The organism is Microbacterium flavum, from assembly GCF_018717645.1.
Taxonomy (GTDB): Bacteria; Actinomycetota; Actinomycetes; order Actinomycetales; family Microbacteriaceae; genus Microbacterium; species Microbacterium flavum.
The window spans coordinates 56,540-111,107 of the sequence record NZ_JAFLHG010000012.1; the positions used below are offsets into that span (position 1 = coordinate 56,540).

Sequence of the window (54,568 nt, forward strand, 5' to 3'; positions counted from 1 at the left end):
CGAAGTTCTGGCGGGCACGAGCGCGGCGCGGGCGACCTCGCCCGAGAGCACGAGCGCGGTCACGGTCTCGATGTCGGGGCTGACGAACCGGTCCGGCCCGGGGCCGGCGACCCCTGCGGAGCGGACGAGGTCCCGGACGGCGCCGGTGGCGCGGCCGGGCTGGAGCGGCGCGCGCAGGTCCAGGGCGCGGCACCCCGTGACGACCTCGATCGCCAGGACGCGCGCGAGGCCGTCGATGCCGCGACGGAGCTTGCGCGCCGCCGCCCAGCCCATGGAGACGTGATCCTCCTGCATGGCCGAGGAGGGGATCGAGTCGACGGAGGCGGGCACCGCGAGACGCTTGAGCTCCGAGACGATGCCCGCCGCGGCGTACTGCGCGATCATGAGTCCCGAGTCGACCCCGACCTCGTCGGCGAGGAACGGCGGCAGCCCCTGGCTGCGCGTGCGGTCGAGGGCACGATCGGTCCGGCGCTCGGAGATGGATGCCACGTCGGCGACGGCGATCGCGAGGAAGTCGAGGACGTACGCGACGGGCGCCCCGTGGAAGTTGCCGTTCGACTCGACACGGCCGTCGGGGGTGACGACGGGATTGTCGACCGCCGACGCGAGCTCCCGCCCGGCGATCATCTCCGCGTGGGCGACGGTGTCGCGCGCGGCCCCATGCACCTGCGGCGAACAGCGCAGCGAGTAGGCGTCCTGCACTCGCGTGCAGAGGGCGGGGTCGCGGTGGCTCGCGACGATCGGCGAGCCGGCGAGGATGTCGCGGAGGTTCGCCGCGGACGCCGCCTGCCCGCTCTGCGGCCGGAGCGCCATGAGGTCGGCGGCGAAGACGGCGTCGGTGCCGAGCTGGCTCTCGACCGAGAGCGCGGCCGCGACGTCGGCGGTGTCGAGGAGCGTCTGCAGGTCGTGCAGGGCGAGGAGCAGCATCCCGAGCATGCCGTCGGTGCCGTTGATGAGTGCGAGCCCCTCCTTCTCCTGCAGGACGAGCGGGGTGATGCCGGCCTCCGCGAGCGCATCGGCGGCGGGACGGAGGGTGCCCGCGGCATCCCGCACGTCGCCTTCACCGATCGCCGCGAGGGCGACGTGCGACAGGGGCGCGAGGTCACCCGAGCAGCCGAGCGATCCGTACTCTCGGACGACCGGGGTGATCCCGGCGTCGAGCAGGGCCGCGTAGGTCTCCACGACGACCGGACGCACGCCCGTGCGGCCCGTCGCGAGGGTCTGCAGGCGCAGCAGCATGAGGGCGCGGACGACCTCGCGCTCGACCTCCGTGCCGGTTCCGGCGGCGTGCGAGCGGATGAGGGATGCCTGGAGCTGACGGCGCCGCTCGGGCGCGATGAAGGTCGTGGCGAGCGCCCCGAACCCGGTCGAGATGCCGTAGTGCGGTTCCGGGTCGTCCGCGAGCCGTTCGATCAGGTCGCGGGTCTCGGCGACGCGGGCGAGCGCCTCGGGCGCGATCTCTCCCCGCGCATCATGGCGCGCGATCGCGACGACCTCGGCGGGCGCAAGCGGCGCGCGGCCGATGGTCACGGAGGCGGCCTCGGAGGCGGCCGCGGGATCGGTGGCGGAGGACGAAGGAGGCACGACGGTGGTCATGCTCCGATTCCATCGCCCCGCGGACCTGGGGAACAGGCATCCGTGGCATCCTGTGTCTGTGATCCCAGACACCTCCGGCACCGGCGAGACCTCTGCCGTCAGCGATGGCATCGCGGGGCCCTCCGCGCAGGTGCCGGCGGCCGACCAGACGCTCCGCATCCTCGCCTTCCTCTCGCGCCAGCGCGGTCCGGTCGCCGCGCGCACCATCGCCGAGCACCTCGGCATCCCGCGCTCGAGCGTCTACCACCTGCTCGCCGCGATGGCGCAGCACGGCTTCGTCGTGCACCTGCCCTCCGAACGCCGGTGGGGCCTCGGGACCGCCGCCTTCGAGCTCGCCGGAGGGTACGCGCGGCAGCAGCCGCTGGCCCGACTCGGGCGTCAGCTCGTCGCCGCGCTGGCGGATCGGGTCGGCGAGAGCGCCCACCTCGCCGTCATGACCGGGCGCGACGTCGTCTACATCGTCGAGGAGCGCGCGCCGCGCCGTCCCGCTCTGGTGACCGACGTGGGCGTGCGGCTCCCCGCGCACCTCACCGCGACGGGGCGCGCGATGCTCGCCTCGCTCCCCCGCGAGCAGGTGCGCGCGCTGTACCCGGATGCCACGGCCTTCGCCGACCGCACGGGCCGGGGCCCCGCACGCCCGGGCGAGCTCCGCGACGTGCTGCGCCTGGCCCGCTCCCGCGGGTACGCCACGGAGGACGGCGAGGTCACGCTGGGCCTGCGCTCCGTCGGCGTCGCCGTCCGCGACCACGCCGGCTGGCCCGTCGCCGCCCTCGCCGTCACCTGGGAGGGCGACGCTGCGCGCGACGCGGAGATCGCCGCCGCGCTCGCCCCCGCGGCGACGGAACTCGCCCGCCGGATCGGCTGACGCACGATCAGTCGACCGCAGCGACCTGCCCGTCGGTGAGTCGGACGAGATCATCGAAGGTGAGCGGGAACACCGTGTGCGGCGTGCCGCCCGCCGCCCAGATCTCAGCGAACTCCGCGAGCGCCTCGTCGACGACGGTGGGGAGGGGGGCGGGATGCCCCGTGGGTGCGACGCCGCCGATCACCTGACCGGTCGCCTCCCGCACCTGCTCGGCGCTCGCGCGGACGATCGAGGTCCGCCCCAGTCGCTCGGCGAGCGCGGCCGTGTCCACCCGGTGGGCGCCGCTCGTCATCACGAGGAGGGGACCCCCGTCGGACCAGAAGACGAGGCTGTTGGCGATCGCGCCGACCTCCACACCGAGCGCGGCGGCGGCGAGCGCGGCCGTCGCGGCGGCATCCGGGAGGGTGACGATCTCCCCCGGGATGCCGGCGTCGCGCAGCGCATCGTGGACGAGTCGGCTCCGGGGAGAAAGGCTGTCGCGGCTCATGCGGCCAGCATAGGGGCGTGGCGCAAGCGAGGACCGCCTCACTGGATTCGACGGCGGAACCCGGGGATGCTGGGGGCATGAGACGCGTCTTCGGCTTGCTCGGTCGCTACCCCGTCATCACGGCGACGGTCCTCATCGGCGCCGCCGTCCTGATCCTCGAATCCTCGGGCCAGGCGCAGACCGCACGCTGGATCGCGACGGTGTACGTCTCGGTCGTCGTCGTGTGGACGCTCGTCGGGATGATCCGCGACGTCCTGCGCGGACACGTCGGGCTCGATGTCCTCGCCGTCGTCGCCATGGTCGCGACGCTTGCGGTCGGCGAGTACATCGCGGCGCTGATCATCGTGCTGATGCTCTCGGGCGGCGAGGCGCTCGAGGACTACGCGGGACGGCGCGCGAAGCGCGAGCTGACCGCGCTCCTGGATCGCGCACCGCAGACCGCGCACGTCGTCCGCCGCGTCGGCGACGACGAGCAGGTGCGCGACGTCCCGGCCGACGAAGTGCAGGTGGGCGATGAGCTTCTCGTGCGGCCTGCGGAGGTGGTCCCGGTGGACGGGACCCTCCTGACCGAGGAGGGCTCGTTCGACGAGTCGTCGATCACCGGCGAGAGCCTCCCGGTCACGCGGCATGCGGGCCAGGAGGTGCTCTCGGGAGCGGTGAACGGCTCGCGGGCCGTCCATGTGCGCGCCGTCAAGCGCAGCGCCGACAGCCAGTTCCAGCAGATCGTCGGCCTCGTGCGCGACGCTCAGGAATCGCGCGCGCCCGTCGTCCGCCTCGCCGACCGCTTCGCCGTCCCCTTCACCGCGATCTCCCTCGTGATCGCCGGGGCCGCGTGGGGCCTGTCCGGCGACTCCACGAGGTTCGCCGAGGTGCTCGTGCTCGCGACCCCCTGCCCGCTCCTCATCGCCGCCCCGGTCGCGTTTCTGGGCGGACTCTCCCGCGCGGCGAAGGCCGGCATCATCGTCAAGGGCGGGTCGGTCATCGAACAGCTCGCCCGCGTGAAGTCCGCGGCGTTCGACAAGACGGGAACCCTCACCCAGGGCCATCCGGTCCTCGTCGGGGTGGCGCCCGCGCCCGGCTTCGATGCGGACGAGGTCCTCGCCCTCGCCGCCTCGGCCGAGCAGTACTCGTCGCACGTGCTGGCCGACGGCATCCGCCGGGCGGCTCATGATCGCGGCATCGCGCTGCGGCCCGCCGCCGAGGCGCACGAGGCCGCCACCAACGGCGTCACCGCCCAGATCGAGGGGCGTGCGGTCGTCGTCGGGAAGCCCTCCTACGTCGCCTCGCTCGCGCCCGACACGACCCGCGCGCCGCTGCGCCCGGGGCAGGCCGCGGCCTACGTCGCCGTCGACGGGCACTTCGCGGGCGTCCTCGTCCTCGCCGACGACGCGCGACCCGAATCGCGCGCCGTCGTGACGTGGCTGCGCGCGCACGGCGTCGAGCGCGTCGCGATGCTGACCGGCGACGCGGCGCCCACCGCCGACGCCATCGCCGCCGAGGTGGGGATCACCGACGTCCACGCCGAGCTCCTCCCTGCGGAGAAGGTGCACCTGGCCTCGCTCATGCGGCCGCGCCCCGTGCTGATGGTCGGCGACGGCGTCAACGACGCCCCGGTGCTCGCGGCGGCGGACATCGGCATCGCGATGGGGGCGAAGGGCTCGACGGCTGCCGGGGATGCCGCCGACGCCGTCATCCTCAAGGACTCGCTCGCGAAGGTCGCCGAGGCGGTCCACATCGGCCGGCACACCCTCCGCGTCGCCTTCACCGCGATCTGGATCGGCATCGGGCTCAGCATCGGCCTCATGCTCGTCGCGACGACCGGTGTCATCCCCGCCGTCGTCGGAGCGCTCGTCCAGGAGCTCGTCGACCTCACGACGATCCTCTACGCGCTGCGCGCCCTCGGCGGGGAGCGGTTCGCGCTCGACGGCGCGGGTAGCGCCGGATCGCCGGGCCCCGCGCGCGTTCCCGACGGAGAGGTCCCCGCTCAGCGCGCACACGCGGCAGAATAGGGGGTGGATGCCGCAACGCCGCGGCATCCGCAGAGCACAGCCCACAAGGCCAGCCGAAAGAGGATGCGATGACGCACACCCTGCCCCTGCCCGATCTCACCCACGAACGCGTGGAGGTGACCACGGGCCCCCGCAGCGGCCTGGTCATCACCGTCGCCCTGCACTCGTCCGCGCTCGGCTCCGCCCTCGGCGGCGCACGGCTGTGGACCTACCCGCACTGGAGCGACGCCGTCGGCGATGCGCTCCGGCTGTCCGCGGCGATGACGCTCAAGAACGCCGCTGCGGGCCTCGACGCCGGGGGCGGCAAGTCGGTGATCGCCCTGCCGCCGGGCACGGTGCTCGACGACGAGCGCCGCCGCGCCGCCTTCCTCGACCTCGGCGACGCGGTCGAGCGGATGGGCGGCCTCTACCGCACGGCGGAGGATGTCGGCTCGACGACCGACGACATGCTCACCGTCAGCGAGCGCACCGCCCACGTCGTCGGCCTGCCCGACTCCGCGGGCGGATCGGGCGAGCCCGCCGGCCCCACGAGCCTCGGCGTCTACGAGTCGCTCCGGGCCACCCTCGAACGGATCACCGGCACGGCGGACCCGGCCGGGCGCCGCATCACGATCTCCGGACTCGGCCAGGTGGGGAGCCGTCTCGCGGTGCGTCTGGCCGCGGAAGGCGCCGAGCTCACGGTCACCGACGTGAACCCCGCGAAGCGGGATCTCGCGACCGAGCTCGGAGCGATGTGGGTCGAGCCGGGCGGCGAGCACCTCGTGCCCGCCGATGTGTTCGTCCCCGCCGGGATCGGGGGCGTCCTCCACGACGAGGTCATCGATGCCCTCGCCGCCCGGGCGGTCTGCGGACCGGCGAACAACCCGCTCGCCGATCGCGAGGGCGCGGAGCGTCTCGCGGCGCGCGGCATCCTGTACGCGCCCGACTTCGTCGTCAACGCAGGGGGGGTCATCTACCTCGACCTCGAGGCGAAGCACCGGGGCAGCCGCGCCGAGATCATGGACCGCGTCGCGGGCATCGGCGATGTCGTGCGATCGATCTTCGACGATGCCGCCGCGCACGGCATCACCCCGCTCGACGCCGCGGAGCAGCGCGCCGCCCGGCGTCTGCGCGCCGCCGCCGCGACCCCCGTCGGGGTCTGAGGGGTCGACCCGCGACGGACCCGGTTCCGCAAAAGGTGGAACCGGGTCCGTCGCGGTGTCAGGATAGGGGCACCCGGCATCGTCGCCGGGCGGCCTGCGCACGACCCCGGCGATCACGGCGACCGAAACGCCCGTGGACCTCGAGACGCGCGGCGACCACCGCTGTCGAAGGAGACCGCCCGTGTTCACCAGCCCGTTCCCCGATGTCGAGGTCCCCGAGACCTCGATCTACGACGATCTGTTCGGCGACCTGAGCGCCGAGGATGCCGCGCGCATCGCGCTCATCGATCCGGCGACCGGCGCCGAGACCACCTATGGCGCGCTCAAGGCCCAGATCGACGCCGTCGCGGGCGCTCTCGCGTCGCGCGGAGTGGGAGTGGGCACCGTCGTCGGGCTGCTGTGCCCCAATGTCCCCGCATTCGCGACGGTCTTCCACGGCATCCTGCGCGCGGGGGCCACGGTGACGACGATCAATTCGCTCTCCACCGCCGGCGAGATCCAGAAGCAGCTCACCGACGCGGCGACGACGTGGCTTTTCACGGTGAGCCCGCTCCTCCCGCAGGCGAAGACGGCGGCCGACGCCGTAGGCATCGACGCCGACCACCTCATCGTCCTGGATGGCGCCGACGGCCATCCCGATCTGCGCGCGCTTCTCAGCGAGGGACGGACGCCTCCGCCCGTCGACATCGACCCGGCGACGCAGGTCGCCGTCCTCCCCTACTCCTCCGGCACGACGGGGGTCCCCAAAGGGGTGATGCTGAGTCACCGGAACCTCGTCGCGAACGTCGCCCAGTGCCGCGTGAACATCGACCTGCGCTCCAGCGACCGTGTGCTGGCCGTTCTGCCGTTCTTCCACATCTACGGCATGACGGTGCTGCTCAATCTCGCTCTCAAGCAGCGTGCGACGCTCGTCACGATGCCGAAGTTCGACCTCGTGCAGTTCCTCGAGAACATCCAGCGCTTCGGCTGCACGTACCTCTACATCGCCCCTCCGATCGCGGTCGCCCTCGCCAAGCACCCGATCGTCGACCAGTACGACATCTCGACCGTCCACACGGTGTTCTCGGGAGCCGCGCCGCTCGACGGAGAGACGGCGGAGGCGGCCGGGCGGCGCATCGGCGCTCGGATGATGCAGGGGTACGGGATGAGCGAGCTGAGCCCCGTCTCGCACGCGATGCCCTACAGCCGCGACGACATCCCGGTCAGCTCGGTGGGCACCCTTCTGCCGAACATCGTCTGCAAGCTCATCGACACCGAGACCGGTGAGGAGATCACCGAGACCGGCCCGGAAGGGACGACCCGGCCCGGCGAGCTGTGGATCAAAGGGCCGAACGTCATGCTCGGCTACCTCGGCAAGCCGGAGGCGACCGCCGAGACGCTGGATGCCGACGGGTTCCTGCACACGGGCGATGTCGCCGTCCACCACGAGGGCGGGTACTTCTCGATCGTCGATCGCGTGAAGGAGCTCATCAAGTACCACGGCTATCAGATCGCCCCGGCCGAGCTCGAAGCGCTCCTGCTCAGTCATCCGAAGGTGCTGGATGCCGCGGTGATCGGCGTCCTCGACGAGGAGCGGGACGAGATCCCCAAGGCATTCGTCGTCGCGGCACCCGATTCCGGGCTCACCGAGGAGGACGTGAAGGCGTTCGTCGCGGAGCACGTCGCGCCGTACAAGAAGGTGCGCCGGGTCGAGTTCGTGGAGGCGATCCCGAAGTCCACCTCGGGCAAGATCCTGCGGAAGGACCTGCGCGCCCGCGAGTCGGCCGCCTGACGCGCGGGCAGTCCGTCGCTCGGCCGTCGCCGCCGGTCACTGCGCTGGCGGCTCCGCCCGGAGTTCCGCCAGGGCCGCAAGGCGCATACGGACCTCCCCGCCCACGCTCGAGGCGACCAGGAGCGTGCGCGTGCACCCGCGGCAGCGGACGATCGCGCTCGCAGCAGTCCGCTCCACGACGGTCTCCGCGAGCAGGCCGGTGCGTCCGCAGTGCGCGCAGACGAGGGTGAGGAGGGTCGGGTCGACGGCGAAGACGCCGCTCAGCACCCCGGCGAGGGCGTTCCCGTCGACGATCGAGGTCCGCGTCGCGGCGGCGGGTCGGGGTGCGGCATCCGCGGTCATGATCCTGCTCCTCCGAACCTCTCCGTGCGCACTCGCTCGGGTGCGTGGCCGAGCGTGACGAGCGCGTCCGCGACCGTCTCGACGAACGCGGTGGGGCCGCACACGTACACGGCCGGCGCCGCCTCCGGCGGCCAGCACAGGCTCGACAGTTCGTCGATCGTCACCCGCGCCGCGGGCCGGGGCCATGAGGCGGGGGCCGAGCGCGTGTAGATCACGTCGACGGAGAGTGCGGCGCCCGTGAGCCCGGCGATCTCGTCCGCATACATCGCGTCGGCGGCCGAACGCACCGACGAGAGGAGGCGGAACGGGGCGGTGCTCGCGGAGCGCGCATGGGCACGTGCCATCGCGAGGAGAGGCACGATGCCCGATCCGCCGGCGATGAGCTGGACGGGCGCCGGGTCGTCCTCCCGCCACACGAAGTACTCGCCCAGCGGTCCTTTCACCTCGAGGAAGTCGCCCGGGCGCACATCACGTACGAGGTAGGGCGAGACCTCACCGTCGGGGACCTCGTCGACCGCGAGCTCGATGCTCGTGCCGGGCCCGAAGCTCGCGACCGAATACGAGCGCTCCGCCTGGTAGCCGTCCTCCGCGGTGAGGCGGACGTCAAGGTGCTGGCCGGGGAGGTTGCCCGGCCACGCGGGCACGTCGAGGTGCAGGGATCGGGCGTGCGCGCTCAGCGGCACGGCGGAGACGACATGGGCCGGCAGCCAGGCCGATGCGGTCACCAGTACCGTTCCTCCTTCCACGGATCTCCGTGGAGGTTGCAGCCGTTCTGCTCCCAGAACCCCGGATCATCGTGGGGCTGGAGGACGAGGCCCCGCACCCACTTCGCGCTCTTCCAGAAGTACAGGTGCGGGACGAGAAGCCGCGCCGGGCCGCCGTGCTCCGGCGCGAGCGGCCGTCCCTCAAACTCGAACGCCACCCACGCCTGGCCGCCGCGGAGGTCGGCCAGGGGCACGTTGGTCGTGTATCCGCCGTACGAGTGGGCCATGGCGGAGGGCGCGCGGGTGGCGATGCCGTCGAGCAGCGTATCCACGGAGACGCCGCGCCAGTGGGTGCCGAGCTTCGACCAGCGCGTCACGCAGTGGATGTCGGTGTGGATGTCCTCGATGGGGAGGGCCAGGAACTCGTCCCACGTCCAGCCACGCGCCGCGCCGTTCTCGTCGACGACGGAGAAGGCCCAGTCCTCCGCTCTGACCCGCGGAGTGGGCCCGGCTGACAGCACCGGGAAGTCCGTGGTCAGGTACTGCCCGGGGGGGGAGCTTCGGGTCGGACTCGCGACGCCGTGCGCCGAATCCTCTGCTGAACTCTGCCATGTCGCCTCCGAGGCAGAATCTACTCCGCCGCTCCCCACCGGGGAAACGCGGATCACTCCACGGTGCTGAGGGACTTCGCGATGTGGGTGTGGACGGCCGTCAACCACGTCACGAGGAACTCAGCGGTCGCCTCGTTCGTGACGTCTCCGTCGTCCGTGATGAGCCCCTCGGTCATCTGCAGGTAGCCCTCGGGCTGCGCGAGTTCCGGCGAGGCGAGGAACGACAGCACCGAGCGGAGGTGCTGCTGCGCGACGGCCGTGCCGATCGCGCCCACCGAGGCGCCGATGACCGCTGACGGCTTACCGGCGAAGCTGTTGTCGCCCCACGGACGGCTGGCGGTGTCGAGCGCGTTCTTGAGCACGCCGGGGACCGAGCGGTTGTATTCGGGCGTGACAATGATGATGCCGTCCGAGGCCTCGATGGCGGCCTTGAACTCGGCGGCGGCCTCGGGGATCGCGCCGTCGTTGTCGGCCGTGTAGAACGGCAGCCCGGCGATCGGGATCTCGGTGAGGACGAGGTCCGCCTGCGGTGCGAGCTTCGCGAGGGCTCCCGCGAGGCGACGGTTGATGGAGGTCGACGAGATGCTGCCGATGATGACACCGACGTTGTACGTGGTCATGATTGTGGCCCTCTTCTCTCATATTCAGACGAATGCAGTCTATCGCGGGGCGCCATGCCCAGGACGGTGCGCCCGCGGCGTCGCCGTCTCGCGCCGCGCGGCTGTCGGAAACATGCGCCTGGTAGGACGGATGCCATGACCGGTTCGTTGACCCTTGTCGGCGCGTCACGCCTCGTGGAGCGCTTCGACCATGCTGCAGGCGATCGCGACGGCACGCTCGTCGTCAGAGAAGGTCGTGTCGTCGAAGAGGCGGCCCTCCACACGCCCCCCGACGAGGTGCTCGACGCGGAGGGGGGCATCGTCACGCCCGGACTGATCAACGCGCACCACCACCTGCTGCAATCCGGCTTCCGCACCCTCCCGGGCACCCGCGGCGTGCCGATGCGCGAGTGGCTGCCCGCCATGGCCGCCGCGTACGCGACGGCCGGGATCGACGCGTCGCTCGTCGGCGCGACCGCCGCGGTGGGGCTTGCCGAATCGCTCCTGTGTGGAGTGACGACCGTCGCCGACCACCAGCTCAACTGGCCCGACCCTTCGGTCAGCGATGACCCGGTCGGTGACACGGTGTCCCTCGCGCGCGCGATCGCCGGCGCCGCCGCGACGCTCGGCGCGCGCCTCGTGTTCGTGCGCGGCGCGGCACGCGACGCGCCGGATCTCGCGGCGGCGAGCGCCGAAGCGATCGTCCAGGACCTCCTTCCGACGAATCCGCCCGGCGGCACGACCGCCGACGGCATGCTGCAGCTCGCGGTCGGCCCCGCCGGAGTCCATTCCGACGGTGCGGAGACGTTCCACGCCCTCGGAGAGGTTGCCCGCCGGCACGGCCTTCGGCGCCGCACCCAGGCGAACGAGCAGGTCGACACCGAGATCGCGCTCGCACGCTACGGACGCCGCCCTCTCGACCTGCTGGATGATTGGGGGTGGCTCGAGCCGGACGTGACGATCGCGCACCTGTGCGATGTCACCCGCGACGAGATCACGCGGCTCGGGACCGCCGGCGTATCCGCAACGCACGCACCGGGGTGCGATGTGCCGATGGGATGGGGCGTGGCACCCGTCCGGATCCTCCGCGAGTCCGGAATCGCGGTGGGCCTCGGAACATCGGGCGGTGGATCGAACGATGCCGGCCATCTTCTCGCCGACGCGCGCCTCGCGATGCAGGTGTCCGGCCTGGTGGGTGACGCACTCCCCGCCCGGGACGTGCTGGCGATGGCGACATCGGAGGGCGCCGCTGGTCTTGGCCGACCCGACCTCGGCACCCTCTCCCCCGGCGCGGCGGGCGACTTCTGCGTCTGGGACGTCTCCGGGGTCGCCGACGCCGGAGTCGCCGACCCCGTCGCGGGCCTGCTGTGGGCGCGGCCGGGAAGGCGCCCGCGCCACGTCGTCGTTGCCGGGCGGGTCGTGGTCCGGGACTACCGGCTCACCACCTCCGACGAACGTGCGCTCGTCGATACCCTCCGGGCTCGCGTCGGCCGCTGACCCCGAGCCGGCCGCCCAGGGATGCGGGGCGTCTGGACTCAGAGATCGAGCACGATTCGGGTGCACGCCGCCCGCGACACGCACACCATCATGACCGCGCTCTGCTCGCGCTCCACCGGCGTGAGGACGGAGTCACGGTGCTCGATCTCGCCCTCGAGCACGGGCACTTCGCACGTGCCGCACGTTCCCCGCCGGCAGCTCGAGAGCACCATCGCGGTGGGACTCTGCTGCTCGATGGCTTCGAGCACCGACTGGCTCGGCTGCACCGTCACGACGTCGCCGGTCATCGCCAGTTCGACCTCGAACGGATCCGGCCACACGGGCTCCCCGTACTCGATCGCCTCGAACCGCTCGACGTGCAGCGCATCGGATCGTCCGGCCGCACTGGCCGCCTCCTCGAGCGCGGCGATCAGACGTGCGGGACCGCACGCATAGATCGGTCCGCCGTCGAGGGCCGCTTCCACGAGCGCGGCGACGTCCAGGCGTGCGCCCTCGTCCGCCGGGTGCACCCGCACGCGCCCCTCGTCGAGCGCGCGCAGATCGTCGACGAAGGCCATCGTCGTCAGCGATCTGCCCGCGTAGTCGAGCGTCCAGTCGGCGCCCGCCCGTGCCGCGGCGCGCACCATGCCGAGGATCGGAGTGATGCCGATGCCGCCTGCCACGAACCGGTGCGTCACTCCGGGGAGCACCTCGTGGACGAAGTGGTTTCGCGGACCGCGCACGCGGAGCCGCTGTCCCACCTGCACGTCATCGTGCACCCGTGCCGATCCTCCGCGACCCCCCTCTTCGCGCAGCACCGCGACCCGCCACATCGTGCGGTCGTCGGGGTCGCCGCAGAGCGAGTACTGACGCTCGACGCGCTGGGCTGCGGGCAGCCGACTGTCGGAGAGGATCAGGTCGACGTGCGAGCCCGGCTCCCATGTCGGCAGGTCGCGCCCGTTGTGCGCGACCAGATCCAGCGCCAGGACGCCGTCCGCCAGCTCGGTGCGGGCGGCGACCACCAGGTCGCGTTCGACATCGCTGAAGTAGCTCATGGATTCCACTTTCTCCGCTCCCGCGGGGACGGCGCGTACGGCGGCGAGCGCCGGCCGGACTCTTCGCGCGGATTTAACACGGCCGCAATCCCGCCAGGCCTGGCAGGAAACACGTCGGGCGTTTACTGATTCTCACCCGATGTTGGTCATACCAACAACATGACCATCCGACGAGACCACCACCGACCTGCGAGGAGGACGAACGAGATGGATGCCGAACTCCTCGAGCCCGGGCAGCGCATCGCCACGCTCACGGGGATGACACCCGCCGGCGACATCGGCGATGCCCTCGCCTTCTCCGATGGCTTCATCGCCGAAGGACCGACACCCCACGCCGCGGGCGAGACCATCGACGCCACCGGGTGGATCGCCCTTCCGCCCCTGGCCGACCTGCACGCTCACCTCGACAAGGGCTACACCTGGACCTCCTTCGGCCAGCCCGAAGGATCCCTCGACGACGCGATCTCCTGCTGGATGGACCACGGCCACAACCACGGATACGCCGAGATCAAGGCCGGCGCACGCCGTCACCTGATCGCCGCGCTCCACTCCGGCGTCACCGCAGTCCGCTCGCACACGAATTATCATCTCGGCGAGGATCCGCTCCGCGGCGTCCGCGCCCTCGTGGAGCTGCGCACCCAGTTCGCCGGGATCGTGGACCTTCAGATCGTCGCGAGCCCCGGACCCTCGGACGGCCCGGACGACCTCGGCCGGGCCGCCGTCGCGCTCGGCATCGATCTCGTCGGCGGGTTCCCGCACCTCGCCGAGGATCCGACCGCCGACCTCGAACGCGCCGCGTCCTTCGCCGAGGAGTTCAAGATCGGCATCGATCTGCACACCGACGAGACCCTGGACCCGTCCTCGTGCGGACTTGCCGAACTCGCCGCACGCACGCGGCATTGGCCCGCCGGCGTCATCCGGTCCGCCGGGCACTGCGTGAGCCTTTCCACCCAGGATGCCGAGACACGCGCTCGCACTCTCGCCGCGGTGGCCGAGGCGAGGGTCTCGATCATCACCAACCCGCTGACCAACCTGTATCTCCAGGGCTGGGAGCACCCGATCGCCACCCCGCGTGGCATCCCTCCGCTGCGCGAGGTGATCGCCGCGGGCGCGACGCTCGCGGCCGGAGGCGACAACGTGCAGGACCCGTTCAACCCGCTCGGCAATGCCGATATGGTCGACGTCGCCGCCGAGCTCGTCACCGCCGGACACCTCACCCCCGCCGAGGCCTGGCATGTGAGCTCGAGCGGGGGGCGCGCGGCTTTCGGGCTTCCGCCGGCCCGCGGGCGCTCGGGCGATGTCGCCGACATCGTGCTCGTCCGCGCCGCCCACACCGCCGAGGCCCTCGCCGAGCGCGCGCCCGACCGCATCGTCATCCGCGACGGGCAGGTGATCGCCGTCCGTCGACGCGTCGTCAGCAGCGTGTTCGACCTCCAGGCCCTGCCGACCTCGCCTTCCGCACCGACCTCCGAAGGAGCCCTGCTATGAGCACCACCGCGATCACCGAGGCCACCGGCGCCGTCACCGCCGCGGCGGGGGCCGTCGACTCCACCGCGACACCCACCCTGGGGTTCACCGACGTCGCCAAGGTCTTCGCGACGGGTACCCGCGCGCTCGAGAACGTCTCCATCGATGTCCGGCCGGGTGAGTTCGTGTCGGTGGTCGGCCCGTCCGGCTGCGGAAAGTCGACTCTTCTGCGGCTCGCCGCCGGACTGGACGATGCCACGGAAGGCGTCGTCGACGTCCGAGCCGACACGACCAGCTTCGTCTTCCAAGAGGCGACGCTCCTGGAGTGGCGTACGGCGCAGCGAAACGTCGAACTGGTCGGCGAGCTCGCCGGCGTGGGAGCGGCCGAGCGTCGTCGCCGCGCGGCGGAAGCCCTCGAGCTCGTCGGCCTGAAGGGGTTCGAGAACCAGCACCCCCGGGCTCTGTCCGGCGGAATGCGCATGCGCGTGTCGATCGCCCGCGCCCTCGTGGCCGAGCCCCAGCTGGCGCTCTTCGACGAACCGTTCGGCGCTCTCGACGAGATCACCCGCCTCAAGATGCAGACCGAGCTCCAGCGGCTGTTCCAGCTCAAGGGCTTCGCCGCCATGTTCATCACCCACTCCATCTCGGAGGCCGTGTACCTCTCCAGCCGCGTCCTGGTGATGAGCGGACGCCCGGGCCGCATCGTCGACGACATCGAACTGCCCTGGTCCTACCCCCGATCTCCCGAACTGCGATACGAACCGGAATTCGGCCGCATCGTCGGTCACCTCTCCCACGCTTTGGAGGCGCACTCATGAGCCAGAACCTTGCCGTGAAGACACCCGGGGAGATCGCCGACGGGCCGTCGGCCGATTCGTCCGCCCCCGGGCCTGCGGATGCCGACGCACGGGCCGAGGCGACGACGGCGACCATGGCCGCCCGCCGCCCGCGTCGCGGAGGCGCCGGAGCGCTCGCTCGCAGCCTGTGGTCGCGCGCGATGCCGATCATCGCGGCGCTGATCGGGATCATCGCGATCTGGTACGCCGTGTCCTATCTCCTGCTCAGCGAGAGTCGCCGCTTCCTCCTGCCGCCGCCGCACCAGGTGCTCGCCGAGACCCTGGGCAACGACAAGGTGATCGGGCCGATGATCGCCGCCCTGGGCCAGACCATCACGGTCGCCCTCATCGGGCTCGCGATCGCCGTGGTGATCGGCATGGGCTGGGCGATCGTGATGTCGCAGTGGAACCTGGCGGAGAAGATCCTCTACCCGTACGCCGTCATCCTGCAGACGATTCCGATTCTCGCCCTGACGCCGCTCATCGGCATCTGGATGGGCTACGGGCTCCCCGCCCGCATCGTCGTCTGCGTCATCATCGCCGTGTTCCCGATGATCTCGAACACGCTCTTCGGGTTGCAGTCGGCAACCCCCGCGGCGCACGACCTGTTCACCCTGCAGAAGGCCACCAAGTGGCAGCGGATGACGAAGCTCATGCTCCCCGCCGCCATCCCCTCGATCTTCACGGGATTGCGGCAGTCTGCCGGCCTCGCCGTCATCGGCGCGATCGTCGGCGACTTCTTCTTCCAACAGGGCAGCCAGGGAATCGGCGGACTGCTGCGTACCTACACACTGCGTCTGAATATGGAACCGCTCTTCCTCGCGATCATCTTCACGGCACTTTTCGGCGTCATCGTCTTCTCCATCTTCGCCACTCTTGATCGGATCGTCGTCGGCCGTCTCTTCGGGGTGGCCACCCGCTGAGCATCCGCCGTGTCGACCTCGCCCGTCGGATCCGTCACGGCCCTTCGCACCCGCCGTACTCACCCGCCCACCGAACCGCACCACCCGTCTGTCCGCACCGCACCGCACCCGAAGCCTTCCAGGAGGACACCGTGTCACACCCCGCTTTTCTCTCCCGCCGCGTGATCGCGCGCACGCTCGCGATCGGAGCTCTGGCCACCACTGTCGCCGCCGTCGCGGGGTGTTCCAGCACCGACGCCGCCGCTCCCGCGCCGACGTCGAGCATGATGGCCGCCGACAAGGGCGGACCACTCGACCTCGCCGGCGTCTGCCCCGCAACGGTCGTCATGCAGCAGGACTGGCAGCCCGAGTCCGAGCACGGCGCTATGTACAACCTCGTCGGCGACGGATACACCGTCGACACCGACAAGAAGACGGTCACCGGGCCTCTCGTGGTGGACGGCACCGACACCGGAGTGAAGATCGAGGTCCGCTCCGGGGGGCCTGCGGTCAACTTCCAGCCCGTGCCGGCGCTCATGTACCTCGACACCGACATCCTGCTCGGTGCCGTCAACACCGACGCGGCGATCGTCGCGAACGCCGACCAGCCCACGGTCGCCGTCACCTCGCAGCTCACCTTCAGCCCGCAGATCCTCATGTGGGACCCGGAAAGCCACAGCGGCGCGACGACGATCAAGGAGGCTGCTGCCGGCGGTGACCCGATCGTCACCTCGGGCGATGTCATCCCCAACCTGCTCCTGTCGCAGGGCCTCATCACCCCGTCGCAGATCGACACGAGCTACGAAGGCACGCCGCAACGCTTCGTCTCCGACCCCAAGATCCTGCAGCAGGGCTTCGCCACCGCGGAGCCGTACATCTACAAGAACGAGATCCCTCAGTGGGGCAAGGAGGTCGGCTACCAGCTGCTGTCCGAGCTCGGCTACAACATCTACCCGGAGCCCCTCGCGGTCCGCACGGCCGACGTGACCGACCAGGCCGACTGCCTCAAGAAGCTCGTACCGATCATGCAGCAGTCGCAGATCGACTTCCTCGCAGCCCCGGAACACGGCAACGCCGTGATTCTCGACCTCGTGGAGCAGTACGACACCGGCTGGACCTACTCGGAGGGCGTCGCGAAGTTCTCGGTCGAGCAGCAGGAGAAGCTGGGCCTCGTCGTCAACGACAAGGCGTCCGGCGTCTTCGGCCAGTTCGATCCCGACCGCATGGCCTCGATCGTCACGGACTTCACGCCCTTCCTCGTCACCTCGGGAAGCATCACCCAGGCCGCCGCAACGGCCATCGACCCGACGGCGCTCTACACGAACACGTTCATCGACCCGTCGATCAAGATGGACTGACGTCGATGGCGGAAACGCCCTGTCCGCGCTTCGCGGGGCAGGGCGTTTCCGTGTGTGCGGAGCGCGCGGCTCCGGGCACCGCGTTCAGAGCGTCGCGGTGACCCGGTCCGCCAGCGCATCCAACTGAGCCGCCGCCGCCAGCGCCTCGCCGAGAGCTGTCCGCAGTCGATCCGCCGTGCTCTCATCGATTCCGGCCTCGACGGCGCTGCTGATGTCGCAGCGGATGTTGACGGCGGTCGAACGGATGCCGCAGGCGAGCATCCGCGCGGCGACGGCGACATCCGGGGCCAGACGCGGTTCGCCGGAGCGCTCGAGCCAGGCGAGCGGGCCCTCCAAGCGCCTCGCGACGACGACCAGTTCCGCGCTCGACTGCGCCGCGCGCACGGTCGTCTCTCGGACCGTCCGGGCACGGTCCGGGTCATCCGGAGGGCGCCGGAAGGCGGCGACGAGGGCAGCGGACATCCGCCCATCATGCTCGGCGGCGGTCAGGGCTTCTCGCCGAGCGCGGGAGGCGGCGTCGAGCACGGAATCGCGCTGCTCTCCCGGCGCGGCATAGCCGGCCGCCATGGAAACGAGCGCTGCGCCCGTCGCGACGACGACGCCCGCAGCCGCGCCTCCGCCGGGTTCGGGGACGGGCGCGGCGAGGTGCTCCAGCCACTGATCGATGCGGGCTGCGGAAAGCTCCGAGGTCGGCATGCGCCCCACTCTAAGGGTCGCATCAGCGTGCGCTGGATGCGCGACATCGACGCACACGCGACCGTAACACCGGCGAAACGGCGGGCTCCTACAGTGTGATTGTTGGCGAGACCAACATCAGGTCCGGCCCCCACCGAGCGAGAGGACACCCGTGACGTCTCTGCAACTCCTGCGCGATGCGACGCGGCGCTGCCCCAAGCGGATGGTCTACGGACCGTGCGGCGGTGTGTCGGGCGACGGCGGCTGCGAGGTGCCCGGATTCCGCTGCTCGTTCGCCGAGAATCCCGCACTTCTGCGCGAGCTGGAATTCTCTGCCGCCGACGTCCAGGCCCCCGAGAGTGCGCGCGAGAGCAGCGACGCGCTCGCCACCTCCCCGCGGCGCGCAGCCGCCGCCGCCCTCGGCGATCTGATCGGGGCGGGCGGAGTGATCACCGCAGACCTTCCGGTCCGGACGACCGATCCGGCCGTGATCGTGGAAGCCGGCGCCCGCCTGCGCGAGCTGACCGCCGTCATCGCGGGCGAGCCACCCGGGTTGCGTGAGGCGTTCAGCCCGACCCACAAGGCACTCCTCCTCGCGGAGGCGGGCGCACGGGTGATCGCGGGCGTCACGTGCCGCGACCGCAACCGTGTCGCGATCGAGGGCGAGCTCGCCGCCCTGGCCGACCTGGGCGTCTCCGGAATCCTCGCCGTCACCGGCGATCACCCCGCGTCGACCGCTCTGCCCGATGCTCGCCCGGTGTTCGACCTCGATTCGACGCGCGTCGCAGCGCTGGCCCGCCGAGCGGGGCTGTTCGTCGCCGTCGCAGAACAACCGGCGGCGCCGCCCATCGCCTACCGCCCCACACGCCTCGCGCTGAAGGCGCGCGCCGGCGCGGAGCTCGGCATCCTCAACCTCTGCGGGGACATCGAGGACATCGCGCGATTCACCGCAGCCCTCGCCACCACGTCCGCACCCGTCCCCGTGCTCGTCTCCATCCCCGTCCTCACCTCCCCGTCGGCGGCACGGCGCCTGGCATCCCTTCCGGGGGTGAGCCTGCCGCCGGGGATCGTCACGGCCGCGATGGGTGGCGGGCACGGTCCCGACGCCGGCGTCCGCGCGGCGGCGGACTGGGGGCGACGCGCCCTCGCCATTCCGGGCGTGGTCGGTGTGCACCTGTCCGCCGTCGTGGACGAGGCGGATGCGTCCGGGCTCGCCGCCGTCGACGCCCTCGCGGCGACCGCCGCGTCGATTCGCGACCATCGTCGCGCGGACGCGGCCGTCACGGCGACGGAGGCGTGCTGATGTCGCCGGCAGTCGTCGAACGACCCGCGCACCGAGTCGCGGGCTGCCCGAAGTCCATGACCTACGGCCCGTGCGGCGGTGTCAACGGAGACGGGACCTGCGAGGTCGACCCGACTCCGTGCGTGTTCCTGCAGCGCGACCTCCCCATCCGATGGGCGGATGATGGCGCTCGCGCCGCAGCGGCGGCAACATCCGTTCCCCAGGCACCCGGCGAGGCGGTGACGACTCTCGCCGGGCGCGAGCTGAGCGACATCGCACGGCGCCGTCCGCTCGTGTTCACCGGCTTCCCCGTTCGCGCGATGCGCTCGGATGTCATCGGCGCGACGGCCGACGCCCTCGCCGGAAGCGTCGACGCGGTGCTCTCCGGGGATGCCGGGCGTTCCCGCGTGCAGTTCCCTCCGTCGTACCGTGCGGCGCTGATCACGAGGACGGGGCTGCGACTGTGGATGGGCTTCAACAGCCGCGACCGCAACCGCACCGCGCTCGATCGCGAGCTGTCATCGCTGCGCAGCCTGGGGGTCGCGGGAGTGCACTGCGTCACCGGCGACCACACCCAGACCGGCGATCGGCCCGACGCCCGACCGGTCTTCGACCTCGAGTCGACGACGACGCTGCCCCGCGCTGCCGCGCTCGGCCTGGTGACATCCTTCGCCGAGTCGCCGGCGGCTCCCCCGGTCGCCGAGCGCGGCGCCCGGGTCGCCGAGAAGGAGCGCGCCGGCGGCCGCCTGTGCCTGACGCAGTACGCCGGAGATGCCGATGAGGTCGCCGCCTTCGTCACGCTCTGCCGGGATGCCGGGGCGAGCGTGCCCGTCGTGCCGGGCGTCCCCCTCGTCGTCGATCGGAACGGGGCGGCGCTGCTGGCGTCGTTCCACGCCGCCAAACTCCCCCACGGATTCGTCGAACGCCTGTTCGCGGCGCGCGACGTCCGGGCAGAGGGAATCCGGCTCGCCGTCGAGTACGGCCGCGCGCTCCTGGATACGGGCGTCGTGGGCGGTGTCGTCATCGCGGGCGGGGCACGCCTGGGCGCAGAGGCGGAATACGCCGCAGACCTCGCCACCGTCGCCCGCGAGCTCGGGGGCGGCTCATGAGCGTCCGCTCAGACCGCGCCCGCCTTCCCCTCTTTGACGGTGAGGACGCGCACCGTCTCCCCCGCACCCGTCCGCCAGCGGTGTCGGATTCCGCCCGGGTAATACACGGCGTCCCCCGGCTCGAGGGCGAACTCTTCACCATCGAGCGAGACGACCATGGTCCCCTCCAGCACGTATACGAACTCCTCCTCGTCGTGCACCCACCACAGGTCGTCGGTGAACGTGCCGGACATCACCATCGGGACGAAGCGCGGGTGGTCGCGCGCGAGGACCCGTACCGGGCTCCCGCCGGCATCCAGAGGGGTCGCCTCTCGCGCGCGGAAGACGTGGAAGGCTCCGGGACTCCGCGGCGCCGCTTCTGCGTCGTCGGTGAGAAGGGCCTGCTGAGTCGTCCCGAGCGCCTGCGCGACGCGGAAGAGCGACGTCATGCTCATGCGCTCGAGCCCGCGTTCGACCTGGCTGAGGAACGAATGCGACAGTTCGGCCTGCGCGGCGACCTGCGTGAGCGTCATTCCTCGGCTCTTGCGCAGGGCTCTGATCCGAGCCCCCAGCGCGCGAGCCGCGGAGGCGGCGCCGTCATCCTCAGCGGCGCCCGGGCCCGAAGCGCTGCGGCGCGAGGAAGCGGCATCCGACATGAGTGAAGACTATGACACACGAAAGGAAACCGAGATGACCGGCCTGACTCCTCCCGACATCCTCGAGTCCGAGGCAACCGACGCTGCGGACGCACCCGACTACCGCTCCCTCGAGGCCGCTCTCACCGAGGCGCTCGGCCCGCGTGGCGTCTCCAGCGACCCACGCCAACGTGAGAAGGCTTCCGTGGACGGCGCCAGGATGTCGCCCGTCATCGCGGAACTGCTGCCTCTCGGTGTGGCCGACCTCGTCGCCTTCCCCGCCGATGCCGCCGAGATCGCCGAGACTGTGCGCATCGCGGTCGCCCACGGCGCTCCGATCACGGCGCGAGGGAAGGGCACCGGCAACTACGGACAGGCGATCCCCATGCCCGGTGGCCTCGTCCTCGACACGTCCCGAGCGCGAGCCGTCGTCGAGGTCGGCGACGGCTGGATCACGGCCGAGGCCGGAGCGCCGATGGCGGCACTCGAACTCGCCGCACGCCAGCGCGGGCAGCAGCTCTGGATGTATCCCTCGACCGTCCACTCCTCGATCGGCGGCTTCCTCTCCGGCGGCTCGGGCGGCACCGGCTCGATCGCCCACGGCAGCAACCACGAAGGGTTCGTCCTCGCCGTGGACGTCGCGACCCCGGCATCCGACGGCACGATCGTCCACGTCGAGGGTGAGGACGCGCTCGGCTACGTCCACAACTACGGGACGGCCGGGATCATCATCCGTGCGACCGTACGACTCGAGCCCCTGCAGGAGTGGCGAGGCCTCTATGCATCGTTCGGGGACTTCGCCGGCTCGATGTCGGTGCTGCAGCGTCTCGCCGCGCTCCGGCCGCACCCGCGCCTGGTCTCCGCCGACGACCCGCACGTGACGGCGCAGCTCCCTCCGGACCCCGCCTTCCCCGAGGGTCGCAGCTCCCTGCGTACGATCATCGACGCGACGCTCGTCGAGGAGGCGACGGCGATCATCTCTGCGGCGGGCGGTCGCATCGAGGATGTCCGTGAGGGACCGCAGGTGTCCGCCGCGATCTCGGTGCTCAGCTACAACCATCCGATCGAATGGCTGCAGAAGTCCGAACCCGGCGTGTACTTCCACGTCGAGGTCGGCGGCGACGCACTGATCGACCGTCACGACGAGGTCATGGCGGTCTACCCCGGCGCGCATCTGCATATCGAAGCGACCGGACTGCGGCCGATCGGCATGCTCGCGGGCGTGTACGAGAGCCCGGAACAGATCATCGAGGGCATCACGGCGCTCACCGCGCTCGGTGTGGGTGTGCACAGCCCGCACCAGTGGAACGTCGACTTCCGCCTGCCCGAGACCATCGAGCTCGCCCGCGTCACCGATCCGCGTGGCCTGCTGAACCCCGGCAAGCTCAACCCCGACTATGCAGGCCCGGTGAAGGGATCGATCCGGTGACCACCACGCCGCACTTCATCCCCCCGTCCCGGCAGTGGGCTGATCTCGCCGGCCCGGCGCTCACGTCGCTTCTCACGGAGCGATCGATCGCCGTCGTGCCGATCGGCGCGATCGAGCATCACGGCCCCCACCTGCCGCTGCGCACCGATGCCCTGATCGCCGAGGCGATCGCCTCCGCCGCGGTGGACCGCGTCGCCGCCGGCGGGATCGACGCGTGGGTGCTGCCGACGATCAGCTACGCGAAGTCGGATGAGCACCACTGGGCACCGGGCACGGTGTGGCTCGAGGGGACGACCGTCCTCGACACCCTGATCGACATCGGCCGCTCGATCGCGATGACGGCGGCGAAGACCGTCGTCTTCGTCAACGGCCACGGCGGCAACGTCATGCTGCTGGGGTGGGCGAACCGTGAACTGCGACGCCGCTTCGGGCTTCGGACGTTCTCCATGCCCGCCACCGCGGGCGGGGCGGGCGACGGTCTCGAGGGCCGCCCCGACGAGAAGGGACAGGGCATTCATGGCGGGTTCGCCGAGACGTCTCTGGTCATGCACGTGGCCCCCCACTTGGTCGCACCCGACATGCCTGCCCGCAATATCCCGGAGCACATCGCAGGCCTGACGCACATCGGCTTCAACCGCAAGCCGGTGATGTTCGGATGGACGAGCGACGACTTCGGGCCCGAAGGGGTGATCGGGGATGCGACGGGCGCCAACCCCGCGTACGGCGAGGTGCTGTACGAGCGGGGCGTGGACTTCGTCTGCGAAGCGCTGGCGGAGATCGACGGGTTCGTGTTCGGATGACGGTGCCCTCCGTACCGAGCGCCGCGCCTGCGCCCGTGGTGATCGATCACGACACCGACCCGGTGCAGTCCGACATCCCCCCTATGGACCCGCTCGCTCTCGCCGCCCAGTGGCTTCCGGGCGACGGCGAGGATCGGATGCTGATGACGGTCTCGACCGTAGGTCTCGATGGCAACCCGGACGCGCGGACCACCATGCTCAGCGACTTCGACGGCCGTCGTTTCGCTTTCCACACCGACGCGAACAGCCAGAAGGCCGCCGAGCTGGCCACGAACCCCGCGGTGGCGTTGACCATCCTGTGGCCAGGCTTCACCCGACAGCTGGTCGTGCAGGGCACGGCGGAGCGCTCGCCACGGACGGAATCGGACATCGCCTATCACCGGCGGTCACCGTACCTGCAGCAGCTGGCGTGGCAGAACACGCCGGAGTTCGCCCGACTCCCGCTCCCCGACCGGCGCGCGAAGTGGGAGGAGTTCCTGACCGCACACGGCGGGCCCGATGCGCCCGCATTCGCCGCCCCGTCGACGTGGGCCGGCTTCTCGGTCACTCCTCATCGTCTGCTGTTCTGGGTGTCCAATCCCGCAGCAGCGAGCCGTCGCCTCGCCTACACACGCTCCCCCGACAGGTGGGAGATGACCGTCCTCCCCGGCTGAGCGGCGAGAGTACGTCTGAGACACCGCCACGACGGCCGGCCGCAGACGCAGAAAGAGCCCGGCGATGCCGGGCTCTTTCTGGTGGCTGGTGGACCTAAGGAGATTCGAACTCCTGACCTCCTCGATGCGAACGAGGCGCGCTACCAACTGCGCCATAGGCCCGTGAACCGTCATCCAGCCTAGCACGCGAGCGCCGGATGCCACGAACGTCGCCGCCTCCGCACCCCCGGCGTCCGCGAGGGCGGAAGGTCGAGGAGGATGGAAGGATGACCGATCCTGCGACGCCGTCGATCCGCCCCTCCGTCATCCGCAACGTCCGCCCGTGGGGCGGCGCCGCGAGCGATCTCCTCCTCCACGACGGGCGGATCGCCGACATCCGCCCGGCTCTGCCCGCGCGCCCCGACGAGATCTCCGCGTCCGGGGAATTCGACGGCCGGGGCCTTCTCGCCCTCCCCGGGCTCGTCAACGCGCACGCGCACGTCGACAAGTCGTGGTGGGGGCTGCCGTGGCAGTCCTACGGCGGCGAGGGCGGCACCGAAGGGCGGATCCGGCACGAGCGGGCGCGGCGCGACGAGATCGGGATGCCGTCGGCTCGGATCACCGCGAACGTGCTCGATCAGCTCGTCGCGCACGGCACGACGGCGATCCGCACCCATGTCGATGTCGACCTCGGGCTCGGCCTGCGCGGCATCGACGTCGTGCGCGAGGCGGTCGCGGCCTACGACGGCGCGCTGGCCGTGCAGATCGTCGCCTTCCCCCAGGACGGCGTGCTCCGCCGGCCCGGGGTGCTCGCGCTCCTCGAACGAGCGGCACGGGAGGGCGTCGAGCACATCGGCGGCCTCGACCCGGCGACGATCGACCGCGATCCGGTCGGGCAGATCGATGCGATCCTGGCTCTCGCCGCCGAGCACGGTGCGGGCGTCGACATCCACCTGCACGACCCCGCCGAACTCGGCGCCTTCCAGGTCGAGCTCATCCTCGACCGTGTGGAGCGGCTCGGCCTGGACGGTCGCGTCACGATCGCGCACGGCTTCGCGGTCGCGCAGCTCGAGGCATCCCGTCGGCGCGACCTGCTCCAGCGGATGGGCGACCTCGGCGTCGCGTTGACGACGGTCGCCCCGCTGCGCCTCCCCCAGCTCCCCCTGCACGAGCTCGACGCCGCGGGGGTCGCGCTCGGCTTCGGCACGGACGGCATCCGCGACCTGTGGAGCCCCTACGGCACGGGTGATCTCCTCGGCATCGCATGGCAGTTCGCCCGCGCCTCCAGCCTGGTGCGCGACGAGGATCTGCGCCGCGTCATCGAACTCGCCGCGGGCGGGTCGGCCGGGTTCGCGGGGCTCCCGGCGAACCGGCTCGCCGTCGGCGACCGCGCCGACATCGTGCTCCTCGAGGCGGAGAACCCGATGGATGCTCTCGTCCGCACTCCGCCCCGTCAGGCGGTGTTCGGCGCGGGACGGCTGCTCGTCGGCTGACAGGCGCTGCGACTCACTGCCCGCTCGCGCGGCGCTCCAGCAGTCGGCGCACGTGCGCTTCGATGGCGTCGTCCCCCGCCGCCGGTCCGCCGGCGAACTCGTCGTCGCGGCGCGCGGCGCGGGCCGTCGCGATCGAGGTCGGCCGCTGCGCCTCGGCGCGAGCCCGCATCGCCTCGTCGAGGGCAGCGCGGCGGAGCGCCGCGCGGGCGTCGACCTCGTCGAGCACCGTGGCCGCCCGCGATCCTGCGGAGGCGGTCAGCGGCCGCGGAAGCTCTCGCGGCACCCACCCGGCGCGGTCGGAGGCGAGAGCGACGTCCTGGAGGTCGCGCGCGACCCGGACGACCTCCGGCGCAGCGACGCGGGTGATACCGCGGCGCCCGATGACGGCCATCCGCCGGAGGACGAGAAGGGATGCCGCGCCGACCCCGGCGGCGGACCAGAGGAGCAGGGAGGAACCGGTCGCAGCGAGCTGCAGCCCGCCGGCTGCGGCCAGGAGCACGGCGAGGACGACCGCGCTCGACGCGGCGAGCCTCGCACGGCGCCGAGCACGCGCCCGACGGAGTTCGGGGCGCTCCTGCGCGGCGCGCGCGGCCCGGGCGGCGCGTTCGCGACCTGCGGCGGCCTCGGCCTTGGCGAGGAGGGTCGATGCCTCCAGCTCGGCCCGGGCGCGGGCGAGCTCGGCCTGCTCGCGCTCGGTCTGCGCCTGCTTGGCGAGTCGCTGATGCGCGAGGGCCGTCCGCGCGTTCAGCTCGAGACGGACCTCCTGCGGGGTCTCGCTCGTCTCGGCGAGCACGCGCAGCGCCTGGTTCAGTCGCACGGCGTTGCGCTCGGCGGCGTTGAACTGGTGGCGGCCGTACCAGGAGGGCAGGAGATAGACGAGCCACAGCACGACGGCGACGAGGACGATCACCCCTCCACCCAGAACCTGGCCACCCATGGGCTCCACGGTAGGGCCGAGCCGGGATGCGGCCCGGCATCCCGCCCGCGTGTCTGAGGTTCGAGTCGAACGTGAAGCTGCTCGGCGACCGGGCGCCTCAGCTGGGCGACCGGTCCGCGAGCGGGACGGTCGCCGCCCCCTCCGGCACGCCACCGCTCAGCCAGCGCTGCAGGACACCCTCCGGGACATCCTCCCGGACGAGGGCGAACGCGTAGTGATCGCGCCAGTCGCCCGCGATGTGGATGAACCGCCGCCGCAGGCCCTCGTAGCGGAAGCCCAGCTTCTCGACGACCCGCAGGCTCGCCTTGTTCTCCGGGCGGATGCAGATCTCCATGCGATGCAGCCCCAGCTCGGTGAAGCAGATGTCGGTCGCGATCGCGACGCACGTCGGCGTGATGTCGCGCCCCGCGAACCGCTCCCCCACCCAGTAGCCGATGGTGGCAGAGGAGAGCGACCCGCGGGTGAGACCCCACACGTTCAGCTGCCCCGCGACTTCCCCGTCGTACTCCATGACGAACGGCACGCCGCCGCCGTCGCGATACTGCTGGAGCAGGCGCCGGATGCCGAGACGCATGTCGAACGACACCGGTCCATCGGGGCTCGTGGCCTCCCACGGACGCAGCCACGCCCGGTTGCCGAGCAACTCGGCCTGGAGGGCGCGCGCGTCGCGCTGCTTCACGAGGCGCAGCGCGATGCGGTCGTGCCGACGGGGTGCTGCCAGGTCCATCGGACCTCCTCATCGGCCTGCCGGGCGGCGTCAGAGCTGGGCCGCGAACTCCTTCAGCCAGGGGCGCAGCGCAGGCCCGAGGTCGTCTCGGTCGGATGCCAGCTGCACGATGGCCTTGATGTAGTCCACCCTATCGCCGGTGTCGTACCGGCGCCCGCCGAACACGACACCGAGCACGCCGTCGGTGACCGCCAGCTCCTGGAGCGCGTCGGTCAGCTGGATCTCGCCGCCCTTGCCGGGCTCGGTGCGCTCGAGAATGTCGAACACGTTGGGGGTGAGGACGTACCGCCCGATGACGGCGTAGTTGGAGGGAGCGTCCTCCTTCTTCGGCTTCTCGACGAGGCCGGTCACCTTCACGACCTCCGGGTCGTCGGTCGGCTCGACCGAGGCGACGCCGTACAGGTGGATGTGCTCCGGGTCGACCTCCATGAGGGCGATGACGGTGAGGCCCGTGCGCTCGTTCTCGGAGATCATCTTCGGCAGCAGCGGATCGCGCTCGTCGATGAGGTCGTCGCCGAGCATGACGGCGAACGTGGAGTCTCCGACGTGGTGCTTGGCCCGCAGCACGGCGTGGCCGAGACCCTTCGGCTCGCCCTGACGGACGAAGTGGATGTCGGCGAGCTCCGTCGAGGCCTGGACCCGCTGCAGCTTCTCGAGGTCGCCCTTGTTCGTGAGGTTCGATTCGAGCTCGGGGACCGAGTCGAAGTGGTTGGAGATGTTGTTCTTGTTGCGGCCGAGGATGATCAGGATGTCATCGGCTCCGGCGGCGACCGCCTCTTCCACGACGTACTGGATCGCCGGCTTGTCGACGACCGGCAGCATCTCCTTGGGCATGGCCTTGGTGGCGGGGAGGAAGCGGGTGCCGAGGCCCGCGGCGGGAATGACGGCCTTGATGCGCGACGTGGTCATATCGCCACACTATCCGGGGTTTGTTTCGCGGGGGCAAACGATCTGTGACGTGGGCGTGCCTACAATCGGACCATGCCCGATGCCATCGCCGACGCGAAGCGCGCGCTCCGCGCCGACCTCCGGGAGCGTCGTCAGCAGCGATCCGAGGCCTCCCGCGCCGAGGACGCGGCGGGCCTGAAGGCCCAGCTGGACGCGCTCGTGGAGCGCACGGGAGCGCGCAGCGTCTCCTGCTTCCTCTCCACCCCCACCGAGCCCGGGACGCACGACTTCATCCGGGATGCCGTCGCGCGCGGCATCCGCGTGCTGCTGCCGATCACGCGCAGCGACGGTCTCATGGACTGGGCGGTCGCCGACCCGGAGGGCGAGATCGCCGAAGGTCTGTACGGCGTCCCCGAGCCCGTCGGCGAGGTGCTGAGCCCGCTCGCGGTGAACGACGTCGATCTGCTCATCGTGCCGGCCGCCGCCGTCGACCGCACCGGGATGCGCCTCGGCTGGGGGCGCGGCTACTTCGACAAGACCATCGGCTCGATGCAGCACTGCCCGCCCGTCTACGCCGTGGTCTTCGACGCCGAGATCCTCGACGACGTGCCGCGCGACGTGCATGACCAGCCGGTCTCGGGCGTCGTCACCCCCACTCAGACCCTGCCCCTCGCCGCCTCGCGGCGCTGAGGATCACCCCGTACACCCGAGGACCCATGCCCACCTACGCTTACGCCTGCACCCAGTGCGACCACCGCTTCGACGCCGTCCAGTCCTTCGCCGACGCGGCCCTGACCACCTGCCCCGTGTGCGGCGGAGCGCTGCGCAAGCAGTACGGCTCGGTCGGCGTGACCTTCAACGGGTCGGGGTTCTACCGGACCGACTCGCGTGCGGGATCGGGCTCGACGCCGTCCGGCGCGGCCGGTGGCGCCGCCACCGCATCTTCGCCATCATCGAAGTCTGAGGCGAAGGCCTCCCCCGCACCGTCGGGATCTTGAGCCGGCCTGAGCCGGAGACCGTGAGGAGACTCGGATGATCAAAGGCTTCAAAGACTTCATCATGCGCGGCAACGTCATCGACCTCGCGGTCGCTGTCGTCATCGGCGCTGCATTCACGGCCGTCGTCAACGCGATCGTGTCGTCCATCATCACCCCGCTGATCGAGCTGTTCTGGAAGCCGGACGAGAACGGCGTGCCCGGCATCCCCGTTCCGGCGGTCTGGGGTGGAACCGTCACCTTCCCCATCGGGGACCTCATCACCGCGATCATCAGCTTCCTCGCCGTGGCGATCGTGGTGTACTTCGTCTTCGTCTTCCCCATGAACCTGTGGAAGGAGCGTCAGGCCGCGAAAGCCGGCGTCACCGAAGACAAGGAGGAGAAGCTCCCCACCGAGCAGGAGCTGCTCATCCAGATCCGCGACCTGCTGCAGAAGACCGATTCGACTCCGCGCTGAGGCGTTCCGCGGGACGCACCGACATCGGCGCGCTCAGCTCAGTAGTGGGGCGGCACGTCACGCCGCAGGCGCTCGTCGTTCGGCCCCGCCGCGACCTTCGATGCCCCTGCTCCGGCAACGCCCGGAGCAGGGGCACCGTGCGTCTGCGGCAGGTCGGGGTCGACGTCGGTTCCCGGCGCGGGCGTCAGCTGCGCGCGCCGGGCGCCGCGGACGCGGACGACCCGCTGCCGGCGCGGCTCGCCGCCGGTGTCGTCGCTGTCGCCGCTGTGCTCAGTCGAGGACATCGAACGGCTGGGTCTGGGTGCTCACCGCAGGCCCCTCCGGCGGCACGCCCAGGATGCCGGCGATGCGGTCGGCGACCCCCGCGGGGTCGCTGTAGAGGTCGAACGCGTGGACGCGGACGTAGTGCCAGCCGAGGCGACGCAGCACCTGCGGGCGCAGCCGGAGCGTCTCGCGCAGCGTCTCGTGCGAGGTGTCGGCATCGCTTTCCGCGACGATCGCCTTGCCCTTGTACTGGGCGACGATCGGCAGCTGACCGCGGTAGTCGACGTCGACGGACACCCCTCGCGCGCGGAGGTGTCGCGCCAGGGCGAGGGTCAGCGGATCGGCCAGGTCCTCCAGCCGCGCCTCGCGCGACCGTGCGGCGATGCCGCCGAGGATCGTCATGAGGCCGGATGCCCCGGACGCCAGTCGGCCCTCGTCGAAGGCGGACGGACGGATCGAAGAGACGATGACCATCGAGCGGCGGGCGCGGGTCATCCCGACGCGCAGGAGTCGGTCGCCGTCGTCCCCCGACAGGTCGCCGAAATCGCTCAGCACCCGGCCGTGCTTGGTGAGGCCGAAGCCCAGGGAGAACACCACCCGGTCGCGGCTCTCGGCGACGGACTCCTCGAGACCGAGCACGGCGAAGGGCTCCGCGGTGTCCCGGCCGACGAAGTCGGCGACGTCGGAGCGCCCCGCGAACGCCGCTGCGACGGCGGCGCGGACGCGCTCCGCATGCCGAGTGGAGGCCGTGACGACCATGAGCGACTCGGCGGGGCGGTTCACGGCGTGCTCGACGACGAGCGTGACGACGCGGGCGACCTCGGCATCCGGGCTCTCCACCGCGCCGGTGACGGGGTCGGGGGTCCCGTGGCCGCCCTCGACGTAGTCGACGCTGAGGCTGCCGCGCCCGAGGTAGGACCCCGCCCAGGGCAGCGAGACGAGGCGACGGTCGTAGAACGCGTTGTTGACGAGCTCGGCGAGGTCCTCGCCGCCCGCGCGGTAGCTGCGGGTGAGGGTCTCTCCCGGAACGATCTCGGCGAGACGCTCGAAGACGCTCACGTCGTCGAAGGGCACCTCGCTCTCGTCGGCGAGCTGCGGCGCTCCCGCGCCGACGCGGAAGGGGGTGGGCTTCTGCGTGACGGGATCGCCGAACACCACCACCTGCCGGGCGCGCCGCAGGGCAGGCGCGGCTTCGGCGAGGCAGAGCGCCGCAGCATCCGCGATCACGACGACATCGAACGGTGCATCCGCGGGGATCGCCGGCACCTCGTACGGCGACGCGAGCCAGACGGGCGCGAGCGTGCGGACGAGGGTGGGCGCGGCGTGGACGATCTCGCTCGGGCGGGTCGCACCGGAGCGCAGCGCGTGCTTGAGGGCGTTCGCCTCCGGCGCCTCATCGACCACGGCGATCTTCCACTTGGTCGCGAGCTCCGCGGCCAGCAGCGGGCCGGCAGAGCCCGCGTGGGCCTCGTCGACGAGCCGGAAGTCGCGTTCGAGGCGATCCACCACGGTCGTGTTCGCCCCCAGGAGGGAGCGGTCGGTGCGGAGCATCGCCTCGAGCGCCGACTGCCACCACGCGAAGTCGAACTCGGCGCCGACCTGGTCCTCGGGAACATGGCGGGTCGAGAGCTCGGTCATCAGGCCGTCGAGGCCCAGCTCGACGAGCCGCCCGCGCAGGGTCGCGCGCTCCACGAGGTTGTCGAAGACGGCCGACTCCGCGGCGAGGCCCGCGAGTGTGCGGAGCAGGAGCGGGATGGGCAGGGATGCCAGGGCCTGCGTGCGCCCAAGCGCGGTGTCGAGGGCCGCGAGGTTCGCGTCGACGCGCTGCCACGCCGTGGCGACGTCGTCGAGGCCGATCGGCACTTCGGGCAGCACCCCGGGTTCGACCAGCTGCTGCCACTGCGTCCGCTGCTGCTGCACGCGCAGGAGCGACTCGTGCATGTCGGTGATGTGCATGCCCGGCCGCACGTACTCGCGCGAGAGGTGCTTGAGGCGTCGGCGCTGGGCGCCCGACATCTCCGGAGCGTCACGGCGCGGCGCGTGCGCCTCGATGAGCTCCCCGAGGGGGCGTTCGAACACCGTCATGCTGAAGCGGTCCAGCGAGGCGCGGATGCCCTGGAGGAGGCGGATGTACGCTCCGAGCTCCGACACGGTCGCGAACGGCCGCATGCGCGTCTGCGCGATGAGCTCGTACCCGCGCTCGAGGATCGCGGGGATCTCGCTCCGGTGCATCTTCACCGCCAGCGCGTGCGCGTCCCGCGCCTGCTGGGTCGTCTCGAACGCCACGGCGTACCAGGGCGAGTCATCGGGCCCGAAGCGGAACTCGCCGAGTCGCGCCGCCGTCTGCAGCGCGTGCGCGGCCTCGGCACGGCGCGTGGAGAGGTTCTGGAGGGTCCGCAGATCGAAGCGGGTCTCGGCGCGCGGCTGCGGATCCTGCTGGGTGATCGTCGTCAGCGTGCGGAGCGCCTCGAGGGGCGAGATGCCGAGCTGGGGATGCCGTCCCGTGAGGGCGTCGCGGTAGTCGCGCAGCACGGTGCGCAGCCGCACGAGCGCGTCATCCACGTCGGCGACCTTCGGCTGCTCGGCCTTCTCGTTCCGCCCGATCGCGCGGATGAGGTCGCGGTGCAGCTGCGTCGGCGAGACGGCGAGCGCCGGCAGTCCGATGCCGGAGAGGCGGTGTCGCATGCCCTCGAGCGTGGAGCGGCGGGCGCTCACCACGAGGACGCGCTTGCCGGCGCGGACGAGCTCGCCGACGGCGTTGATGACCGTCTGCGTCCCGCCCGTTCCCGGCAGGGTCTGCACGGTGAGCGACTGCCCCGACACGATCCTCGCGAGGACCGCCTCCTGCTCGGCGTCCGCGTCCAGCAGGAGGCGGTCGGACGCCGGCGGCCGGTCGTCGGCGCCGACGAGGGTCGGCAGCGGGCGGACGACGGACAGGTCCTCACGGTCGCCGACGTGGCCGGCGAGCGCGTTGAGGACCGGGTGGTCGAGGTCCGCGGCATCCCGCGTCATCCGCGAGGAGACGTCGGCGAAGGTCGAGACGACGAGGCGCGGCAGCACCGTGAAGGTGTCGATGTGCGCGGTCAGGGCGCGCAGGTGGTCGATGACCGGCTGCGGCTTGAAGACGCCCTCGTCGTAGGCGAGCGCGGCGAGCGCGCGCCCGTCGATGGCGATGCCGAAGTGCGTGCGGGCGGCCTCGACGAGCTCGGGGTTGATCGTGAACGAGCCGTGCAGGCGCAGATCGAAGTCGAGGTGGTGGCGACGGATCGCAAGAGGGCGCAGGAGCACCGGCGCGGCGTAGGAGACCCCGCCGATCCGCCAGGCCGCGACGGCGACGGCGAGGTGGACGGTGTCGAGCCCCCGGGCGGTGCGCAGCTCGACGTCCTTCGCCGCGATCCGCTCCGCGGCGCGCTTCGCGGTGAGCAGGGCCACCTCGTCGCGGAAGAGGTTGGAGAGGAGCGTCGGGCGCCCCGTGATGAACTGCGGCAGGCTGCCCGGGTGAGCCTTCGTGATGTCGATGCCGGCGTCCCCGGCATCCGAGTAGTGCAGGAGCGTCGATGTGCCGCCCAGCTGCGCGCTCTCCTCACGGAGGCGGGCGCGTTCGGCGTCGGCGGCATGGGTCACGCGGACTCCCGGCTCCGACAGCTCGAGGTCGGCCGGGGTCACTTCGCTTCCGTGCGGGGGATCGTTCACACCTCGCACGGCGCCACCATCTGCTCGCCACACATTCGCCACCATAGGCGTGCCGGGGGGCGGAAACGGGTCCGAACCGCGGGTTTCGTGGGATTGCCCCATCTCCTCGTCCCCAGATCCCCGTTTCCGGAATCGTTCCACAGATCCGTGCGGGCGGGCGACCGGTGCGGGAGCCGGGCGCGATGATGTGTTCATGACCACGCCCGCCGCGTCCTTCTCGGTGCACCCGACGCCGATCGGCGAGGCCCTGATCGTCGTCACCGATCGCGGCCTCGCCGTTCTCGACGTCCTCGACGTCGCGCGCGGCGCGCTGGACGGTGCGCTGCAGGATGCCGCCACCGCCCTCCGCCGCGTCGTCGAGCCCGACGAGACCGCGACCGCGCACGTCGTGGCGCAGCTGGACGAGTACTTCGCCGGCGTCCGGCGCGACTTCGACCTCCCGCTCGATCTCGATGCCGTCCACGGTTTCGCGCGGACGGCGCTCGAGCGGATCGGTGAGATCCCGTACGGCGAGGTCAGGTCGTACGCCGAGGTCGCGATCGCCGCAGGCTCTCCCGGGGCGAACCGCGCCGTCGGCTCGGCGTGTGCGCGCACGCCGATCTCGGTCGTGATCCCGGCGCACCGGGTGGTGCGCAGCGACGGGTCGATCGGCGAGTACGGCGGCCATCCGGAGCGCAAGCGGTACCTGCTCGATCTCGAGGCGGAGGTCGCAGGGGTCCCCGCCGCCGTGTAGGCCGGCGGCGGGAACACGGCGGCCCCGGTCCGCTCGTGATGAGCCGGACCGGGGCCGCGTCGCGCATCCGCGTCTAGTGGTCGACCGCCTTCTCGGCTCCGTAGCCGGTGAGCGAGCGGACATCCATCTCCGCGGCCTTGCGCGGATCCTCCGCGCGCGTCGTCGTCACCGACCCGAGCCAGCCGAGGAAGAACCCCACGGGGATCGACACGATACCCGGGTTGTTCAGCGGCCAGATCGCGGTGCCCACGTCCTTGAAGACGCTCGTGGGGGTGCCCCAGAAGACCGGCGACAGGACGATGAGGATGATCGCCGCAGCGAGACCCCCGTACATGCTCCACACCGCGCCGCGCGTCGTGAACTTCCGCCAGAACAGCGAATAGACGATCGTCGGCAGGTTCGCCGAGGCGGCCACCGCGAAGGCGAGCGCCACGAGGAAGGCCACGTTCTGGCCCTGCACGCCGATCCCGCCGATGATCGCGAGGATGCCGATGACGATGACCGTCCGGCGGGCGACCTTGACCTCGCCGTCCGGCGGCACGTTCCCCTTCTTCACGACGTTCGCATAGATGTCGTGCGCGAACGATGCGGCCGCCGTGATCGTGAGGCCCGCGACGACCGCGAGGATCGTCGCGAACGCGACCGCCGAGATGAAGCCGAGCAGCAGCGGTCCGCCGAGGGCCTGCGCCAGCAGCGGAGCCGCGGAGTTGACACCGCCCGGAGCGTTCTTGATGGTGTCGGGTCCGACGAGGTATCCCGCGCCGTAGCCGAGCACGAGGGTGAGCAGGTAGAAGATGCCGATGAGCCAGATGGCCCACACCACCGAGCGACGCGCCTCTTTCGCGGTCGGAACCGTGTAGAAGCGCATGAGGACGTGCGGCAGCCCCGCCGTGCCGAGCACGAGCGCGGCGCCGAGCGAGATGAAGTCCCACGGGTTCTTGCCGTACTGCAGGCCCGGTCCGAGGATCGCGTCCTTCGGGTCGGACGTCGAGGCCGCGACGGCATTTCCGAGCAGGGTGTCGAGGCTGAACCCGTTGAGGGCCAGCACCCAGACCGTCATGACGACCGCGCCGCCGATGAGGAGGAAGGCCTTGACGATCTGCACCCAGGTCGTGCCCTTCATGCCGCCGATGAGCACGTACACGATCATGAGCACGCCGACCACGGCGACGACGACCGACTGGCCGATCTGCTCGTGGATGCCCAGGAGCAGCGAGACGAGCCCGCCCGCGCCCGCCATCTGCGCGAGCAGGTAGAAGAAGCACACCGCCAGAGTCGTGATCGCGGCGGCCATGCGCACGGGGCCCTGCTTCAGTCGGAACGACAGCACGTCGGCCATCGTGAACTTGCCCGTGTTGCGCATGAGCTCGGCCACCAGCAGCAGCGCGACCAGCCACGCCACCAGGAAGCCGATCGAGTACAGGAAGCCGTCGTACCCGTTGATCGCGATCGCCCCGGTGATACCGAGGAAGGATGCCGCGGAGAGGTAGTCCCCGGAGATCGCGAAGCCGTTCTGCGGTCCGGTGAACGAGCGGCCGGCGGCGTAGTAGTCGGCCGCCGTCTTGTTGTTGCGGCTGGCGCGGATGACGATGAACAGCGTCACCGCGACGAAGGCGCCGAAGATCGAGATGTTGAGGACCGGGTTGTTCTCGACCGTGTCGACGGCCGCCGACACCGACGCCCAGATGTCCTGCGCGGCGACGGCGCTCATGCGACGGTCTCCCGCTTCTCGAGGTCTTCACGGATCTCCTGCGAGATCGGGTCGAGCCGCCGGTTCGCGTACGAGACGTACCACATGGTGATCCCGAAGGTCGTGACGAACTGCCCGAGCCCGAGCAGCAGGCCGATGTTGATGTGTCCCCAGACGGGAGTCGCCATGAACGCCGGCGCGAACGAGGACAGCAGCACGTAGGCGAAGTACCAGACGAGGAAGGCGACCGTGAGCGGCAGGACGAAGCTGCGGTGCCGCTTCTTCAGCTCGCGGAACGGCGGCGATTCCTCGACCGCGACATAGTCGATGCCGCCCGGCGGACGGGCATCGGTGGACTCTCCGGACATGTGGCCTCCTTGCCTCATGGGGGATCGGGCGTGCGCCCGGCGCACGGTCGTCATCGACCGCGCGAGTGGTATCGTCGACGCTACGAAACCGGGTGACGCGGTCGTCACCCCCGGAAGTGGGTAGTGGGCGATGGCGGTTCCAGGCCTCGCGTCGGAGGACGAGCTCTTGGCGCGCGCCGTCGGAGATCTCGCCGCACGCACCGGCTTCCCCGTCGCCTTCGGCGGCTTCGAGCGCGCGGGCGCGGTCGCGGTGACATCCATCGTCGGCAACCGCACCTCCCGTCTCACCGGTCTCGTCGTCGAACCCGATCGCGGCCTGGGCGGCCGAGCGTTCGTCGAGCGCCGCCCGCGGCTCGCGATCGACTACCGCTCGTCCCGCAACATCACGCACGACTACGACCGTGCCGTGCTCGGCGAGGGGATCTCGACCCTGTTCGCCGTCCCCGTGGTCGTCGCCGGCAAGGCGCGCGGCGTGCTCTACTGCGGCTCCTGGATGAAGACGCCGTTCGGCGAGCAGAGCGCACGCACCGCACTGCAGGTCGCGACGGACCTCGCGACCGAGCTGCGCGTCCGCGAGGAGGTCGGGCGCCGCCTGCACATCGTGGCGGCACCGATCCCCCTGCCGGTGGACGTGTCGGCCCGCGAAGAGCTCCGGGAGGCCTACGTCGAGCTCCGCCGGATCAGTGCGGACGTGGCGGACGACGGCATCCGCCGCCGGCTGAGCGCCCTCGAAGGGCGCCTCGCCGCACTCACCCGCGACCGCGACACCCCCGCGGAGAAGCTCGACGTGAAGCTCTCGCCCCGCGAGACCGACGTCCTCGCCTGCGCGGCGCTCGGCCAGACGAACGCGGAGATCGCGGAGTCGCTCGCCCTGCGCGAGGGAACGGTGAAGTCGTATCTGCAGGCGGCGATGGCGAAGCTGGATGCCTCGACACGTCATGCCGCGGTCGTCAAGGCCCGCCGGGCGGGGCTTCTGCCGTAGTCTCGGCGCCATGGCCCGCAGAATCGTGCATCAGCTCGTCGACGATCTCGACGGCACCGTCCTGGAGCCCGGCTCCGGCGAGACCGTCCTGTTCTCCCTCGACGGCACCGCCTACGAGATCGACCTGACGGAGGAGAACGCGTCGGCCCTCCGCGACGCGCTCGCGCCGTTCATCGGTGCCGCCCGCTCGGTGTCGGCGCGGGCGGGCGGAGGCGCGCGCAGCGGCGGGGGCGCCCCTTCGCGTTCGCAAGGCGCCCAGGCCGCGCGGCGATCCGGCCAGCGCGACTACGCCCCGGTTCGGGAATGGGCGGCGCAGAACGGCTACACCGTCTCGGAGCGGGGCCGCGTACCGGCCTCGGTCCTCGAGGCGTACGACGCCGCCCACTGACCTCCGGAGCGTGCGGTATGGTTGTGTGGTCTGACCACTAAGGAGACCTCATGCGCTTCGTCCGCACCCCCGCACGCGCCCTCCTGGTCGCCGCGGCGATCGGCTCACTGGTGCTCACCGGCTGCAGCTCGACCCCGGGCCCCGCGCCGAGCACATCCTCGTCGTCCTCCACGCCCGCGGTCGCCGCGCCCGCAGGAGCCGACGGATACGGCATCCCGTCCGGGACCGGGGCGGTCAGCATCGACCTGTGGACGGACCTGTCCTGCCCCTACTGCCGTCAGCTCGAAGAGGTCGCCGGCAGCGTGATCACCGACGCGGTGGCATCCGGCGCGGCGACGCTCACCATCCATCCGCTGAACTTCGTCAGCACGAAGCACGGCGACACGACCGCCTGGTCGACGCGCGGCGCGAACGCCCTCGCGGCCGCCCTCGATGCCGGCGACGCCGACGCGATCCCGGCCCTCTACGCCGCGCTCCAGCAGCATCAGACGATGGCTGACGGCCAGTCCCACCCGACGGATGAGGACGTCCTCGCTTTCGCCGCCGAGGCGGGGGTCACCTCCGACATCGCAGACGCCGTCACGTCGCAGCGCTTCGCGGACTGGGTGGATGCCTCGAACGAGTACTGGCTCGGCCGCACCATCGCCGGCACCGACCAGGTCGTGAAGGGCGTGCCGGTCCTCGTCGTGAACGGCACGGTCGTCGACGTGTCGGCGCCCGACGTCCCGGGGACCCTCCAGAAGCTCATCGCGGGGTCCTGAGCCTCCGCGGGTCGCGGCCCGGCTCAGGCCTCGGCACCCAGGCGCCGCAGCAGGAGGACCTGCGCGGCGATCATCCGCTCGAGCTCGGCCGGGTCGACCGACTCGTCGGAGGCGTGGATGCGGGCATGCTCGGTGTCCTGCGCACCCCACAGCACCACGGAGGCCGACGGCGAGCACCTCAGCAGTGAGGCGACGAGCGGGATCGACCCGCCCGACCCGATCTGCTCGACCTCCGCGCCGTACACCTCCCGGAGCGCCTCCTCGGCCGCATGGATCGCGGGGGCGTCGGTGTCGGCCTGGAAGTTGCTCCCCGCCTTGACGCGGGCGACCTCCACTCTGCAGTTCCACGGCGCCTGCGCGCGGAGGTGGCTCATGAGCGCGTCCAGCTGCGCCTCCGGGTCGGTGCCGGGCGCGATCCGCAGCGACAGGCGCGCCTTGACGGACGGGATGAGGACGTTCCCTCCTTCGGCGGTGGAGGGGACGTCCATTCCGATGACGGTGACGGAGGGCCGCGCCCAGACCCGGTCGCTGAGCGAGCCCGTCCCGAGGTAGTCGACGCCGTCGAGGATCGCGGAGCCCTGCCGGTAGATGGCCTCGTCCATGTGGGCGCCGGACCAGTCGTGGCTCTCGACGCCGGGGATCACGGTGTCGCCGTTGTCGTCGTGCAGGCCGTCGAGGATTCGGATCATCGCGGTCATGGCATCCGGCGCCGCTCCCCCGAACAGGCCCGAGTGCACGGGTGCCGACAGGGTCGAGACGGTCAGCGTGCAGGAGACGTCGCCGCGCATCGCCGTGGTGAGGGCGGGCCGGTTCACCGCCTGCGGGCCGACGTCAGCGATGACCGCGACGTCGAAGCGGAACCGGTCGGGGTTCGACTCGACGAACCCCTCGAGGTGGGAGATCGTCTCCTCCTCCCCCTCGACGAGGACCTGGATGTGACAGGGCGGATTCTTCGCGAGCTGCGCGATCGTGGCGTAGTGCATCGCGAGGCCCGACTTGTCGTCGGCCGCGCCGCGGCCGTAGATGCGCCCGTCGTCCTTCGTCGTCGCCGTCCACGGGTCGCTCGTCCACCCCTGGCTCTCGGCCGCGGGCTGGACGTCGTAGTGGGCGTAGAGGAGGACGGTCGGCGATCCCTCCGGGCCCTCGATCTCCGCGACGACGGCGGGGTAGCCACCGGGGATCTCCTGCAGGCGGGCGGTGGTGGCCCCGGCATCCCGCAGCATGTCGATCACCGCCTGCGCCATCTCGTGCACGGGCTTCTCGGGGAAGCCGGGGAAGGCGATGGAGGGGATGCCGATCAGCTGCGCGTGCCGCGCCAAGACGTCGGGCATGAGCTCCTTCGTCGCGGCGATGATCTCGGTGACGTCGGTCATGGCGGGTCCTTTCAGGAGGTCAGCGGATGACGAGGGACATGAGCAGGCCGGCGGCGACCGCCGAGACCCACGAGACGAGCATCGGGATCGTGAACGAGTGCCAGATCGGAACCGAGCTGAGGCGGGTGGACCCGGTGCGGTCGGTCTCCACAGCGGCGATCTGCGAGCCATTCGCGGGGAAGAGCCACACGCCGACGAGCGAGGGCCACATCGCCGTGATGACGCCGATCGGCATGCCGGCGGCCAGCGCGATCGGGACGATGGTGTTCGTCGTGGCGGACTGGCTGGTCGTGAGACCGGCCATGACGAAGAGGGCGACCGCGAGGAGGATCGGCACCGCAGTCACGAGGTCGCCGAGCGGATCGACGATGGTCGTCTTGTTGGCCGAGATGAACGTGTCGGCCATCCAGGCGATGCCGAACAGGGCGATCGCCGCGACGATGCCGGAGGAGAGCAGCGGCTGCTTCATGACGTCGGCGGGCGGGACCTTGCGGACGAGGATGATGACGAGCGCCGCCGTGAACATGAACATCTCGATGACCGGCGACATCCCGATCGCGACGAGGTCTCCGTCGGCGTTCGGGAATGCGGGGCGGAGGGCCGGGAACAGACCCATGAGGACGACCGCGATGATGGCGACGACGAAGATCCAGGCCGAGACCGCGCCGCCCGGAGGGACCTCGTGGAGGATCTTCTCGCTGCCGGCGGGAACCGCCGCCGCAGCCTTCTTCGCCTGACGCGCCGCCTTCCCGTGCGGCGCGCCGCCTGCCACCGCCTCGGCACGGGCGGTCTGCTGGGCGACGAGCACCGCCGGCATCTCGACCTTGCCTGCCTCGACGCGCTTCAGGAACTCGGGGTCGTCGAGGAGCTCCTTGCCGATGCGCTGCTGCACGAACGAGGTCACGAGGCACGCGACGATCGCCGCGGGGATCGTGATGGACAGGATCTGCACGAGCGAGAACGGCGAGGCGAGCACGAGGTAGGCCGCCATCGCCGCCGAGACCGGGGATGCCGTGATGCCGAGCGCGCTCGTGACCGTCGCCGCGGCGAGCGAGCGCTCGGGGCGCTGACCGTTGCGGTACGCGGTCTCGTAGATGACGGGGATGAGCGCGAAGAAGATGTTCGAGGTGCCGGCGAGGGCGGTGAAGGCGAACGCCACGAGCGGGGCGACGTAGGTGAGGCGGCTCGGGTTCGCCTGGATGATGCGCGAGGCGATCGACACGAGGTAGTCGATGCCGCCCGCCGCCTGCATCGCCGAGGCGGCGGTGATCACGGCGATGACGATGAAGAAGGCATCCACCGGCGGCGAGCCGGGTGCCAGGCGGAACACGAAGATGAGGACGAGCGTGCCCGCGACGCCCCAGAGACCGAGTCCGATGCCGCCGGTGCGGACACCCATGACGATCGCGCCGAGGACCACGGCGGCCTGGAGGATGACGAGCAAGACGTCCATCGATGCAGCTCCCGTCGTCGGCCTTCATCGGCCGGTCACCGGCCGGATTCGACCTTCTCCGACGCTATTGGTCCACGCCGCGGGCGGCAAGGGAGGGTGCCGCGGGGTGGGATTCGGGGCGGTTCTGGGCGTGATGGGGCTTGTTGGAGGCCTGCGGTGATGTCGGAGCCCGTACGTAGCGTGCCTTCATGGGCGGTCGGTCGGTGCGGGAAGCGAGCGGTTGCGAGGGCGCCGCGGATGCCTGCGTGCTGTGCGGCGAGGCCACTGCCGTTCCGTCACCGCTGTCGTCTCCGGCTCCGGCCGGTGACGGCGGGCGAGTGTGCCCGGTCTGCGGATGGCGCGCCGGCGACAGCCCCGATGCCGACCTGCCGCGCCCCCGCGTCGAGGTCGTCTACTACCTGCGGTGGGATGCGCGGGTGAAGATCGGGACGACGGCCGATCCGCGTCGGCGGCTGGCGGTGATCTGGCATCACGAGCTGCTCGCCTTCGAGCCCGGCGGCCGGGCGCTCGAGCGCGCTCGGCACGAGCAGTTCGCCCACCTGCGCGAAGGCGGCGAGTGGTTCCGCGCCGACCCCGAGCTGCGGGAGCACGCCGCCGCCCTCGCGTCGGGCATCCCGCCGTGGCACAGCTATGCGCGGTGGGTGGCCGACGCGCTGCGGCGCAACGTCAGTTGAGGGGCGCTCCGGCGCTGAGTGAAGGTCGCACCCCGGCCGCCGGCAGGATGATGCGGTCGATGATGTCGATCGAGAACGCGCGGTCGATGGGCAGCTGGAGCATGAGAGTGCGATATGACGCCATCGCGGGGCCGATCATACACAGGGTGTCGACATCGACATCGGACGCGATCTCGCCGCGATCCATCGCTCGCCCGAAGATGATCCGGTTGGCGGCGGCGCGCGGCTCGACGAGCGCCGCTTGAGCGGCTGCGGCGAGGTCGGGGTCGCGCGCGATCATCGAGACGATACCTGCCATCACCTTGAGCTTGCGCTCGCTCTGCGCGAGGGTGGGCGATTTCACCATCGCGACGAGGTCGCCGCGAAGCGTGCCGGTGTCCGGCGGCGACGCGAGGTCGGTGTCCGACGACTTCATGCACGCGACGGCATCGAGGACGAGCTCGGGCTTGGATGCCCAGCGCCGGTAGAGGGTGGCCTTGCCGGCCTTGGCTCGAGCAGCGACCATGTCGATCGTCATGCCGTCATAGCCGGTCTCGGCGAGCACGTCGAGTGCGGCTTCCAGGATCTCGGGGTCGCGGGTATGGTCGCGCTTGCGCCCAAGCCGGGGCTTCCCGGCATCAGCGAGCTGCGTCATCGCCCTCGCCTCCTTCTCGTTTCGCGCGCAACGTTACCAGCCGGTAAATTCCTATACGCGGGATATCCGGAACTCAACAGTACCGTATATGGTATCTCCCATGTCTTCCTCGACCGGCGTCTCGACGCCTCCCGCCGCGCCCGCGCCGACCGATCGGCGCCACTGGATCACCCTGGTCGTGGTCGGCCTCGCTCAGCTGATGGTCGTTCTCGATGCGACCGTCGTGAACATCGCTCTCCCGTCCGCTCAAGCCGACCTGGGCTTCACGGACGGCCAGCGCCAGTGGATCATCACCGCCTACTCACTCGCGTTCGGCAGCTTGCTTCTGCTCGGCGGGCGCCTCTCCGACCTGATGGGACGCAAGCGCACCTTCATCATCGGGCTCGTCGGGTTCGCCGCCGCGTCGGCGTTGGGTGGGGCCGCACCGACGTTCGAAGTGCTCGTCGCCACCCGCGCGCTGCAGGGCGCCTTCGGGGCACTGCTCGCCCCCACCGCCCTCGCGGTTCTCACGACGACCTTCACGATCCCGAAGGAGCGTGCGCGCGCCTTCGGCGTGTTCGGCGCGATCGCCGGCGCCGGCGGAGCGGTGGGGCTGCTGCTCGGCGGCGTCCTCACCGAATGGCTCGACTGGCGCTGGAACCTGTACATCAATGTGTTCATCGCGGCGTTGGCGCTCGTCGGAGCGTTCCTGTACGTCCCGCACATCGCGCGTACCGGTCCGCGTCCGAAGCTCGACGTTCCCGGCACCCTGCTGATCTCGGGCGGACTGTTCGGGCTCGTGTACGGCTTCTCGAACGCCGAGACCGACGGCTGGGACTCGCCGCTCACGTGGGGGATGCTCGCGGCCGCTGCGGTGCTGATCGCCGGATTCGTGCTCTGGCAGACTCGGGCATCGCACCCGTTGCTGCCCCTGCAGATCGTGCTCGATCGCAATCGCGGTGCCGCCTACCTCTCGGTGATGATCGCCGGCGCGGGCATGTTCGGAATCTTCCTCTTCGTCACGTACTACCTGCAGTTGACGCTGGGGTACACGCCGATCCGGACCGGTCTCGCGTTCTTGCCGATGATCGCGATGCTCGTGCTCGCCGCCCAGCTGGGCACGAATATCTTCATCCCGCGATTCGGCCCCAAGATCTTGGTGCCGATCGGCATGACCCTGGGTGTCATCGCGATGATCTGGCTGACGTCCTTGGATGCCTCGAGCGTGTACGTGGCGAACGTGATGCCGCCGCTCATGCTCATGGGCTTCGCGATGGGCACGATCATGCCCGCGTCGATGCAGACCGCCACGCTCGGCGTCGACCGGCACTTCGCCGGCGTCGCCTCAGCAATGGTCAACACGAGCCAGCAGGTCGGCGGGTCGATCGGCACAGCGCTGCTCAACACGCTCGCCGCCACGGCAATGGCGGACTACCTGGCTGCGCACACGCCCATCACACCCGCGGTCGGTGTGGACGCTGCCTTGGCGAGCTACGCGACGGCATATTGGTGGGGCGCGGGATTCTTCGCCATCGGGGCCGTGATGTCGGCGCTGCTGTTCCGTCGGCGCGGTCAGGGGCTGTCGCTGTCGCACGGGACCCCGCACACCGGCGACGAATCCGGAGACGACACGCAGCCGGCGGTGATCGCGCACTGAATCCCCGCAAAGCTCAGCGGGAGGCGGACGCCCCCGCAAAGCTCAGCGGGAGGCGGACGCAAGGCCCTCCCCGCGCGTAGGCTCCGCAGCGTGGCCACCCTCGATGACATCCGCGCGATCGTCGCGGGTCTTCGCAGCAGCGAAGAGCGGGCGACGACCGGCGGCGCTGCGTGGTTCGTGCGGGGAAAGCCGTTCGCGTGGGAGTGCCACCCGTGGCCGAGCATCCCCGCCGACATGCGCGAGATCGTCGCGACCCAGCTCGTCGTCGGCGTGAAGGTCGCCGACAAAGTGGACGCGCTCGCGCTCGTCGAGATAGCGCCCGAGGTCTTCCTGCGCACGACGACCCCGTGGAGCGAGCCGAAGGTCGCGTTCCGTATGGCGGAGGTCGACCTCGACCATCTCGCCGAGCTCGTGACCGAGGCGTGGCGTGTGCAGGCGCCGCGGTACCTGCGGCGCGAGTTCGACGGCGAGGATGCCTGACGCAGGTCGAGGACGGTCTCCATCGTCAGCGCCGGAGCGGCCGCGGCCGCGTCAGTGCGAGAGCCGCGGTGAGCGCGAGACCCCACAGCAGGAAGAGTGGGTCCCACAGGAAGGCGTGGCCGATCATCGCGGACTCGTCGTAGCCGTCGTCGGTGCGGATGACGCCGGACAGGACGGCGATCGCCACCACCATGTTCACGCCGCCGTAGACGATCAGACCGACTCCCCCGATCCAGCTCACGCCACGCCAGAACCGTGCCGCGCGGAGCCGCCCGTACTCGACCAGGAGCGGGATCCCTGCCGCCGCCAGCTTCGCCAGCGCGACGGCGCCGAGGGCGAGCGCGCTGAGGAGTGGCGCCGACGCGGCGATATCGACCGCCCACGACCCGACGGTCGCGAGCAGTCAGCGGCCGCCAGCGCCCAGTAGGCGCTGGCGGCGGCGTGCACGCTCCCGAAGACGGCCGCTGCCCAGAACAGCATCCGCCCCGATGCGCTGCTGGGGCGCTCGCGTGCTCATGCAGTCGACGCTATCGATGCGAGCGCGGAGCGCGGCGGGGTCGACGCGAACCGGGACCCCGCCGCCGCTCGTCAGCCCTTGACCGCTCCGACGGTCATGCCTGCGATCACCTGACGCTGGAAGAGCGCGTAGATGATGAGCTGAGGAATCAGCACGAGCGTCGCGGCAGCCATCATCCCGCCGTAGTCAACGGTGTACTGGCCCTGGAACCGCGAGACGGCGAGCGAGACGGTGACCATGTCGGGATCGTTGATGAGAATCGACGCGAACGGGAACTCGTTGAAGACGTAGACGACGTTGAAGATCAGGATCGTCGCGATGACGGGACGCATGAGAGGGAGCACGACGGTCCAGCACAGCTTCCACAACCCGACGCCATCGATGATCGCCGCCTCTTCGATCTCCGCGGGGAACTCTCGCAGGAATCCGGTCATCAGCAGGATGTTGAAGGGGATCGTCACGGCGATGTACGGGAGGATGAGCGCCCAGTACGTGCCGAAGAGGCCGAGTGCGAGGTCCAGACGGTAGACGGGGAACAGCAGGATGTAGACCGGAACCGCAAGCCCCGCCAGCAGGTACAGACGAATCGAGGACTGTGCGCGCCGGCGGTGGAAGACCATCCTCGTCAGAGCGAACGCGGCCATGAACGATATCGCTGTGCCGACAGTGACGGACACGACAGCGATGAAGATCGTGTTGCCGTACATGCGCAGGAGGGGAAGCGCGGCGATCGCGTTGAGGTAGTTGTCGATCGTGAGGGCGTCAAACGAGAAGGGATCCCCCAGGATCTTCGCGCTGGGCTGGAAGGAGAGCAGCACGATCCACAGCAGGGGCAGCACGATGAGGAACGTCACGAGATAGGCGATGATCCCGACCCCGAGCCCGACGCGCCGGCGAGATCGCGGCTCCGTCCGACGTGTCGTCAGCGAGGTCATGCGGCTGTCTCCTTGCGGCGGGCGGCGAACAGGTATCCCGCAGAGACGACGGCGCCGAGGACCGTGATGACGACGGCGAGGGCCATGCCGTATCCGTACTGCTGATTGGTGAAGGTGACGAAGTACATGTAGCTGACGAGCGTCTCCGATCGGTGCACAGGCCCGCCACCGGTGAGCATGTAGACGAGTTCGAAGATCTTGAAGATGTTGGTGATCATGAGGATCGTCACGATCGCGAAGGTCTCGCGCATCATCGGGATCTTGATGTGCCAGATCTGCTGCCAGCCCGTCGCACCGTCGAGTGCGCTCGCCTCCAGGACGTCGCCGGGCAGGAGCTGGAGCCCCGCGTAGAAGATCGTCATGGCGAAGCCGATGCTGCTCCAGATGAAGACCACCGACACCGAGATCGGCGTGAGGTAGTCCCCGCCGATCCACTGGACGGGAGGGATGCCGAAGGCCGCGAGAGTCCGGTTGAGCAGACCGATCTTCGGGTCGAGGATGAACACCCAGATGAGACCGACGAGGATCGGCGCGATGATCGCGGGACCGAAGACGAGCGCCCGGAGGATGCCGCGACCCGCGATCGCCCGCTGCAGCAGGAGCGCCAGCGCGAACGAGGATGGGATGAGGATCGCGAGGCTCACCACGAGGATGACGACCGTGTTCTGCAGCGACTGCCAGAAGAACTGGTCACCGACCAGGGCCGCGTAGTTGTCGAACCCGATCCACGTCGGGGCTCCGAAGCCCTGGAACCGACTGAAACTGAAGATGCCGGAGTAGACGACCGGATAGAGGACGAACATCGTGAAGACGATGAGCGCCGGAGCGAGCATGAGGAGAATCTTCCAGCGGGTGCTGATCCAGACCATGTGCGTGCGTGCCTTCGAGATGAGGGATGAGCGAGAGGGGGCCGCGAGGACGTGCGGCCCCCTTCGCGGTCACTGACGGTTGCTGTCGAATGCCTTCTGGACGAGCTCCAGCGCGGCCTTCGGGGTGAGCTGACCCTGGATGACTCCGTAGATGCTGTCGTACATGGCGTTGGCGACGGGGGTCGGAACGAGCAGGTCGGGCTGCGACTGCGGGCTCGTGACGCCGTCGGCGGTCGCCGCATCCAGCGCGGCCTTGAGCGCGCTCTGCGTCGTGGCATCCACATTCGCCTGGAACGTCGTCACGGGCGGCTGGCCGTTGTCGACGAGGATCTGCTGCGCCTCGTCGCTGTAGTAGAAGGCGAGGAACTTCTTGACCGCCGCGAGCTTCTTCTCGTCGTTGGCCACCTTGTGGTCGACTGCGAACGGCGCTGAAGCGACGTTCATGATGATGTTCTGCTCCCCGACGCCGTCGGAGAAGCGCGGCCCCTGCCAGAACGCGATGTTCGATGCGACGTCGGACTGCTGGATCGCGTTGGAGGCCCACACGCCGGCGTCGAGCATCGCCGCCTTGCCGCTCGTGAACTGGTCGACCGCCTGCTGGTACGTCTGGGTCGACACATTGGACGGGAAGGCGCCCGCCTTGCGGAGCTCGTCGATGTGCTCATACAGACGGAGGAAGTCGTCATTCGTGTACGCGACGGACCCGTCGAGGAGGCCGTCGACCTTGTCGCCGTATCCGAAGCGCTCGAGCATCGTCAGGAACGACCACACGCTGAACGACGACTGGTTGGCACCGTTCGAGATCGTCGTGACGCCCTTCTCATTCAGCGCCTTCGCCGCCGCGAGCAGATCGTCGTAGCTCTTCGGCATCTCGATGCCGTTATCCGCGAGGATCTTCTTGTTGACCCAGAGCCCCGTGAGGAGCCCCTGGTAGGGCACGCCGTAGATCACATCGCCGGCGGAGAAGTTCTTGACGGTGCTCTCCGGGAAGGAGTCCGTGAGCTGCAGCTCGTCGAGCACGGGAGCGAGGTTCAGCAGCAGGCCGGACTCCTGCATCTGCTCCGCGTTCGACTTGTAGACCCAGAAGATGTCGGGCAGCGTGTCGCTCTGCGCGGCGATCGACAGCTTCTGCAGGTGTTCGGCGACGGCCTCACCCGACACGTTGACGGTGACGTCGGGGTTGGCCTTCTCGAATGCCTCGACGATCGCCCACGTCGCCGGGTCGGCCGTCTTCACGTCGGGGTTCTGCATCGAGAGGGTGATCTCGGTCTTGCCGTCGGCACCGGCGTCGCTCGACCCGCCGCAGCCGGCGAGGACGAGCACGGATGCCGAGGCGGCGGCGGCCGCGAGGACGATACGCCCCCACGGCGTTCGGGCTGCTGTGCGTCGCACGTTCATCTCCTTTGATGGGGTGTCTGCCACGGCAGACTCACTAATCTATCGAAACGTTTGCGGGAAACGTTTGTCTCACGGTAAGGGCCCATGCCGCGGGTGTCAAGCAACCGTCGGCGCAAACGCCTCCGTGGACTCCCGGAGCTGCAGATCCTGATGCAGACGGACCGTCCGGGGACTCGTGTCGGGCGCCTCCAGGCGCTCCATCAGCAGGCGGACCGCCGCGACGCCCATGTCGAAGGCGGGCTGGCGCACGGTCGTCAGCCGAGGCTGGAAGAGGTCGGGGTAGTCGAAGCCGTCGAAAGTGGCGAAGGCCACGTCCGCCGGGGTCTTTCGGTCGAGGTCTTCCAGCGCGCGCAGGCCGGCGGCGGCGAGGGGGGTGCTGCAGGCGATGACCGCCGTGGCCACTCCCTGGGCGAGGGCGCGCGCGATGGGCTCCCCGAGTGAGGAACGGTCGACCCCCGTGATGATCTGCTGATCGTCTGCGGACACGTGCGCGTCACGGACCCCGTCGAAGAATCCGTCGAGCCGCTCCTCCAGGACGGGCACCCGCACATCGCCCGCGATCACGAGGAACCGGCGGTGGCCGCGGGCCGCCAGATGGCGCACGAGGGTGCGCATCGAATCGCGGTTGTCGGCCCCCACCTGATCGAAGGGCTGGTCTCGATAGAGCCGGTCCAGCAGGACGACGGGCGCCTTCTCGTGCTGCAGATCCGCGAGCAGCGGCGGCGCGGCGTCTGCGGCGCACGCGAGGATCACCCCGTCGACGCGGCGCTCGAGAAGGGTCCGCACGGCGCGCCTCTCCCGTTCCGGGTCCTCCGCCGAGTTCGCCAGCAGCAGGGTGAGCCCGCGCACGGCCGCCTCCTGCTCGACGCCGTGCACCATCTCCGCGAAGGCCGGCTCGCCGGCATCGGAGACCACGAGCCCGATGCTGTCGGTCTTCGACCGTCGCATGGCGCGGGCCAGCGTGTCCTGGCGGTATCCGGTCTGCTCGATCGCGGCGAGCACGCGTGCGCGCGTCGGAGGCTCGACGTTGCGCGTGCCGTTGAGCACGTGAGACACGGTCGAGATCGACACACCCGCAGCCCGTGCCACATCCACCATCGTTGCCATTGCGCAGCTCCATTGCCTGAGATCGGGGATCGTTTGCGCAAACCTACACCATGCGGCGAACTTCCCGCGATCAGCGGGCTCAGAGGGATGGTCGCCCGCGGATCTTGCGCGAATCGGGTCGCGGGAGCTATCTTCATCCAGACAAACGTTTCGATGCCGATTCGGTATCAACGACCGCCCCATCGATGGGGCAGAGGAGTGGACGATGACGACCCCATCCCCGCGGCCGACAGGCCTGCTCGGCGACCTCACTCAGGCGCGCAGCGCACGCACGGCGCGCGTGTCGAGCTTCGATCAGACCGGGCGCAACAGGGACAACTGGATCATCATGCCGGGCGAGGAGCGCACCCTCGCCGACATCGAGGGACCCGGGTTCATCACCCACATCTGGATGACGCAGTCCTGCCGCATCCAGCCCGGTCCGGGCCAGATCGACCCCCACGTCGTGGGTGTGCCGATGCTGGAGATCCACAATGCGCTCGGGGTGAGCTGGGAGGTGGTCGACCCGGACTACTACCGCAAGGTGGTCCTCAAGATGTACTGGGACGACCAGGAGACGCCCAGCGTGGTCGCGCCCCTGGGCGACTTCTTCGGCCTCATGAACTCGCTGTCAGGGTCATACGAATCGCTCCCCCTCTCGGTGTCGGCCAAAGAGCCCGAGCTGCACACGTTCGGCGGGAGCGCGGCGTTCAACAGCTATTTCCGGATGCCGTTCGGCACACGCGCGCGCATCGTCGTGGAGAACCAGAACGACATCCCCTACCTGCAGTACTTCTACATCGACTACGAACTGGTTCGAGAACCGCTCCCCGATGACACGGTCTTCTTCCACGCGCATTGGCGGCGCGCGCTGCCGACACAGGGATGGGGGCCCGATCTGCAGTCGAACAGCATCGAGACCACCGTTCCGAATCTCGACGGCAAGGACAACTACGTCGCGCTCGAGACGGAGGGGCGGGGGCATTACGTCGGCTGCTCGCTCGCTGTGCGCCACTTCCAGGGGTCGTGGTGGGGCGAGGGCGACGACATGATCTTCATCGATGACGACACCTGGCCGCCGAGCCTGCACGGCACCGGAATGGAGGACTATTTCGGGCATGCGTGGGGCATGCAGCACAATGCCTACCTGTTCAACGGCACCAGCGTGCACGAGGAGGACGTCCCCGGGTTCCACCACAGCTACCGATTCCACCTCGCCGATCCGATCCGCTTCGAGAAGCGGATCCGGGTGACGTTCGAACACGGACACGGCAACCACCTCTCCGACGAGTGGTCATCGACCGCGTACTGGTATCAGACGCTCCCCTCCCCCGTGCTCGAGATCCCGCCCGTCGACGAGCGGCTGCCGTTGCGCCCGATCGATCGGGTCATCACCGCACCACTCCCTCCTCTCAGCGACGATCAGCGCACGGCACGTGAAGCGGCGGCACGTCGGATGGAGGACTTCGTCGCCAAGCGCGACGAGATGCGCGCCGAGCGTCGCGCCCAGATCGACGAGTGGGAGCACGGAAACATCCAGATCGCTCGCGATGTGCGTCGCCGCTACGACGAGAGCGAGGGCTGAGCGTGCGACCCCTGCTCCACTTCACGGCGGAATCGGGATGGATCAACGATCCGCACGGCATCACGTATATCGATGGCCAGTACCACGCGTTCTTCCAGTACGTCCCGGGGAAGACCGTCTGGGCGCCCAACTGCCACTGGGGGCACGCGGTCGGAGCCGACCTGCTCTCCCTCCGCGAACTGCCCGTCGCGATCGCGCCCGGTGAGGGTGACGGCGGCATCTGGACGGGATCGCTGGTTCGAACCGACGACGGCGCCGCTCGCATCTTCTACACGTCGACGTCGGAGCCGAACATCGGCATCGGCCGCATTCGGGTGGCGACCCCGCTCGACGACGATTGGATCGCCTGGCGCAAAGGTGACGTGGTCGCCGATGCTCCCGACGAGCTCGACATCATCGCGTACCGCGACCCGTTCGTGCGCCGCGACGGCGATCGGTGGCGGATGTTCGTGGGGGCAGGTCTCCGAGACGGCACGGCCACGGCGCTGTCGTACGTGTCCGACGACCTGGAGTCTTGGCGCTACGAGGGCATCGCTCTGGCGCGCTCGACCGACGAGACCGAGCCCGTATGGATGGGCGCGCTGTGGGAGTGTCCCCAGATCCTCGAGGTCGACGGCCGGTCGGTCATGGTGTCGTCCATCTGGGACGACGACGTGCTCCATCACGCCGGCTACGCCATCGGCGATGAGGAGAACGGCGTCTTCGCGGCGGAGACCTGGGGGCGACTCACCTACGGCGACAGCTATTACGCCCCCTCGCTCTTCTTCGACGCTGACGGCAGACCGTGCCTGCTGTTCTGGATGCGCGGGATCGGCGGCGCGAGCGACGGCTGGGCGAGCGCCCACAGTCTGCCCCACGTGCTCTCGCTCCGCGACGGGCAGGTGTGGACAACGCCCCACGAGGACCTCCTCGGGCACCGCGGCCCGCGCTCCGTCGACGGCACGACGCCGCGGCCGATGGCCGACATCGAGTGGGATGCAGGGGGCGACGGCCAGCTGGAGATCACTGTCGGTGGAGTCCCCGCGGCATCCCTGCGTATCGAGGGAGCTGAGGTCGCGGTCACGGTGGGGGGCGTCACCACTACGGTCCCCGCCGCGGGTGATCTGCGCATCGTGATTGACGGGCCTGTTCTCGAGGTCTCGACGGGGGTTGCGCTCTTCGGCGCACGCCTCACCGTCGACGACGCCCAGCTCACGACGAATGCGACCGCGGGGACGCTGCGTGTCTACCCGCTCGCGTAGGCGCGGGGGTATCGCCGGCGAGGCATCCGGCGACATCGCCGACGCAGGCACGTCGCGGCGTGCCGCGTCGGCGCTCTCGATGAGCAGACGCGCCTTCCTCGGCGTGGCCGCGGTGGCGGCGGGGGGATCGGTCGTCTGGTGCCTCGTCGACGGCCCTGATGCCGCCCCGGCCTCCGCCGCGACGAACATCGAGGCTCCCACCGCCGGCCATGGCGACATCGTCGGCGTGCTCTGAGCGCCCCGCTCGCCGGCATCCGCTCACCACAGACCCCGACCTCGTCATACGACCGATCGACAGGACACCACCCCATGACCACCGTTTATGACGTCACCACGTTCAGCGCAAGCGTCTCGCCCTACACCGACATCGGAACAGTGATCAACGAGATCATCGCCGATATCAAGGCGCAACAGACCAGCCAGACGACGCGGCCCGGAGCGGTCATCTACATTCCGCCCGGGCACTACGACCTCAGAACCCGGGTCGTGATCGACATCAGCTATCTGCAGATCAAGGGATCCGGCCACGGCTTCCAGTCGCTTGCGATTCGTGATGAGAGCCCGACCGGCGGCTGGGCAGACACCCTGCCCGGTGGCAGTCACATCCAGATGAAAAACACGGACGGCACTACGACCGCCTTCCTTGTCCAGCGATCCGGGAGCCCTGCAATCGTGGGGCGCATCAACTCGGTCGAGTTTCGAGACTTCGTGATCGACGGGGTCTCGGCATCCAAGCCCTACCTTCCGGGGAGCGGGAAGGTAGGCATCTCGATCCAGTCCGACAACGACTCGATCCGCATCGAGGGAATGGGATTCGTCTATCTCTCGACAGCCATGAGCGTGCGAGGGGCGGATGCCGCGTGGGTGACGGGCAATTTCGTCGCCGAGTGCGGCACCTGTCTGGAGCTGACGGGCGCGTCGCAGGTCGTCCGGGTCAGCAACAACTTCTTGATCAGCGCATGGGCTGGCGCTTCCGTCTTCGCGGAGAACGCGGAGGGACTGCTCGTGCAGGGCAACACGCTCGTCTGGCACGGATCGATTCGACTGGTGAACAGCCAGCGGTGCGCCATCACGGGCAACAAGTTCGTCAGCTCGTGGGCAGGAATGGTGATTCTCGAGTCCGGCAGCGGGGAGAACCTGGTCGCTGCCAATCAGTTCACGCGCGTCGACACGGAGAGCAGCAACGACAACGGCCGAGATGACCTGTTCGGGATGATCCAGATCTCCGGGTCGAACAACAGCGTGCTGTCCAACCACATGTCGTACAACGTTGCCGGCCCGCTTCGGCGACCGAGCGGGGCGACTCCGACTCTGATCCTCGTGAAGTCGGGCGATCGTAACGTGATCAATGGGAACACCCTCGTGGCCAATGTGGCCGCCTCCGTCGTGCTCGACGCATCGACGACGAACACGAAGGTCATCTACACCACGACCGCCGCGCAACTGCAAGCCTTCACCGCGAGCTTCGCCCACGTTCCCATGCCCTGACGGTGCGGCGCGGGGCGGTCGGGCCCCACGTGCGCTTGCCCGACGCGGGCGGACCTGGGCCGGGGCGCACCCATGAGGAGGGCAGGATGACATGGCCATCCTTCCCATCCCCCTGGAGGGATTCGAACACGTTTTGAGCATTCTGCATAGCGACGCAGAACGACGAAATCCGCGGAATTACGCGGGTTTTTCGGAGCGCTCCGGCATTCAGCGACGTCCGAAAACAGCCAGTTGGAAATGGAATGTGGGCAAAAAGCGGGCAAGAGTCACCAGTGCTGGTGCGGTGCTCAGGCGTATGCCGAAAACGAATGCGGGCAAGAACGAATTCGGCCTGCGCAAACTGCGCCTGATTTGAGCAGTTTGCTCGCTCTGACGCGATCTGTCGAGCAGAGTGCAGAAATGGCTTTCGTTGCTTCAGATTGTCGTCAGCGCCCGACCGAGGGGCCAGACGGCGACGGCGGGCCGAGGTGCGGATGGGTCAGTTCCTCTTCGTCCGCCCGCATGCGGTTGTACGTCTCGCGCGCGATCAGGTCGTCAGCGAGGCCGGATTCGCGTGCGCGAGCCATCATGCGCGTCGCCGTGCTGACGCTCACACTGAGCTGTTCCGAGACGAGTTTGAGGGGAGCCAGGTTCACGGTCGTTGCGATTCGGTAGAGCCGCACCGCCTCGCGAACCGTCTCTTCGTAGGTGCGGTCGGTGCGGGACCTCACCTCCGTGAGGTACTGGCTGAGGGACTCGGCCTTGCCGCTCTCACGGGTCACGGTGACCACGCGCATCGACGAGTAGGCGACGAGGTACTGCACGCGCACTTCGCGCAGCGCCGCGGCGGTCGCCTCGTCGCCCTCCCCCGCGCGGTCGAGGCGGACGGATGCGGCCGCGGTGCGCCGGAGCTGCTTGTCGAACACCACATGAAGCCGGATGACTCCCGCGACGTTCGGCTCACCGGTGGCGACGGCATCCCACGCCGTGGGGATGCTCACGCCGTCGCCGACGTCGATCCGCTCGCCGTCGATGACCTCGATCTCAACGTCGCTCATGCCACGAGCCTGGCACGGTTCCCGG

55 protein-coding genes and 1 tRNA gene (1 of these 56 only partly in view) are annotated in these 54,568 nt (G+C 70.3%); 30 read left to right on the plus strand and 26 right to left on the minus strand.

The genetic code is table 11. The annotated features are described in order from the left end of the window. Positions 1-1,596, minus strand: the 5' portion of a protein-coding gene (gene hutH / locus J0P97_RS12755; RefSeq protein WP_215488169.1) for a histidine ammonia-lyase. 15 nt of this gene lie to the left of the window's left edge; 1,596 of the gene's 1,611 nt are visible here — the first part of the coding sequence; its start codon is at positions 1,594-1,596; its stop codon lies beyond the left edge, outside the window. A 52-nt stretch (positions 1,597-1,648) separates the two neighbouring features. Between hutH and J0P97_RS12760 the strand changes: the two genes are divergently transcribed. Next, positions 1,649-2,461, plus strand: a complete 813-nt coding sequence (locus J0P97_RS12760) for an IclR family transcriptional regulator (protein ID WP_372449716.1) — start codon at positions 1,649-1,651, stop codon at positions 2,459-2,461. Positions 2,462-2,468: 7 nt separating this feature from the next. Here the strand turns inward: J0P97_RS12760 and J0P97_RS12765 are convergent, their stop codons facing one another. Then, a complete protein-coding gene (locus tag J0P97_RS12765; RefSeq protein ID WP_215488170.1) occupies positions 2,469-2,948 on the minus strand; it encodes a YbaK/EbsC family protein in 480 nt (159 codons plus the stop codon). A 77-nt stretch (positions 2,949-3,025) separates the two neighbouring features. On the opposite strand from J0P97_RS12765, the gene J0P97_RS12770 reads away from it, so the two are divergent. The 3 genes from J0P97_RS12770 to J0P97_RS12780 all read left to right on the plus strand — a co-directional run bounded on the left by J0P97_RS12770 (position 3,026) and on the right by J0P97_RS12780 (position 7,870). Beyond that, positions 3,026-4,957 (plus strand): heavy metal translocating P-type ATPase, encoded by a 1,932-nt coding sequence (locus tag J0P97_RS12770; protein WP_215488171.1) that lies wholly within the window; start codon positions 3,026-3,028, stop codon positions 4,955-4,957. 68 nt (positions 4,958-5,025) lie between these two features. Continuing rightward, the gene (locus tag J0P97_RS12775) at positions 5,026-6,099 is read left to right on the plus strand and encodes a Glu/Leu/Phe/Val dehydrogenase family protein (RefSeq protein ID WP_215488172.1); all 1,074 of its coding nucleotides are present in this window, start codon (positions 5,026-5,028) and stop codon (positions 6,097-6,099) included. A gap of 181 nt (positions 6,100-6,280) precedes the next feature. Beyond that, positions 6,281-7,870: an AMP-binding protein gene (locus tag J0P97_RS12780; RefSeq protein WP_215488173.1), complete on the plus strand. Its 1,590-nt coding sequence runs from the start codon at positions 6,281-6,283 to the stop codon at positions 7,868-7,870. 36 nt (positions 7,871-7,906) lie between these two features. Here J0P97_RS12780 and J0P97_RS12785 read toward each other — a convergent pair whose 3' ends face one another. The 4 genes from J0P97_RS12785 to J0P97_RS12800 all read right to left on the minus strand — a co-directional run bounded on the left by J0P97_RS12785 (position 7,907) and on the right by J0P97_RS12800 (position 10,147). Beyond that, on the minus strand, positions 7,907-8,212 hold the full coding sequence (locus J0P97_RS12785) for a DUF6510 family protein (protein WP_215488174.1): 306 nt from the start codon (positions 8,210-8,212) through the stop codon (positions 7,907-7,909). Next, positions 8,209-8,937, minus strand: a complete 729-nt coding sequence (locus J0P97_RS12790) for an FAD-binding oxidoreductase (protein WP_215488175.1) — start codon at positions 8,935-8,937, stop codon at positions 8,209-8,211. Before J0P97_RS12790 ends, J0P97_RS12785 begins: the two co-directional genes overlap by 4 nt. Further along, complete coding sequence (locus J0P97_RS12795) at positions 8,934-9,437, minus strand: molybdopterin-dependent oxidoreductase (protein ID WP_215488176.1); 504 nt, start codon at positions 9,435-9,437, stop codon at positions 8,934-8,936. The genes J0P97_RS12790 and J0P97_RS12795 overlap by 4 nt, the downstream gene beginning before the upstream one ends. 143 nt (positions 9,438-9,580) lie before the next feature. Beyond that, positions 9,581-10,147: an NADPH-dependent FMN reductase gene (locus J0P97_RS12800; RefSeq protein WP_215488177.1), complete on the minus strand. Its 567-nt coding sequence runs from the start codon at positions 10,145-10,147 to the stop codon at positions 9,581-9,583. A 135-nt stretch (positions 10,148-10,282) separates the two neighbouring features. On the opposite strand from J0P97_RS12800, the gene J0P97_RS12805 reads away from it, so the two are divergent. Further along, positions 10,283-11,623 carry an amidohydrolase family protein gene (locus J0P97_RS12805; protein WP_215488178.1) on the plus strand — a complete coding sequence of 447 codons (1,341 nt, stop codon included), beginning with the start codon at positions 10,283-10,285 and terminating at the stop codon, positions 11,621-11,623. A gap of 38 nt (positions 11,624-11,661) precedes the next feature. On the opposite strand, the gene J0P97_RS12810 is transcribed toward J0P97_RS12805, so the two are convergent. Beyond that, a complete protein-coding gene (locus J0P97_RS12810) occupies positions 11,662-12,657 on the minus strand; it encodes a PDR/VanB family oxidoreductase (protein WP_215488179.1) in 996 nt (331 codons plus the stop codon). Between the two features lie 207 nt (positions 12,658-12,864). On the opposite strand from J0P97_RS12810, the gene J0P97_RS12815 reads away from it, so the two are divergent. The 4 genes from J0P97_RS12815 to J0P97_RS12830 all read left to right on the plus strand — a co-directional run bounded on the left by J0P97_RS12815 (position 12,865) and on the right by J0P97_RS12830 (position 17,220). Further along, complete coding sequence (locus J0P97_RS12815; RefSeq protein WP_215488180.1) at positions 12,865-14,145, plus strand: amidohydrolase family protein; 1,281 nt, start codon at positions 12,865-12,867, stop codon at positions 14,143-14,145. Beyond that, a complete protein-coding gene (locus J0P97_RS12820; RefSeq protein ID WP_215488181.1) occupies positions 14,142-14,942 on the plus strand; it encodes an ABC transporter ATP-binding protein in 801 nt (266 codons plus the stop codon). Before J0P97_RS12815 ends, J0P97_RS12820 begins: the two co-directional genes overlap by 4 nt. Beyond that, positions 14,939-15,883 carry an ABC transporter permease gene (locus tag J0P97_RS12825; RefSeq protein WP_215488182.1) on the plus strand — a complete coding sequence of 315 codons (945 nt, stop codon included), beginning with the start codon at positions 14,939-14,941 and terminating at the stop codon, positions 15,881-15,883. Before J0P97_RS12820 ends, J0P97_RS12825 begins: the two co-directional genes overlap by 4 nt. A gap of 131 nt (positions 15,884-16,014) precedes the next feature. Then, complete coding sequence (locus J0P97_RS12830) at positions 16,015-17,220, plus strand: hypothetical protein (RefSeq protein ID WP_215488183.1); 1,206 nt, start codon at positions 16,015-16,017, stop codon at positions 17,218-17,220. 84 nt (positions 17,221-17,304) lie between these two features. Here J0P97_RS12830 and J0P97_RS12835 read toward each other — a convergent pair whose 3' ends face one another. Beyond that, positions 17,305-17,916 (minus strand): cyclodeaminase/cyclohydrolase family protein, encoded by a 612-nt coding sequence (locus J0P97_RS12835; protein WP_215488184.1) that lies wholly within the window; start codon positions 17,914-17,916, stop codon positions 17,305-17,307. A gap of 151 nt (positions 17,917-18,067) precedes the next feature. Here J0P97_RS12835 and J0P97_RS12840 point away from each other — a divergent pair, with 151 nt between their 5' ends. Both J0P97_RS12840 and J0P97_RS12845 read left to right on the plus strand, forming a co-directional pair. Then, positions 18,068-19,198, plus strand: a complete 1,131-nt coding sequence (locus J0P97_RS12840; RefSeq protein WP_215488185.1) for a methylenetetrahydrofolate reductase C-terminal domain-containing protein — start codon at positions 18,068-18,070, stop codon at positions 19,196-19,198. A 56-nt stretch (positions 19,199-19,254) separates the two neighbouring features. After that, the gene (locus J0P97_RS12845) at positions 19,255-20,286 is read left to right on the plus strand and encodes a methylenetetrahydrofolate reductase (RefSeq protein ID WP_372449718.1); all 1,032 of its coding nucleotides are present in this window, start codon (positions 19,255-19,257) and stop codon (positions 20,284-20,286) included. Positions 20,287-20,294: 8 nt separating this feature from the next. On the opposite strand, the gene J0P97_RS12850 is transcribed toward J0P97_RS12845, so the two are convergent. Then, positions 20,295-20,921 (minus strand): helix-turn-helix domain-containing protein, encoded by a 627-nt coding sequence (locus J0P97_RS12850; RefSeq protein WP_215488187.1) that lies wholly within the window; start codon positions 20,919-20,921, stop codon positions 20,295-20,297. A 34-nt stretch (positions 20,922-20,955) separates the two neighbouring features. Here J0P97_RS12850 and J0P97_RS12855 point away from each other — a divergent pair, with 34 nt between their 5' ends. The 3 genes from J0P97_RS12855 to J0P97_RS12865 are packed head-to-tail and all read left to right on the plus strand — an operon-like array spanning position 20,956 to position 23,782. Then, the gene (locus tag J0P97_RS12855) at positions 20,956-22,329 is read left to right on the plus strand and encodes an FAD-binding oxidoreductase (RefSeq protein ID WP_246540417.1); all 1,374 of its coding nucleotides are present in this window, start codon (positions 20,956-20,958) and stop codon (positions 22,327-22,329) included. After that, entirely contained in the window at positions 22,326-23,129 is an 804-nt protein-coding gene (locus J0P97_RS12860; protein ID WP_215488189.1) for a creatininase family protein, read from the plus strand. The genes J0P97_RS12855 and J0P97_RS12860 overlap by 4 nt, the downstream gene beginning before the upstream one ends. Continuing rightward, entirely contained in the window at positions 23,126-23,782 is a 657-nt protein-coding gene (locus J0P97_RS12865) for a pyridoxamine 5'-phosphate oxidase family protein (protein WP_215488190.1), read from the plus strand. Before J0P97_RS12860 ends, J0P97_RS12865 begins: the two co-directional genes overlap by 4 nt. Before the next feature lie 86 nt (positions 23,783-23,868). On the opposite strand, the gene J0P97_RS12870 is transcribed toward J0P97_RS12865, so the two are convergent. Next, positions 23,869-23,944: transfer RNA gene (locus J0P97_RS12870), tRNA-Ala, on the minus strand. A gap of 104 nt (positions 23,945-24,048) precedes the next feature. Here J0P97_RS12870 and J0P97_RS12875 point away from each other — a divergent pair. Continuing rightward, positions 24,049-25,254: an amidohydrolase family protein gene (locus tag J0P97_RS12875; protein WP_215488191.1), complete on the plus strand. Its 1,206-nt coding sequence runs from the start codon at positions 24,049-24,051 to the stop codon at positions 25,252-25,254. 13 nt (positions 25,255-25,267) lie between these two features. Here J0P97_RS12875 and J0P97_RS12880 read toward each other — a convergent pair whose 3' ends face one another. The 3 genes from J0P97_RS12880 to galU all read right to left on the minus strand — a co-directional run bounded on the left by J0P97_RS12880 (position 25,268) and on the right by galU (position 27,827). After that, on the minus strand, positions 25,268-26,191 hold the full coding sequence (locus J0P97_RS12880; protein WP_215488192.1) for a large exoprotein: 924 nt from the start codon (positions 26,189-26,191) through the stop codon (positions 25,268-25,270). A gap of 97 nt (positions 26,192-26,288) precedes the next feature. Continuing rightward, positions 26,289-26,918 carry a GNAT family N-acetyltransferase gene (locus tag J0P97_RS12885; RefSeq protein WP_215488193.1) on the minus strand — a complete coding sequence of 210 codons (630 nt, stop codon included), beginning with the start codon at positions 26,916-26,918 and terminating at the stop codon, positions 26,289-26,291. 30 nt (positions 26,919-26,948) lie between these two features. Further along, positions 26,949-27,827 (minus strand): UTP--glucose-1-phosphate uridylyltransferase GalU, encoded by an 879-nt coding sequence (galU, locus tag J0P97_RS12890; protein WP_215488194.1) that lies wholly within the window; start codon positions 27,825-27,827, stop codon positions 26,949-26,951. A gap of 72 nt (positions 27,828-27,899) precedes the next feature. On the opposite strand from galU, the gene J0P97_RS12895 reads away from it, so the two are divergent. From J0P97_RS12895 to mscL, 3 genes are read left to right on the plus strand one after another with little or no spacing between them, the layout of a single operon-like run. After that, positions 27,900-28,496 carry a 5-formyltetrahydrofolate cyclo-ligase gene (locus J0P97_RS12895; protein ID WP_215488195.1) on the plus strand — a complete coding sequence of 199 codons (597 nt, stop codon included), beginning with the start codon at positions 27,900-27,902 and terminating at the stop codon, positions 28,494-28,496. Between the two features lie 26 nt (positions 28,497-28,522). Next, positions 28,523-28,804, plus strand: coding sequence for an FmdB family zinc ribbon protein (locus J0P97_RS12900; RefSeq protein WP_215488196.1), 282 nt, complete (start codon positions 28,523-28,525; stop codon positions 28,802-28,804). 34 nt (positions 28,805-28,838) lie between these two features. Then, entirely contained in the window at positions 28,839-29,258 is a 420-nt protein-coding gene (mscL, locus tag J0P97_RS12905; RefSeq protein ID WP_215488197.1) for a large conductance mechanosensitive channel protein MscL, read from the plus strand. A gap of 38 nt (positions 29,259-29,296) precedes the next feature. On the opposite strand, the gene J0P97_RS12910 is transcribed toward mscL, so the two are convergent. Next, complete coding sequence (locus J0P97_RS12910; protein WP_215488198.1) at positions 29,297-29,542, minus strand: hypothetical protein; 246 nt, start codon at positions 29,540-29,542, stop codon at positions 29,297-29,299. Next, a complete protein-coding gene (locus J0P97_RS12915; protein WP_215488237.1) occupies positions 29,529-33,257 on the minus strand; it encodes an AAA family ATPase in 3,729 nt (1,242 codons plus the stop codon). The genes J0P97_RS12910 and J0P97_RS12915 overlap by 14 nt, the downstream gene beginning before the upstream one ends. 151 nt (positions 33,258-33,408) lie before the next feature. On the opposite strand from J0P97_RS12915, the gene J0P97_RS12920 reads away from it, so the two are divergent. Beyond that, the gene (locus J0P97_RS12920; protein ID WP_215488199.1) at positions 33,409-33,948 is read left to right on the plus strand and encodes a methylated-DNA--[protein]-cysteine S-methyltransferase; all 540 of its coding nucleotides are present in this window, start codon (positions 33,409-33,411) and stop codon (positions 33,946-33,948) included. A 73-nt stretch (positions 33,949-34,021) separates the two neighbouring features. Here the strand turns inward: J0P97_RS12920 and J0P97_RS12925 are convergent, their stop codons facing one another. Both J0P97_RS12925 and J0P97_RS12930 read right to left on the minus strand, forming a co-directional pair. Continuing rightward, a complete protein-coding gene (locus tag J0P97_RS12925; protein WP_215488200.1) occupies positions 34,022-35,659 on the minus strand; it encodes a monocarboxylic acid transporter in 1,638 nt (545 codons plus the stop codon). Continuing rightward, a complete protein-coding gene (locus J0P97_RS12930) occupies positions 35,656-36,006 on the minus strand; it encodes a DUF485 domain-containing protein (protein ID WP_215488201.1) in 351 nt (116 codons plus the stop codon). Before J0P97_RS12930 ends, J0P97_RS12925 begins: the two co-directional genes overlap by 4 nt. Before the next feature lie 130 nt (positions 36,007-36,136). Here J0P97_RS12930 and J0P97_RS12935 point away from each other — a divergent pair, with 130 nt between their 5' ends. The 3 genes from J0P97_RS12935 to J0P97_RS12945 are packed head-to-tail and all read left to right on the plus strand — an operon-like array spanning position 36,137 to position 38,137. Then, positions 36,137-36,988 carry a LuxR C-terminal-related transcriptional regulator gene (locus J0P97_RS12935; protein ID WP_215488202.1) on the plus strand — a complete coding sequence of 284 codons (852 nt, stop codon included), beginning with the start codon at positions 36,137-36,139 and terminating at the stop codon, positions 36,986-36,988. A gap of 10 nt (positions 36,989-36,998) precedes the next feature. After that, positions 36,999-37,376 carry a histone-like nucleoid-structuring protein Lsr2 gene (locus tag J0P97_RS12940; protein WP_215488203.1) on the plus strand — a complete coding sequence of 126 codons (378 nt, stop codon included), beginning with the start codon at positions 36,999-37,001 and terminating at the stop codon, positions 37,374-37,376. 50 nt (positions 37,377-37,426) lie between these two features. Next, the gene (locus tag J0P97_RS12945) at positions 37,427-38,137 is read left to right on the plus strand and encodes a DsbA family protein (protein WP_215488204.1); all 711 of its coding nucleotides are present in this window, start codon (positions 37,427-37,429) and stop codon (positions 38,135-38,137) included. A gap of 23 nt (positions 38,138-38,160) precedes the next feature. Here J0P97_RS12945 and J0P97_RS12950 read toward each other — a convergent pair whose 3' ends face one another. Then, on the minus strand, positions 38,161-39,510 hold the full coding sequence (locus J0P97_RS12950; RefSeq protein ID WP_215488205.1) for a M20/M25/M40 family metallo-hydrolase: 1,350 nt from the start codon (positions 39,508-39,510) through the stop codon (positions 38,161-38,163). A gap of 19 nt (positions 39,511-39,529) precedes the next feature. Continuing rightward, on the minus strand, positions 39,530-40,963 hold the full coding sequence (locus J0P97_RS12955) for an anaerobic C4-dicarboxylate transporter family protein (RefSeq protein ID WP_215488206.1): 1,434 nt from the start codon (positions 40,961-40,963) through the stop codon (positions 39,530-39,532). Positions 40,964-41,151: 188 nt separating this feature from the next. Here J0P97_RS12955 and J0P97_RS12960 point away from each other — a divergent pair, with 188 nt between their 5' ends. Further along, a complete protein-coding gene (locus tag J0P97_RS12960; RefSeq protein WP_215488207.1) occupies positions 41,152-41,637 on the plus strand; it encodes a GIY-YIG nuclease family protein in 486 nt (161 codons plus the stop codon). On the opposite strand, the gene J0P97_RS12965 is transcribed toward J0P97_RS12960, so the two are convergent. Then, positions 41,630-42,271 carry a TetR/AcrR family transcriptional regulator gene (locus tag J0P97_RS12965; protein ID WP_215488208.1) on the minus strand — a complete coding sequence of 214 codons (642 nt, stop codon included), beginning with the start codon at positions 42,269-42,271 and terminating at the stop codon, positions 41,630-41,632. The genes J0P97_RS12960 and J0P97_RS12965 overlap by 8 nt on opposite strands. A gap of 100 nt (positions 42,272-42,371) precedes the next feature. Here J0P97_RS12965 and J0P97_RS12970 point away from each other — a divergent pair, with 100 nt between their 5' ends. After that, positions 42,372-43,907, plus strand: a complete 1,536-nt coding sequence (locus J0P97_RS12970) for an MFS transporter (protein WP_246540422.1) — start codon at positions 42,372-42,374, stop codon at positions 43,905-43,907. A gap of 90 nt (positions 43,908-43,997) precedes the next feature. Then, complete coding sequence (locus tag J0P97_RS12975; RefSeq protein ID WP_215488210.1) at positions 43,998-44,387, plus strand: hypothetical protein; 390 nt, start codon at positions 43,998-44,000, stop codon at positions 44,385-44,387. Between the two features lie 25 nt (positions 44,388-44,412). On the opposite strand, the gene J0P97_RS12980 is transcribed toward J0P97_RS12975, so the two are convergent. From J0P97_RS12980 to J0P97_RS13000, 5 genes are all read right to left on the minus strand, one after another. Next, the gene (locus J0P97_RS12980) at positions 44,413-44,790 is read right to left on the minus strand and encodes a DUF3995 domain-containing protein (RefSeq protein WP_246540471.1); all 378 of its coding nucleotides are present in this window, start codon (positions 44,788-44,790) and stop codon (positions 44,413-44,415) included. 185 nt (positions 44,791-44,975) lie between these two features. After that, positions 44,976-45,839, minus strand: a complete 864-nt coding sequence (locus tag J0P97_RS12985) for a carbohydrate ABC transporter permease (protein WP_215488211.1) — start codon at positions 45,837-45,839, stop codon at positions 44,976-44,978. Next, on the minus strand, positions 45,836-46,708 hold the full coding sequence (locus J0P97_RS12990; protein WP_215488212.1) for a carbohydrate ABC transporter permease: 873 nt from the start codon (positions 46,706-46,708) through the stop codon (positions 45,836-45,838). Before J0P97_RS12990 ends, J0P97_RS12985 begins: the two co-directional genes overlap by 4 nt. A gap of 69 nt (positions 46,709-46,777) precedes the next feature. Continuing rightward, positions 46,778-48,100, minus strand: coding sequence for an ABC transporter substrate-binding protein (locus J0P97_RS12995; protein ID WP_215488213.1), 1,323 nt, complete (start codon positions 48,098-48,100; stop codon positions 46,778-46,780). A gap of 102 nt (positions 48,101-48,202) precedes the next feature. Then, positions 48,203-49,213: a LacI family DNA-binding transcriptional regulator gene (locus tag J0P97_RS13000; RefSeq protein WP_215488214.1), complete on the minus strand. Its 1,011-nt coding sequence runs from the start codon at positions 49,211-49,213 to the stop codon at positions 48,203-48,205. Between the two features lie 205 nt (positions 49,214-49,418). Here J0P97_RS13000 and J0P97_RS13005 point away from each other — a divergent pair, with 205 nt between their 5' ends. From J0P97_RS13005 to J0P97_RS13025, 5 genes are all read left to right on the plus strand, one after another. Then, entirely contained in the window at positions 49,419-50,777 is a 1,359-nt protein-coding gene (locus J0P97_RS13005) for a glycoside hydrolase family 172 protein (RefSeq protein ID WP_215488215.1), read from the plus strand. 2 nt (positions 50,778-50,779) lie between these two features. Continuing rightward, entirely contained in the window at positions 50,780-52,018 is a 1,239-nt protein-coding gene (locus tag J0P97_RS13010) for a glycoside hydrolase family 32 protein (RefSeq protein ID WP_215488216.1), read from the plus strand. Between the two features lie 79 nt (positions 52,019-52,097). Further along, positions 52,098-52,253, plus strand: a complete 156-nt coding sequence (locus J0P97_RS13015; protein ID WP_215488217.1) for a hypothetical protein — start codon at positions 52,098-52,100, stop codon at positions 52,251-52,253. Between the two features lie 140 nt (positions 52,254-52,393). Continuing rightward, on the plus strand, positions 52,394-53,506 hold the full coding sequence (locus J0P97_RS13020; RefSeq protein WP_308163566.1) for a right-handed parallel beta-helix repeat-containing protein: 1,113 nt from the start codon (positions 52,394-52,396) through the stop codon (positions 53,504-53,506). A 91-nt stretch (positions 53,507-53,597) separates the two neighbouring features. After that, entirely contained in the window at positions 53,598-53,861 is a 264-nt protein-coding gene (locus tag J0P97_RS13025) for a hypothetical protein (RefSeq protein ID WP_215488219.1), read from the plus strand. A 70-nt stretch (positions 53,862-53,931) separates the two neighbouring features. Here the strand turns inward: J0P97_RS13025 and J0P97_RS13030 are convergent, their stop codons facing one another. Then, positions 53,932-54,543 (minus strand): hypothetical protein, encoded by a 612-nt coding sequence (locus J0P97_RS13030; protein ID WP_215488220.1) that lies wholly within the window; start codon positions 54,541-54,543, stop codon positions 53,932-53,934. Positions 54,544-54,568 lie beyond the last annotated feature (25 nt).

Excerpts from the sequence above, each read along its gene's own strand:
- J0P97_RS12765 (WP_215488170.1), bottom strand. The coding sequence starts at position 2,948 with ATGAGCCGCGACAGCCTTTCTCCCCGGAGCCGACTCGTCCACGATGCG.
- J0P97_RS12770 (WP_215488171.1), top strand. The coding sequence starts at position 3,026 with ATGAGACGCGTCTTCGGCTTGCTCGGTCGCTACCCCGTCATCACGGCG.
- J0P97_RS12775 (WP_215488172.1), top strand. The coding sequence starts at position 5,026 with ATGACGCACACCCTGCCCCTGCCCGATCTCACCCACGAACGCGTGGAG.
- J0P97_RS12785 (WP_215488174.1), bottom strand. The coding sequence starts at position 8,212 with ATGACCGCGGATGCCGCACCCCGACCCGCCGCCGCGACGCGGACCTCG.
- J0P97_RS12800 (WP_215488177.1), bottom strand. The coding sequence starts at position 10,147 with ATGACCACGTACAACGTCGGTGTCATCATCGGCAGCATCTCGTCGACC.
- J0P97_RS12805 (WP_215488178.1), top strand. The coding sequence starts at position 10,283 with ATGACCGGTTCGTTGACCCTTGTCGGCGCGTCACGCCTCGTGGAGCGC.
- J0P97_RS12810 (WP_215488179.1), bottom strand. The coding sequence starts at position 12,657 with ATGAGCTACTTCAGCGATGTCGAACGCGACCTGGTGGTCGCCGCCCGC.
- J0P97_RS12815 (WP_215488180.1), top strand. The coding sequence starts at position 12,865 with ATGGATGCCGAACTCCTCGAGCCCGGGCAGCGCATCGCCACGCTCACG.
- J0P97_RS12820 (WP_215488181.1), top strand. The coding sequence starts at position 14,142 with ATGAGCACCACCGCGATCACCGAGGCCACCGGCGCCGTCACCGCCGCG.
- J0P97_RS12825 (WP_215488182.1), top strand. The coding sequence starts at position 14,939 with ATGAGCCAGAACCTTGCCGTGAAGACACCCGGGGAGATCGCCGACGGG.
- J0P97_RS12835 (WP_215488184.1), bottom strand. The coding sequence starts at position 17,916 with ATGCCGACCTCGGAGCTTTCCGCAGCCCGCATCGATCAGTGGCTGGAG.
- J0P97_RS12845 (WP_372449718.1), top strand. The coding sequence starts at position 19,255 with ATGACCTACGGCCCGTGCGGCGGTGTCAACGGAGACGGGACCTGCGAG.
- J0P97_RS12850 (WP_215488187.1), bottom strand. The coding sequence starts at position 20,921 with ATGTCGGATGCCGCTTCCTCGCGCCGCAGCGCTTCGGGCCCGGGCGCC.
- J0P97_RS12855 (WP_246540417.1), top strand. The coding sequence starts at position 20,956 with ATGACCGGCCTGACTCCTCCCGACATCCTCGAGTCCGAGGCAACCGAC.
- J0P97_RS12865 (WP_215488190.1), top strand. The coding sequence starts at position 23,126 with ATGACGGTGCCCTCCGTACCGAGCGCCGCGCCTGCGCCCGTGGTGATC.
- J0P97_RS12875 (WP_215488191.1), top strand. The coding sequence starts at position 24,049 with ATGACCGATCCTGCGACGCCGTCGATCCGCCCCTCCGTCATCCGCAAC.
- J0P97_RS12880 (WP_215488192.1), bottom strand. The coding sequence starts at position 26,191 with ATGGGTGGCCAGGTTCTGGGTGGAGGGGTGATCGTCCTCGTCGCCGTC.
- J0P97_RS12885 (WP_215488193.1), bottom strand. The coding sequence starts at position 26,918 with ATGGACCTGGCAGCACCCCGTCGGCACGACCGCATCGCGCTGCGCCTC.
- galU (WP_215488194.1), bottom strand. The coding sequence starts at position 27,827 with ATGACCACGTCGCGCATCAAGGCCGTCATTCCCGCCGCGGGCCTCGGC.
- J0P97_RS12895 (WP_215488195.1), top strand. The coding sequence starts at position 27,900 with ATGCCCGATGCCATCGCCGACGCGAAGCGCGCGCTCCGCGCCGACCTC.
- J0P97_RS12900 (WP_215488196.1), top strand. The coding sequence starts at position 28,523 with ATGCCCACCTACGCTTACGCCTGCACCCAGTGCGACCACCGCTTCGAC.
- mscL (WP_215488197.1), top strand. The coding sequence starts at position 28,839 with ATGATCAAAGGCTTCAAAGACTTCATCATGCGCGGCAACGTCATCGAC.
- J0P97_RS12910 (WP_215488198.1), bottom strand. The coding sequence starts at position 29,542 with ATGTCCTCGACTGAGCACAGCGGCGACAGCGACGACACCGGCGGCGAG.
- J0P97_RS12920 (WP_215488199.1), top strand. The coding sequence starts at position 33,409 with ATGACCACGCCCGCCGCGTCCTTCTCGGTGCACCCGACGCCGATCGGC.
- J0P97_RS12925 (WP_215488200.1), bottom strand. The coding sequence starts at position 35,659 with ATGAGCGCCGTCGCCGCGCAGGACATCTGGGCGTCGGTGTCGGCGGCC.
- J0P97_RS12930 (WP_215488201.1), bottom strand. The coding sequence starts at position 36,006 with ATGTCCGGAGAGTCCACCGATGCCCGTCCGCCGGGCGGCATCGACTAT.
- J0P97_RS12935 (WP_215488202.1), top strand. The coding sequence starts at position 36,137 with ATGGCGGTTCCAGGCCTCGCGTCGGAGGACGAGCTCTTGGCGCGCGCC.
- J0P97_RS12940 (WP_215488203.1), top strand. The coding sequence starts at position 36,999 with ATGGCCCGCAGAATCGTGCATCAGCTCGTCGACGATCTCGACGGCACC.
- J0P97_RS12945 (WP_215488204.1), top strand. The coding sequence starts at position 37,427 with ATGCGCTTCGTCCGCACCCCCGCACGCGCCCTCCTGGTCGCCGCGGCG.
- J0P97_RS12950 (WP_215488205.1), bottom strand. The coding sequence starts at position 39,510 with ATGACCGACGTCACCGAGATCATCGCCGCGACGAAGGAGCTCATGCCC.
- J0P97_RS12955 (WP_215488206.1), bottom strand. The coding sequence starts at position 40,963 with ATGGACGTCTTGCTCGTCATCCTCCAGGCCGCCGTGGTCCTCGGCGCG.
- J0P97_RS12960 (WP_215488207.1), top strand. The coding sequence starts at position 41,152 with ATGGGCGGTCGGTCGGTGCGGGAAGCGAGCGGTTGCGAGGGCGCCGCG.
- J0P97_RS12965 (WP_215488208.1), bottom strand. The coding sequence starts at position 42,271 with ATGACGCAGCTCGCTGATGCCGGGAAGCCCCGGCTTGGGCGCAAGCGC.
- J0P97_RS12970 (WP_246540422.1), top strand. The coding sequence starts at position 42,372 with ATGTCTTCCTCGACCGGCGTCTCGACGCCTCCCGCCGCGCCCGCGCCG.
- J0P97_RS12985 (WP_215488211.1), bottom strand. The coding sequence starts at position 45,839 with ATGACCTCGCTGACGACACGTCGGACGGAGCCGCGATCTCGCCGGCGC.
- J0P97_RS12990 (WP_215488212.1), bottom strand. The coding sequence starts at position 46,708 with ATGGTCTGGATCAGCACCCGCTGGAAGATTCTCCTCATGCTCGCTCCG.
- J0P97_RS13000 (WP_215488214.1), bottom strand. The coding sequence starts at position 49,213 with ATGGCAACGATGGTGGATGTGGCACGGGCTGCGGGTGTGTCGATCTCG.
- J0P97_RS13005 (WP_215488215.1), top strand. The coding sequence starts at position 49,419 with ATGACGACCCCATCCCCGCGGCCGACAGGCCTGCTCGGCGACCTCACT.
- J0P97_RS13015 (WP_215488217.1), top strand. The coding sequence starts at position 52,098 with ATGAGCAGACGCGCCTTCCTCGGCGTGGCCGCGGTGGCGGCGGGGGGA.
- J0P97_RS13025 (WP_215488219.1), top strand. The coding sequence starts at position 53,598 with ATGGCCATCCTTCCCATCCCCCTGGAGGGATTCGAACACGTTTTGAGC.
- J0P97_RS13030 (WP_215488220.1), bottom strand. The coding sequence starts at position 54,543 with ATGAGCGACGTTGAGATCGAGGTCATCGACGGCGAGCGGATCGACGTC.